Annotated in this window: 60 protein-coding genes (2 of these 60 only partly in view); 16 read left to right on the top strand and 44 right to left on the bottom strand. The window is 63.1% G+C overall.

What is annotated here, in order from left to right; genetic code table 11:
* Window positions 1–986, top strand: partial view of an o-succinylbenzoate--CoA ligase gene (menE, locus tag RA302_RS08445; RefSeq protein ID WP_020968952.1) — the 3' portion only. 154 nt of this gene lie to the left of the window's left edge; 986 of the gene's 1,140 nt are visible here — the last part of the coding sequence; its start codon lies beyond the left edge, outside the window; the stop codon is at window positions 984–986.
* Between the two features lie 54 nt (window positions 987–1,040).
* Here the strand turns inward: menE and RA302_RS08440 are convergent, their stop codons facing one another.
* On the bottom strand, window positions 1,041–1,934 hold the full coding sequence (locus tag RA302_RS08440) for a hypothetical protein (RefSeq protein ID WP_338480159.1): 894 nt from the start codon (window positions 1,932–1,934) through the stop codon (window positions 1,041–1,043).
* Window positions 1,935–2,088: 154 nt separating this feature from the next.
* Between RA302_RS08440 and RA302_RS08435 the strand changes: the two genes are divergently transcribed.
* A complete protein-coding gene (locus RA302_RS08435; RefSeq protein ID WP_003941960.1) occupies window positions 2,089–3,096 on the top strand; it encodes a daunorubicin resistance protein DrrA family ABC transporter ATP-binding protein in 1,008 nt (335 codons plus the stop codon).
* Entirely contained in the window at window positions 3,093–3,920 is an 828-nt protein-coding gene (locus tag RA302_RS08430; protein WP_003941848.1) for an ABC transporter permease, read from the top strand. Before RA302_RS08435 ends, RA302_RS08430 begins: the two co-directional genes overlap by 4 nt.
* Before the next feature lie 21 nt (window positions 3,921–3,941).
* Here RA302_RS08430 and RA302_RS08425 read toward each other — a convergent pair whose 3' ends face one another.
* Window positions 3,942–7,190 (bottom strand): BTAD domain-containing putative transcriptional regulator, encoded by a 3,249-nt coding sequence (locus RA302_RS08425; protein ID WP_338480157.1) that lies wholly within the window; start codon window positions 7,188–7,190, stop codon window positions 3,942–3,944.
* A 49-nt stretch (window positions 7,191–7,239) separates the two neighbouring features.
* On the opposite strand from RA302_RS08425, the gene RA302_RS08420 reads away from it, so the two are divergent.
* A complete protein-coding gene (locus RA302_RS08420; RefSeq protein WP_019744341.1) occupies window positions 7,240–8,109 on the top strand; it encodes a 1,4-dihydroxy-2-naphthoate polyprenyltransferase in 870 nt (289 codons plus the stop codon).
* A gap of 12 nt (window positions 8,110–8,121) precedes the next feature.
* Here the strand turns inward: RA302_RS08420 and RA302_RS08415 are convergent, their stop codons facing one another.
* Genes RA302_RS08415 through RA302_RS08400 form a run of 4 tightly spaced genes read right to left on the bottom strand, consistent with a single transcriptional unit; the run spans window position 8,122 to window position 10,167 of the window.
* Window positions 8,122–8,502, bottom strand: a complete 381-nt coding sequence (locus tag RA302_RS08415; RefSeq protein ID WP_003941998.1) for a phage holin family protein — start codon at window positions 8,500–8,502, stop codon at window positions 8,122–8,124.
* A 49-nt stretch (window positions 8,503–8,551) separates the two neighbouring features.
* Complete coding sequence (locus RA302_RS08410; RefSeq protein WP_031333051.1) at window positions 8,552–9,118, bottom strand: Clp protease N-terminal domain-containing protein; 567 nt, start codon at window positions 9,116–9,118, stop codon at window positions 8,552–8,554.
* A gap of 5 nt (window positions 9,119–9,123) precedes the next feature.
* A complete protein-coding gene (locus RA302_RS08405) occupies window positions 9,124–9,375 on the bottom strand; it encodes an HTH domain-containing protein (RefSeq protein WP_003941869.1) in 252 nt (83 codons plus the stop codon).
* 54 nt (window positions 9,376–9,429) lie between these two features.
* Window positions 9,430–10,167 (bottom strand): 1-acyl-sn-glycerol-3-phosphate acyltransferase, encoded by a 738-nt coding sequence (locus RA302_RS08400; protein ID WP_003941959.1) that lies wholly within the window; start codon window positions 10,165–10,167, stop codon window positions 9,430–9,432.
* 122 nt (window positions 10,168–10,289) lie between these two features.
* On the opposite strand from RA302_RS08400, the gene RA302_RS08395 reads away from it, so the two are divergent.
* A complete protein-coding gene (locus RA302_RS08395; RefSeq protein ID WP_020968948.1) occupies window positions 10,290–10,913 on the top strand; it encodes a GNAT family N-acetyltransferase in 624 nt (207 codons plus the stop codon).
* Here the strand turns inward: RA302_RS08395 and RA302_RS08390 are convergent.
* Together RA302_RS08390 and RA302_RS08385 are read right to left on the bottom strand one after the other, a co-directional pair.
* A complete protein-coding gene (locus RA302_RS08390) occupies window positions 10,811–11,914 on the bottom strand; it encodes a PLP-dependent cysteine synthase family protein (RefSeq protein WP_019744346.1) in 1,104 nt (367 codons plus the stop codon). The genes RA302_RS08395 and RA302_RS08390 overlap by 103 nt on opposite strands.
* Window positions 11,911–12,195: a DUF4229 domain-containing protein gene (locus RA302_RS08385; protein ID WP_338481163.1), complete on the bottom strand. Its 285-nt coding sequence runs from the start codon at window positions 12,193–12,195 to the stop codon at window positions 11,911–11,913. The genes RA302_RS08390 and RA302_RS08385 overlap by 4 nt, the downstream gene beginning before the upstream one ends.
* A 393-nt stretch (window positions 12,196–12,588) precedes the next feature.
* Here RA302_RS08385 and RA302_RS08380 point away from each other — a divergent pair, with 393 nt between their 5' ends.
* Together RA302_RS08380 and RA302_RS08375 are read left to right on the top strand one after the other, a co-directional pair.
* Entirely contained in the window at window positions 12,589–12,801 is a 213-nt protein-coding gene (locus RA302_RS08380) for a BldC family transcriptional regulator (protein ID WP_003942029.1), read from the top strand.
* Window positions 12,802–12,965: 164 nt separating this feature from the next.
* Window positions 12,966–13,172 carry a hypothetical protein gene (locus tag RA302_RS08375; protein WP_060939066.1) on the top strand — a complete coding sequence of 69 codons (207 nt, stop codon included), beginning with the start codon at window positions 12,966–12,968 and terminating at the stop codon, window positions 13,170–13,172.
* 25 nt (window positions 13,173–13,197) lie between these two features.
* Here RA302_RS08375 and RA302_RS08370 read toward each other — a convergent pair whose 3' ends face one another.
* The 7 genes from RA302_RS08370 to hemL form a co-directional block, all read right to left on the bottom strand.
* Window positions 13,198–14,868 carry an AAA family ATPase gene (locus RA302_RS08370; RefSeq protein WP_338480153.1) on the bottom strand — a complete coding sequence of 557 codons (1,671 nt, stop codon included), beginning with the start codon at window positions 14,866–14,868 and terminating at the stop codon, window positions 13,198–13,200.
* A 142-nt stretch (window positions 14,869–15,010) separates the two neighbouring features.
* The gene (ccsB, locus tag RA302_RS08365) at window positions 15,011–15,973 is read right to left on the bottom strand and encodes a c-type cytochrome biogenesis protein CcsB (RefSeq protein WP_019744351.1); all 963 of its coding nucleotides are present in this window, start codon (window positions 15,971–15,973) and stop codon (window positions 15,011–15,013) included.
* On the bottom strand, window positions 15,970–17,634 hold the full coding sequence (locus RA302_RS08360) for a cytochrome c biogenesis protein ResB (protein WP_021333939.1): 1,665 nt from the start codon (window positions 17,632–17,634) through the stop codon (window positions 15,970–15,972). Before RA302_RS08360 ends, ccsB begins: the two co-directional genes overlap by 4 nt.
* Entirely contained in the window at window positions 17,631–18,479 is an 849-nt protein-coding gene (locus RA302_RS08355) for a cytochrome c biogenesis CcdA family protein (protein ID WP_003941906.1), read from the bottom strand. The genes RA302_RS08360 and RA302_RS08355 overlap by 4 nt, the downstream gene beginning before the upstream one ends.
* A gap of 2 nt (window positions 18,480–18,481) precedes the next feature.
* Window positions 18,482–19,087: a TlpA disulfide reductase family protein gene (locus RA302_RS08350; protein WP_003942071.1), complete on the bottom strand. Its 606-nt coding sequence runs from the start codon at window positions 19,085–19,087 to the stop codon at window positions 18,482–18,484.
* Complete coding sequence (locus RA302_RS08345) at window positions 19,084–19,743, bottom strand: histidine phosphatase family protein (RefSeq protein ID WP_003941868.1); 660 nt, start codon at window positions 19,741–19,743, stop codon at window positions 19,084–19,086. Before RA302_RS08345 ends, RA302_RS08350 begins: the two co-directional genes overlap by 4 nt.
* Before the next feature lie 67 nt (window positions 19,744–19,810).
* On the bottom strand, window positions 19,811–21,136 hold the full coding sequence (gene hemL, locus RA302_RS08340) for a glutamate-1-semialdehyde 2,1-aminomutase (RefSeq protein ID WP_069146229.1): 1,326 nt from the start codon (window positions 21,134–21,136) through the stop codon (window positions 19,811–19,813).
* A 110-nt stretch (window positions 21,137–21,246) separates the two neighbouring features.
* Between hemL and RA302_RS08335 the strand changes: the two genes are divergently transcribed.
* On the top strand, window positions 21,247–21,594 hold the full coding sequence (locus tag RA302_RS08335) for a hypothetical protein (RefSeq protein ID WP_029254849.1): 348 nt from the start codon (window positions 21,247–21,249) through the stop codon (window positions 21,592–21,594).
* Window positions 21,595–21,653: 59 nt separating this feature from the next.
* Window positions 21,654–23,585, top strand: coding sequence for an acyl-CoA dehydrogenase (locus RA302_RS08330; protein WP_024487810.1), 1,932 nt, complete (start codon window positions 21,654–21,656; stop codon window positions 23,583–23,585).
* A 40-nt stretch (window positions 23,586–23,625) separates the two neighbouring features.
* On the opposite strand, the gene RA302_RS08325 is transcribed toward RA302_RS08330, so the two are convergent.
* Window positions 23,626–24,642 carry an ABC transporter permease gene (locus tag RA302_RS08325; protein ID WP_020906789.1) on the bottom strand — a complete coding sequence of 339 codons (1,017 nt, stop codon included), beginning with the start codon at window positions 24,640–24,642 and terminating at the stop codon, window positions 23,626–23,628.
* A gap of 131 nt (window positions 24,643–24,773) precedes the next feature.
* Between RA302_RS08325 and RA302_RS08320 the strand changes: the two genes are divergently transcribed.
* Window positions 24,774–25,334 carry a TetR family transcriptional regulator gene (locus RA302_RS08320; protein WP_020968944.1) on the top strand — a complete coding sequence of 187 codons (561 nt, stop codon included), beginning with the start codon at window positions 24,774–24,776 and terminating at the stop codon, window positions 25,332–25,334.
* Here RA302_RS08320 and RA302_RS08315 read toward each other — a convergent pair.
* From RA302_RS08315 to RA302_RS08275, 9 genes are all read right to left on the bottom strand, one after another.
* A complete protein-coding gene (locus RA302_RS08315; RefSeq protein ID WP_338480146.1) occupies window positions 25,325–26,200 on the bottom strand; it encodes a TIGR03619 family F420-dependent LLM class oxidoreductase in 876 nt (291 codons plus the stop codon). The two genes, RA302_RS08320 and RA302_RS08315, sit on opposite strands and share 10 nt — an antisense overlap.
* A complete protein-coding gene (locus RA302_RS08310) occupies window positions 26,197–27,855 on the bottom strand; it encodes an ABC transporter substrate-binding protein (protein WP_021333932.1) in 1,659 nt (552 codons plus the stop codon). The genes RA302_RS08315 and RA302_RS08310 overlap by 4 nt, the downstream gene beginning before the upstream one ends.
* A 24-nt stretch (window positions 27,856–27,879) precedes the next feature.
* Window positions 27,880–28,941 carry a DUF1214 domain-containing protein gene (locus RA302_RS08305; protein WP_021333931.1) on the bottom strand — a complete coding sequence of 354 codons (1,062 nt, stop codon included), beginning with the start codon at window positions 28,939–28,941 and terminating at the stop codon, window positions 27,880–27,882.
* Between the two features lie 88 nt (window positions 28,942–29,029).
* Window positions 29,030–30,175: a sulfotransferase gene (locus RA302_RS08300; protein ID WP_338480143.1), complete on the bottom strand. Its 1,146-nt coding sequence runs from the start codon at window positions 30,173–30,175 to the stop codon at window positions 29,030–29,032.
* Between the two features lie 22 nt (window positions 30,176–30,197).
* Entirely contained in the window at window positions 30,198–30,989 is a 792-nt protein-coding gene (locus RA302_RS08295) for an SDR family oxidoreductase (RefSeq protein WP_070384599.1), read from the bottom strand.
* Window positions 30,983–31,342 carry a nuclear transport factor 2 family protein gene (locus RA302_RS08290; protein WP_021333930.1) on the bottom strand — a complete coding sequence of 120 codons (360 nt, stop codon included), beginning with the start codon at window positions 31,340–31,342 and terminating at the stop codon, window positions 30,983–30,985. The genes RA302_RS08295 and RA302_RS08290 overlap by 7 nt, the downstream gene beginning before the upstream one ends.
* Window positions 31,343–31,366: 24 nt before the next feature.
* Entirely contained in the window at window positions 31,367–33,268 is a 1,902-nt protein-coding gene (gene cysN, locus RA302_RS08285; RefSeq protein WP_069146224.1) for a sulfate adenylyltransferase subunit CysN, read from the bottom strand.
* The gene (gene cysD / locus RA302_RS08280) at window positions 33,268–34,173 is read right to left on the bottom strand and encodes a sulfate adenylyltransferase subunit CysD (protein ID WP_030535501.1); all 906 of its coding nucleotides are present in this window, start codon (window positions 34,171–34,173) and stop codon (window positions 33,268–33,270) included. Before cysD ends, cysN begins: the two co-directional genes overlap by 1 nt.
* Window positions 34,170–34,916 (bottom strand): 3'(2'),5'-bisphosphate nucleotidase CysQ, encoded by a 747-nt coding sequence (locus tag RA302_RS08275; protein ID WP_030535502.1) that lies wholly within the window; start codon window positions 34,914–34,916, stop codon window positions 34,170–34,172. The genes cysD and RA302_RS08275 overlap by 4 nt, the downstream gene beginning before the upstream one ends.
* A gap of 254 nt (window positions 34,917–35,170) precedes the next feature.
* On the opposite strand from RA302_RS08275, the gene RA302_RS08270 reads away from it, so the two are divergent.
* Window positions 35,171–35,782 (top strand): TetR/AcrR family transcriptional regulator, encoded by a 612-nt coding sequence (locus RA302_RS08270; RefSeq protein ID WP_030535503.1) that lies wholly within the window; start codon window positions 35,171–35,173, stop codon window positions 35,780–35,782.
* 12 nt (window positions 35,783–35,794) lie between these two features.
* On the opposite strand, the gene RA302_RS08265 is transcribed toward RA302_RS08270, so the two are convergent.
* The 12 genes from RA302_RS08265 to RA302_RS08210 form a co-directional block, all read right to left on the bottom strand.
* Window positions 35,795–36,076, bottom strand: coding sequence for a metal-sensitive transcriptional regulator (locus RA302_RS08265; RefSeq protein WP_003942012.1), 282 nt, complete (start codon window positions 36,074–36,076; stop codon window positions 35,795–35,797).
* A 31-nt stretch (window positions 36,077–36,107) separates the two neighbouring features.
* Window positions 36,108–36,380, bottom strand: coding sequence for a hypothetical protein (locus RA302_RS08260; RefSeq protein WP_021333927.1), 273 nt, complete (start codon window positions 36,378–36,380; stop codon window positions 36,108–36,110).
* Window positions 36,373–36,888 carry a hypothetical protein gene (locus tag RA302_RS08255; protein WP_019744369.1) on the bottom strand — a complete coding sequence of 172 codons (516 nt, stop codon included), beginning with the start codon at window positions 36,886–36,888 and terminating at the stop codon, window positions 36,373–36,375. Before RA302_RS08255 ends, RA302_RS08260 begins: the two co-directional genes overlap by 8 nt.
* Window positions 36,881–37,318: a hypothetical protein gene (locus RA302_RS08250; protein WP_019744370.1), complete on the bottom strand. Its 438-nt coding sequence runs from the start codon at window positions 37,316–37,318 to the stop codon at window positions 36,881–36,883. Before RA302_RS08250 ends, RA302_RS08255 begins: the two co-directional genes overlap by 8 nt.
* 15 nt (window positions 37,319–37,333) lie before the next feature.
* Entirely contained in the window at window positions 37,334–37,489 is a 156-nt protein-coding gene (locus tag RA302_RS08245; protein ID WP_019744371.1) for a hypothetical protein, read from the bottom strand.
* 57 nt (window positions 37,490–37,546) lie between these two features.
* The gene (locus RA302_RS08240) at window positions 37,547–38,209 is read right to left on the bottom strand and encodes a hypothetical protein (RefSeq protein WP_019744372.1); all 663 of its coding nucleotides are present in this window, start codon (window positions 38,207–38,209) and stop codon (window positions 37,547–37,549) included.
* Window positions 38,210–38,258: 49 nt separating this feature from the next.
* Entirely contained in the window at window positions 38,259–39,233 is a 975-nt protein-coding gene (gene hemB, locus RA302_RS08235; RefSeq protein WP_019744373.1) for a porphobilinogen synthase, read from the bottom strand.
* Window positions 39,234–39,308: 75 nt separating this feature from the next.
* Window positions 39,309–40,871: a bifunctional uroporphyrinogen-III C-methyltransferase/uroporphyrinogen-III synthase gene (locus RA302_RS08230; RefSeq protein WP_003941969.1), complete on the bottom strand. Its 1,563-nt coding sequence runs from the start codon at window positions 40,869–40,871 to the stop codon at window positions 39,309–39,311.
* Between the two features lie 60 nt (window positions 40,872–40,931).
* The gene (hemC, locus tag RA302_RS08225; RefSeq protein WP_019744374.1) at window positions 40,932–41,906 is read right to left on the bottom strand and encodes a hydroxymethylbilane synthase; all 975 of its coding nucleotides are present in this window, start codon (window positions 41,904–41,906) and stop codon (window positions 40,932–40,934) included.
* Window positions 41,903–43,264 (bottom strand): glutamyl-tRNA reductase, encoded by a 1,362-nt coding sequence (locus RA302_RS08220; RefSeq protein ID WP_019744375.1) that lies wholly within the window; start codon window positions 43,262–43,264, stop codon window positions 41,903–41,905. Before RA302_RS08220 ends, hemC begins: the two co-directional genes overlap by 4 nt.
* Complete coding sequence (locus tag RA302_RS08215; RefSeq protein ID WP_338480130.1) at window positions 43,261–44,148, bottom strand: redox-sensing transcriptional repressor Rex; 888 nt, start codon at window positions 44,146–44,148, stop codon at window positions 43,261–43,263. Before RA302_RS08215 ends, RA302_RS08220 begins: the two co-directional genes overlap by 4 nt.
* Window positions 44,149–44,288: 140 nt before the next feature.
* Entirely contained in the window at window positions 44,289–44,549 is a 261-nt protein-coding gene (locus RA302_RS08210; protein ID WP_003941953.1) for a glutaredoxin family protein, read from the bottom strand.
* 200 nt (window positions 44,550–44,749) lie between these two features.
* Here RA302_RS08210 and RA302_RS08205 point away from each other — a divergent pair, with 200 nt between their 5' ends.
* Window positions 44,750–45,745, top strand: coding sequence for an HAD-IB family hydrolase (locus RA302_RS08205; protein WP_020968932.1), 996 nt, complete (start codon window positions 44,750–44,752; stop codon window positions 45,743–45,745).
* A gap of 39 nt (window positions 45,746–45,784) precedes the next feature.
* Here RA302_RS08205 and RA302_RS08200 read toward each other — a convergent pair whose 3' ends face one another.
* The 7 genes from RA302_RS08200 to RA302_RS08170 all read right to left on the bottom strand — a co-directional run bounded on the left by RA302_RS08200 (window position 45,785) and on the right by RA302_RS08170 (window position 51,259).
* The gene (locus RA302_RS08200) at window positions 45,785–46,822 is read right to left on the bottom strand and encodes a lysophospholipid acyltransferase family protein (protein ID WP_134999264.1); all 1,038 of its coding nucleotides are present in this window, start codon (window positions 46,820–46,822) and stop codon (window positions 45,785–45,787) included.
* Window positions 46,819–47,952: an NAD-dependent epimerase/dehydratase family protein gene (locus RA302_RS08195; RefSeq protein WP_019744380.1), complete on the bottom strand. Its 1,134-nt coding sequence runs from the start codon at window positions 47,950–47,952 to the stop codon at window positions 46,819–46,821. Before RA302_RS08195 ends, RA302_RS08200 begins: the two co-directional genes overlap by 4 nt.
* Window positions 47,953–48,189: 237 nt before the next feature.
* The gene (locus RA302_RS08190; RefSeq protein ID WP_003402602.1) at window positions 48,190–48,291 is read right to left on the bottom strand and encodes an AURKAIP1/COX24 domain-containing protein; all 102 of its coding nucleotides are present in this window, start codon (window positions 48,289–48,291) and stop codon (window positions 48,190–48,192) included.
* A 244-nt stretch (window positions 48,292–48,535) separates the two neighbouring features.
* On the bottom strand, window positions 48,536–48,748 hold the full coding sequence (locus RA302_RS08185; RefSeq protein WP_263284141.1) for a helix-turn-helix domain-containing protein: 213 nt from the start codon (window positions 48,746–48,748) through the stop codon (window positions 48,536–48,538).
* Window positions 48,749–48,898: 150 nt separating this feature from the next.
* Complete coding sequence (proC, locus tag RA302_RS08180) at window positions 48,899–49,714, bottom strand: pyrroline-5-carboxylate reductase (RefSeq protein ID WP_019744381.1); 816 nt, start codon at window positions 49,712–49,714, stop codon at window positions 48,899–48,901.
* A 34-nt stretch (window positions 49,715–49,748) separates the two neighbouring features.
* The gene (locus tag RA302_RS08175) at window positions 49,749–50,594 is read right to left on the bottom strand and encodes a thioesterase family protein (RefSeq protein WP_020906772.1); all 846 of its coding nucleotides are present in this window, start codon (window positions 50,592–50,594) and stop codon (window positions 49,749–49,751) included.
* The gene (locus RA302_RS08170) at window positions 50,591–51,259 is read right to left on the bottom strand and encodes a MerR family transcriptional regulator (RefSeq protein ID WP_029536759.1); all 669 of its coding nucleotides are present in this window, start codon (window positions 51,257–51,259) and stop codon (window positions 50,591–50,593) included. The genes RA302_RS08175 and RA302_RS08170 overlap by 4 nt, the downstream gene beginning before the upstream one ends.
* Before the next feature lie 150 nt (window positions 51,260–51,409).
* On the opposite strand from RA302_RS08170, the gene RA302_RS08165 reads away from it, so the two are divergent.
* From RA302_RS08165 to RA302_RS08150, 4 genes are all read left to right on the top strand, one after another.
* On the top strand, window positions 51,410–52,033 hold the full coding sequence (locus tag RA302_RS08165; protein WP_019744384.1) for a TetR/AcrR family transcriptional regulator: 624 nt from the start codon (window positions 51,410–51,412) through the stop codon (window positions 52,031–52,033).
* Window positions 52,034–52,192: 159 nt separating this feature from the next.
* Window positions 52,193–53,659, top strand: a complete 1,467-nt coding sequence (locus RA302_RS08160) for a wax ester/triacylglycerol synthase domain-containing protein (protein WP_029254838.1) — start codon at window positions 52,193–52,195, stop codon at window positions 53,657–53,659.
* A 3-nt stretch (window positions 53,660–53,662) separates the two neighbouring features.
* Window positions 53,663–55,999: a glycerol-3-phosphate 1-O-acyltransferase gene (locus RA302_RS08155; RefSeq protein ID WP_019744386.1), complete on the top strand. Its 2,337-nt coding sequence runs from the start codon at window positions 53,663–53,665 to the stop codon at window positions 55,997–55,999.
* Window positions 55,996–56,074: the 5' portion of an HAD-IB family hydrolase gene (locus RA302_RS08150; protein ID WP_003941905.1), read on the top strand. The gene runs 1,355 nt beyond the window's last position; the window shows 79 of its 1,434 coding nt (coding positions 1–79); the start codon lies at window positions 55,996–55,998; its stop codon lies off the right edge, out of view. The genes RA302_RS08155 and RA302_RS08150 overlap by 4 nt, the downstream gene beginning before the upstream one ends.

Here is a 56,074-nt window from a genome sequence, read left to right as displayed (position 1 = left end):
ACCCCGATCAGCCCATCGACGACGGCGTCTCGCTGGTAGTCGCCACGTCGGGAACCACGGGAACGCCGAAGGGCGCGATGCTCGGTGCTGATGCCCTGCGGGCCAGCGGCGACGCGACCCACGAACGCCTCGGCGGCACAGGATCCTGGTTGCTCGTTCTCCCTCCGCACCACATCGCCGGCATGCAGGTTCTGCTCCGCAGTGTTCTCGCCGGAACGCAACCGGTGATCGTCGACGTCAGTGCGGGTTTCGACCCGGCAGCGCTTCCGGGCGCCGTCGCCGCGATGAGCGGACCGCGCCGCTACACCTCCTTGGTGCCGACGCAGTTGGTCAAGGCGCTCGGTGATCGCGCCGCGGTCGAGGCGCTGGCTTCACTCGACGCGGTTCTGCTCGGCGGCGCTGCGACTCCCGCGCCGGTACTCGCGCAGGCAACCGAAGCGGGCATCACCGTCGTCCGTACCTACGGGATGAGTGAAACCTCCGGCGGTTGCGTCTACGACGGAATCCCGTTGTCCGGAGCGCAGATTCGTATCGACGACGGGCGAGTGCTGCTGGGCGGACCGATGCTCGCGTCCGGGTACCGCGGGCTTCCCGACCACCCCGCTTTCGCCGAACCCGGTTGGTTCCGGACCGACGACGCCGGAGCAGTGGTCGACGGAGTCCTGCGCATCAGCGGCCGGTTGGACGAGGCAATCTCCACCGGCGGGCTGACCGTCGTACCGCAGGTGGTCGAGGCCGCGCTGGCCGATCACCCGGCCGTTCGCGAGTGCGCGGTGATCGGCATCGAGGACCAGCGGCTGGGGCAGCGGGTGGTGGCCGTGGTCGTACCCGAGGGCGAAGCTCCGACGCTCGAGGAACTACGCGCACATGCTCAGCGGACACTCGACGTGACCGCAGCGCCGCGCGAGCTGTTCGTCGTGGACGCACTGCCGCTCCGGGGGCCGGGCAAGCTCGACCGCGCCGCTCTGGTGGCTCGGTTCAGCTAGCAGCCGCAGCACGATTGTTCAGCCGCAGGCCTGATCAGCGCCGCGGCTGCACAATCAGCGCGCGGCTCCGCGGAGGCAAGCCCGCTCGAACCTTTCGCGGACACGTTCGAAGTCGCGAAGATCCGCCCATACCCACCGGAACACCTCGAACCCCGCGTCCCGGATCGCGTCCTCCCGCAGTTTCTCGCGCTCTACCGCCCTCCCCGGATTGTCGCCGCGATACTTGACCATCCCGTCGAACTCGCCCACCACACCGTGCTCTTTCCAGAAGAAATCGACTCTCCCGATGAACCGGCCACCGTGACGGATCTCGTGCTGCAGGGTCGGCATCGGCCAACCGTCGTCGCGCATGCGTACCCGGCTGATGGACTCCCCCGGACTCTCGGCACCTGGTTCGATGAACGTCGCCGCCACTCGAGCGCGACTCATTCCCAGCCGTCCGCGCGCATGATCGAGCGAAGCGTCGACGTTCTCACGCCTCATCCCACGTCGCAGGGCGCAATCACCGATCACCACGGCGGTCTCGAACGGCGTCGTCCGTGCGAGGTCGACGAACGTTCGCGCAAGCGACGTGGTTGCGACGCCGTCGATCAGCACGACCTCCTCGGCCGGGACCACTGCCGGATGAAGATGCAAGGTTTGACTCTTCCGCCCACCCGAGCGCCGGTTACGCGTCATGTGCACGGTGCCCAATCGCAATCCGCCGCAATCCAATCCGTGCATGACCGCTGCCGAAGCGTGGCTCACGATTGCGCCTGGTCCACAGCTTTCGGTGGCTACCATGACAGCGCAGCGGTGGCGTGCTCTCGCATCGAGTTCGCGGAAGTGATCGGCGCGCATGTAGATCCCCGCTGCGATTCGGTGCAGCTCGCCGCGCCTGACCGCTCGCTGCAACTGCGCGTCGCTGGTGCCGTCGCGGTGAGCCTGTGCCCGCGTGAGAATCTCCATGCAGCGAGCGTGATGCCGCCGCGCCCGCACACCGACAAGCAAGATCCGTCTGGGGATTGTTTGCCGGTTGTGGAGCACCGACCTCGCGCGCTGTGCAAGTAACCGCAAGTTCCACGCAAGGTCCATGCAAGATCGATCTGCCAAGCTTCATCCCATGAACCACACAGCTTCGCCTCTTGCCATCGAGGCCGACGGACTCGTCAAGAAGTTCGGCGAGCACCGCGCGGTCGACGGCGTCAGCCTCACCGTCCCCACCGGCTCGGTGTTCGGCGTCCTCGGGCCGAACGGCGCCGGCAAGACCACCACTGTCCGCATGCTCGCCACCCTCCTTCGCCCCGACGGCGGTGAGGCGCGCATCTTCGGTCACGACGTCAGCCGTGAACCCACCGCGGTCCGCTCCCTGATCGGCGTCACCGGGCAGTACGCCTCCGTCGACGAGGACCTGACCGCGACCGAGAACCTCGTGATCTTCTCCCGGTTGCTCGGCCTGAGCCGCCGCGATGCGCGCACCAAGTCCCTCGAACTCCTCGAGGAGTTCGACCTGGTCGAGGCCGCAACCAAGCCGCTGAAGAACTTCTCCGGCGGTATGCGTCGGCGCCTGGATCTGGCGGCCAGTCTGATCGCTCGCCCGCCGCTCCTGTTCCTCGACGAGCCCACCACCGGCCTCGATCCGCGCACCCGCGCCCAGATGTGGGTGACCATCCGGCGACTCGTCGCCGAGGGCTCGACGGTGTTGCTCACCACGCAGTACCTCGACGAGGCCGATCAGTTGGCCGATCGCATCGCAGTGATCGACCGAGGTCGCGTGATCGCGAACGGCACCGCCGACGAACTCAAGGCTTCGGTCGGGATCTCCTCCCTCCAGCTCAAGTTGGTCGACCGTGACCGAACCGAGGAAGCTCGCTCGCTCATCGCGGCTGCGCTGAGCGTCGAGGTGGGTGTCACCCCCGAAGTCGGGCGGATCACCGCACCACTGAGCGACCCGTCGATCACCGCAGACCTGTTGATCCGCCTGCGTGAGCAAGGAATTGCCGTCGACGAGATCAACGTACAGAAACCCAGCCTGGACGAAGTGTTCCTGACCATTACCGGGCACCAGCCCGAAGACGGTGGACGCAACGACGCCCAGTCCGACAACGACTCCGATCGGAGCGTCGCATGACAACCACCCTCACAAAACCCCGGTCGCCGATAGCCCAGCCGGATGCCGCACCCCGCCGAATCAGCCTGCAGCAGAGCTTCGCGAACACGTTCACGATGGCGTACCGCGGAATTCTCAAGATCAAGCACAACCCCGAGCAACTGTTCGACGTCGTCATCCAGCCGATCATCTTCACGTTGATGTTCACGTACATCTTCGGCGGCGCGATCGCCGGTGACGTGACGGCATATCTGCCGACGATCATCCCCGGCATCCTCGTCCAGACCGTCATCACCGGTTCCATCGTCACGGGCACTCAGCTTCGTGAGGACATGGACAAGGGCGTGTTCGACCGCTTCAAATCCCTTCCCATCGCTCGTATCGCCCCGCTGTCCGGCGCATTGCTCGCCGACGTCGTGCGCTACGGCATCGCAACGACCATCACGTTCATCGTCGGTTTCGCGATGGGATACCGCCCCGCAGGCGGCGTGGTCGGCATTCTGTCTGCCGCGATCCTGGTCATGGTGTGCGCGTTCTCCATCAGCTGGATCTTCGCTCTCATGGGCGTGCTGATGAACAAAGCGTCCACGGTACAGGGTGTTTCGATGCTCGTGCTGTTCCCGCTGACGTTCCTGTCGAATGCGTTCGTCGATCCTGCCACCATGCCGAGTTGGCTTCAGAAGTTCGTGAACGTCAATCCGGTCTCACACTTGGTGACCGCGGTTCGCGAGCTGGCCAACGACGGTCACTTCGGTATCCACGTCGTGTGGTCGTTGGTCGGCGCCGCGGTGATCGTTGCCGTCATGGCGCCCCTGACCGTCCGGATGTACATGCGCAAGACATAAGTCCCGCAACATCGTCCAGCTCTAATCCAGCACCGGTCCGCGAAGCGCAGCCAACACTGCTTCGCGGACCGCTCTGCGTGAGTAGCCCGACACCTTCTCGGTTTCCACAGACCACCTGTCGGCTCCGACTACACCAACCGCGAAGTCGGAGAGGCGCGCATGGTGGAGCGAGACGAAGTCCTGTCTCCCTGGCATTTTCAACGACAGAGCCATCAGTTCGACCCCTCGATCGATGTTGCCCGTGACAAGATCGAACGACCCGATCGCCGACGCCAAGGAACCCGCGAGCGGCAGGTCCGCATAACCCTTGGGATCGAACTTGAGAGCACTCGAATCCTTCATCTGCAGAACACGACTTGCCACGAGTTCATGTCGGCCGTGAACGACGTGAGCACACACGGCCGCAGCACCGAGCAGAACGACGAAGGGATCACCGAAGATGTTCTCGATCGCAGAGCCCAACAACTCCAGTGCTTCTCGATACCTGGCCAACCCTTCGTCGATTCGGCCGTCGGCGAGATCCGCCTCGGCGATGCTCGCCATCAGCGCCGCGCGCCGTTGATCGGTTTCGATGGCACCGGTCCCACCCGAGTGCGCCAAGGCCGGACGTGCCCGATCGAGAAGTGTTCGCCCGCCGGCGGTGTCACCGGATGCGATCATTGCTCCGGCTTGAAAGCAGATGAGCTGCATCGCCTCGTCACGTGCACCGAGGCGTTCCATCGACGCCGCCGCAATCGCGTAGAACTCGATGGCTTCGCCATATCGCGCGGATTGGCTGTGGACCGACCCGACATGCTGGGCCGCCATCGCAAGGCCCCACTCGTCACCGGCATTGGTCGCGTAGTCGAACAACGCTTCCCCGTCCAGCAAAGCGCCCCGCAGATCCCCGATGTTCTCGCGCATATTCGAACGCGCGGACAGCGCAGCCATTCGGGTCTCGGGGTCGGAACTGCGAACGCCTTCCGCAACCAAACGCGCAAGTCTGTGGTTGGCGATCCCACTCGTGGTCAGCTTGATCAGAAATGCGAACAACGGACCGAGATCATCGCGATCACGCAACAGCTTTCGAAGACGAACCCGCGCGCGGGCATGGTTTCGATCGGTCTCCGCGAAAAACAGATGCATCGCCACCAGAATGAACGTCGCGCCCACCAATTCTGCATTTACATCGCGTAGATCGTTGTCCGCGGTCGCCCCGACGATCTTCGACGCCCAGTTCGAGACTTCCGAATTCGATCCTCGTACGGCCCACAGAATCGCGAGGACGGGAAAGACGTTGGCTACGGTCACCGCGTCGCCGCGCTCGACAGCCCAGCGAAGAACAGCGAGAAGGTTGTCGTGCTCGGCGTCGAGGTCGGCAATCAGGCGCAACTGATCCGTGCGTGCACGCACGACGGCGTCCTCGGCGATCGCGATTGCCCAGACATCCAGGCGCCGGATCACTTCCGGCCCCTCTCCGGACGCGGCGAGCTGCTCCTCGCCGTATTCACGGACCGTCTCGAGCATGTAGTACCGAAGCTCACCCTGCCCGTCGCTGACGGAAAGAAGTGACTGATTGACCAGCGCTTCGACAGCGCCGGCCACATCGTTCAACTCTCCCCACCCGGCAACGGCCTGCGCCGAGGAAAGCGTGAAACCTGCCGGGAATCGGCACAATCGACGCAGCGCAATCTGATCCCCGCTGCCCAACAGATTCCAGCTCCAATCGATCACCGCGTGCAGCGTGCGATGCCGATCCGGAGACGTCGGATCATCGGAGCGCAACAACGCGAACCGATCTCGCAGTCTCGAACCGATTTCGTCGACGCTCATCGTGCGGACCCGGGCAGCCGCGAGCTCGATCGCCAACGGGAGTCCGTCGAGCGTCGTACACAGCTTGACGACCGCATCGACGTCCAGATGAACGGACGGCCGCACCGCACGGGCTCTCGCCGAGAAGAGTTCGACTGCCGAGCCGGTTCCGTCGTCGATCGCCAACGGCGGCAACGGGTACACCGCCTCGGCACTGATCATGAGCGGCGAACGACTGGTGGTCAGTACCGTCAGCTGACGACCGGCCGCGATCATCTCGGCCACGATCTCCGAACACGCGCCGATCACGTGCTCACAATTGTCGAGGATGAGCAACATCGGACCGGCCGACAGCGCCTCTTTGAGTCGCTCTCGCGCCGAATGCGTCCGGCCGACGGTCAATTTGCCTGGCGCCAGATCGGATTCGCTGATTCCGAGGGTGCCGCCGATGGCCGCGATGACATCTTCGCTGCTGCGCAACGACGCCAACTCCACGAGTACCACCGCGACGCCAGGCTGGTTCACGGATCCGCGCAGGCCCAATTCGTGTGCGAGACGGGTTTTTCCGGAGCCACCGGGTCCGAGAATGGTGACCACACGTGAGCGAGCCAGCAAGGATTCGATCTGGTCGATGTCGCTGTCGCGACCGAGCAAGGTGTTGGGGGCGGCGCGTAGACCGATCGCCCGCGCAGCTCGCGGTGTTGCCGCAGGTGCCCCGAGAAGTTCCGTGTTCAGAGTCACCAGTGCGGGTGACGGATCAGCGCCCAGGCGATTGGCGAGGTGGTTGCGGAACTCCGCGAACACTTCGAGTGCCTCGTTGACTCGGCCGGCTCCGGCGAGCGCACGCATCAACGCTTCGGCCGCTGTGTCGTCGAACGGGCTCGACAGATGGCGTCCGCGCACCAGTGGAATGGCGGCCGCGTACTCCCCCAACGTGAGCAACGCGTCGATCTGCGCGGACTCCAGTTCGTCGTACACGCGGCCCGCGTCGAGCGCCAGACGATCTGCGACGTCGCCGACCACGTCGCTCCCGGGGGTACCGCGCCACAGGCGCAGCGCCGCGGTCGTGACGGCGAGTGCCTCGGACGCGTCAGCGCCGCCGGCGCGCAGACGACGGACGGCGTCCGCTGCCCGGGCCAGGTCGACACGCTCCCGAGCGAGAGTGAGCCGGTATCCGGCCGCCGTGACTTCGAGCGCCCCGTCCGGAAGTGCGGATCGCAGGCGCGAGACCTGAGTGTGGAGGGCGTTCATCGGTGAGCGCGGCGGCTCCAGCCCCCAGACGTCGTCGATCAGGCTCTGCGCGGTACGGGGCTCACCCGGATTGCGAGCCAGCGCAACCAGCAGAGTTCGAGCTCGCGGACCCGGCAACGGAACCAGACGATCGCCCACTTTGGTCGAAATGGGTCCGAGCAAGGCAATGTCTGCCGGGTCTTCGCCCGACTGCGCGTACCTGGCGCGCTCACTCACGTCTCGAGTCATGTGCTGATCCACCGCGTTCGATCGTATTGCACAGTGCAAAGATCGTTGTATGGCAACAGCTGCTCAATGGATCGAAGGCGCGAGGCCGCGCACACTCCCGAACGCGATTGCGCCCGTGCTGGTCGGCACCGGAGCCGCGGCGTCCCTGGACCTCGCAGTGTGGTGGAAGGCGCTCCTGGCACTGATCGTCTCCTTGGCCTTGATCGTCGGGGTGAATTTCGCGAACGACTACTCCGACGGAATCCGCGGAACGGACGACGACCGCGTCGGGCCACTGCGCTTGGTCGGATCGAAGTTGGTCAGTCCCGGAGCTGTGAAGGCCGCAGCGATCAGCTGCTTCACCGTTGCCGCGGTAGCCGGGTTCGTTCTGGCGGCGACCACAGCCTGGTGGCTGGTTGCGGTCGGCGTGTTCTGCATCATCGGTGCCTGGTTCTACACCGGCGGCAAGAAGCCGTACGGATACAGCGGGTTCGGCGAGATCGCCGTGTTCATCTTCTTCGGGCTGATCGCAGTGCTGGGAACTCAATTCGTACAGGCCGAACGGGTGGATCTGGCCGGGCTGGCCGGCGCGATCGCCATCGGTTCATTCTCGAGCGCGGTGCTCGTTGCCAACAATCTTCGAGACATCCCGACCGACACCGAGTCCGGAAAGATCACTCTCGCAGTCCGGCTCGGCGACGCGAAGACCCGCACACTGCACGTGATCCTGCTGGCCGTCCCGTTCGTCGCGACCTTGCTGCTGATCCTGCGTACTCCGTGGGCCCTGCTCGGATTGCTGGCGTTGCCACTGGCAATCCGAGCCAACGCCCCGCTGCGTTCAGGGGGCCAGGGAATGGCTCTGATCCCCGCGTTGCGCGACACCGGACTCGCCATGCTCGTCTGGGGTGCCGCGACCGCAGTTGCGCTCAGTCTCGCCTGAACGCCGACGTACTCAACGGTTGTCGGGGACGAACGCGCTGAGCAGAAAGTTCACGATCGAGATGATCAGCGCGCCCCAGACTGCCGTCCAGAAGCCGTCGACCGTCAAGCCGTAGGACGTACCGGACGAGATCCACGCCGTCAGCATCAGCATCAGGGCGTTGATCACCAGCGTGAACAGTCCGAGGGTCAGGATGAGCAGCGGTAGTGAGAGAAGCTGCACTACCGGCTTGATGAAGGCGTTGACCACCGTGAAGATCAAAGCGATCACCGCGATCACGAGAACCGTGCCCCAGGTGCCGTTGTCGTGGTTGGCGATCGTGATGCCGGTGACCCACGCCGACGCCAGCCAGATGGCTATGCCGTTGATGATGAGACGTGCCAGAAATGTCATGTCTGAATGCTGGCACATCCCGCCCCGTGCATGCGGAGCCGTGCCGAATCTAGGCGGCGCGATTCATCTTCGCTTCCAACCGCTCACGGATCACCGACATCGTGACCTGCGTTTCGAGGGCCTGACGGGTAGGCCCGTCGGCGACACGCAGGATGCCGAGCAGGATGTGTTCGGCACCGATTCGATTGTCCTTGTGCGCGAGCGCTTCACGAAGCGAGAGTTCCAACACCTTCTTGGAGTCCTTCTCGAATCGTGAACGAGGAAACCCGAATCGGCCTTTCCGCGAAGTATCGACACCGTCCGGCACGGGCGTCTCGTCCAGCACACCTTCGCCGAAGGACTGCTCGAGACTCTCCCGAACCGCATCGAGATCGATGCCGATCGACTTGAGTATCTCGGCGTCGTCGTCGAAATTGTTCGAGCTACCTTCGTTCGATCCGGCGCCGGCGTGGTGGATCACGTCGAGGGAGACACCGGACTCGGTGAGCACCTCGGTGGCGATGCCTCGATCAGATGTGAGCAGCGCGGTCAGAAGTTCCATCGGCGTGACCGGACCGGATCCGGCGACAGCATCGACTACGACGCCACGAGCCTGTGCGGAGAACCTTTCGAACATGGCAATTACCTGCCCTTCTCGCGCAGTGAACGCAGCATCGATTCCGACTGCGCGGACGCGTATTTCTTGTGGACGGCTTGACGGCTGACCTCGAGAGCTTCCGCGATCGCCTGCCAGGACCATCCGTGACGGCGCGCGTTGGCGACCTGAATGGCCTCGAGTTTTTCGAGTAGACGACGCAGCGCTCGAACAGCACGCAATCCCTCGGTGGGATCCGGACTACCGGCGGCAGCAGCGAGAGAGGTTGCTTCGGTCATGATGTCAATTTAGGTTGACAACCGGAATCTGTCAACCAAAATTGACAGGCACGCCTAGTATCCGGCGACGGCTCCGTTCACTGCCACCTGCAAGTCAGCCTGCACAGTTCGGGCGATATCCATCGGCTTGTCCGGAAGTTCGGTCACCGGCATTCCGACAAAGACACTCGCAGCCTTCACGTCGCCGGCCACCGGACCGTAATTGATGCCGATCGACACCAGGGCCGGTGAGCATCCCAACTTCTCGGCGCGCGCGACGATGTGGCCGATTCCGCTGTTGACGTGCTGCAGCCGCGTCGGATCTTCGGTGTTGCACGTCCCTTCCGGGAAAATCGCCAGACAGTCCCCGTTGCCCAGCCGCTCGGCCGCGACGTCCATCATCACTCGGCCGGCATCCGAAACTGCACGGAGGCCGTAGTTCTTGCTGCGAAAAACCGGGATGCTGCCCATCATGTCGACCTTCTTGCGCTGTGAAGGATCAACGAAGAGTTCGTCTTTGGCGAGGACCCGGGTCCGTCCGATCACTCGACGCAACGGAGTACGCCACGCGGTCGCGGCGAGCGTGAACTGGTCGCTCTCGGTCAGATGATTGACTGCCACGACCAACTGCGTCTTACGTTCCAGCAGAGTCTTCAGCGCGGCTTCCGCACCCGGCGCGTACCTCACTCGCGGGCGGTACTTCAGCGCCAATGCGGCATAAGCGAGCTTCGCCACAAATCGGTTCTGCTGATGACTGCGGTAGTACTCGTACACAGCCTCGTAATTGTCGAGTGAAACTTCAGGATTGCCCATGATCCGCCCTCGCTGGAGAAGTGCCCCTTGACCAAACGATACACAACCTACGGTTGCGTAGGTTTGGGTTACAGAAGGCGTAGCGCTGGGAGAAACTCCACTCTCGAGGTAAAACGGTTTCTGTGATCCGCTCGGCCATATCCACCGACCTACCCGCACTGCAACAGATCGAGATCGCCGCGGGCGAACCGTTCCGAGACATCGGGATGGACGCCATCGCAGACGATCCACCGCCGACGCTCGACGAGTTGAACGATTTTCTCGCAGCCGAGCACATCTGGGTTCAGACCGACGCAAACGACGTACCCGTTGCGTACGCGCTCGTCGAGATCGTGGACGGCGGTGCACATATCGAACAGGTCTCCGTTCACCCCGATCATGCCCGCAAAGGCCTCGGAGCTCAGCTGATCGACGCCGTCACCGAATGGGCGGCGGACCACCACCACGATCTCGTGACTCTGACGACGTTCGTCGACGTTCCGTGGAACGCGCCGTACTACGAGCGACTCGGGTTCGTGCGTCTGGCCGAGAACACGCTCTCTCCCGGCCTGATACGCATCAGAACGGACGAGCAGTCGTCCGGGCTGGACGCCTGGCCGCGGGTGACGATGAGCCGCCCGTCACACGGTCCGGCGCCGGCGATTCAGGAACTGGCCGTCCACGCACCCGAACGGACGAACTCGTCCAACACTGCCGTCGGACCGAGCAGGTCGATCCCTTCCGACGCCACCCATTCGTCGTTGTAGTACGTGCCCGAGTAACGCTCTCCGCCGTCGCACAGCAGCGTGACGACGCTGCCGCTGCGCCCGGCTGCCATCATCTCGGCAATCAACGCAAAAGCTCCCCACAGGTTCGTCCCCGTCGAGCCACCTACTTTGCGCCCCAGGGCTGTGCTGGCGTGCCGGGCGGCTGCGATCGAGCCTGCGTCCGGCACCTTGATCATTCGGTCGACCACCTGACCGACAAACGACGGTTCGACGCGCGGACGGCCGATGCCCTCGATCCGGGAACCCCGTGTACCGACGATCGACGGATCGCTCGCTCGCCACGCGTCGAAGAACACGGAGTGCTCCGGATCTACCACGCACAGCCCCGTGTCGAATTTCCGATAGCGAAGAAAGCGGCCGATCGTGGCGCCGGTTCCGCCCGTCCCGGCTCCGACGACCACCCAGTCGGGAATCGGATGTTCCTCGTGCTCGAGCTGAGTGAAGATCGATTCGGCGATGTTGTTGTTTCCACGCCAGTCCGTCGCGCGCTCGGCGTGGGTGAACTGGTCCATGTAGTGACCGTTCAACTCACTCGCGAGCCGATGCGATTCCGAGTAGATCGAGGACGGATCGCTCACGAAATGACAACGTCCGCCCTGCGCCTCGATCAGTGCGATCTTGGCGGGACTCGTGCTCGCGGGCATCACCGCGACAAAATCCAGGCCGAGCAACTTCGCGAAATACGCCTCGCTGACAGCCGTCGAACCGGACGACGCTTCGATGACGGTGGTCTCTTCGGTAACCCAGCCGTTGCAGATCGCGTAGAGGAAAAGCGACCGTGCGAGTCGATGCTTGAGACTCCCCGTGATGTGGGTCGACTCGTCCTTCAGATAGAGCTGGACGGTCCAGTTACTCGGCAGCGGATAGCGCAGTAAGTGAGTGTCCGCGCTGCGTTGCGCGTCGGCTTCGATCAGCCGCACCGCGTTGTCGACCCACTGGCGCGAGGTCCGACGGTCGACGTCGAGCGACTCCGTGGTCACCGCCCGTCTCCGCGCAGCTTGGAGCGAAGATCGTCACGATCGGACCGACGCTGGGCGTCGACCGCCGCGATGCCCGCATTGACACGCTTGCGCAGTTTCGCGAAGAGCAGCAGCGACAGCGGCAGCGCGATCAGAACTGCGAACAGTGCCGCGACGATCAGGGGAACGTCGGTGCCGACGAGCTTTCCGCCACCGATGATGACGGCACCGATCACGACGACAAGCAGCAGCCGAGCGACCGAGTACAGCACCACGTCGCGGGCTAGTTGACCCTTGGTCACCGGCCCGGCAGCCGACTTTGCTTGCCCAGAGTTTGCGGAGGGTTTACTGGCCTTGACCGGCTCAGAAGGAACATTTTCGGGGTTTTCAGACAACTGACTCACCCTCTCAGGTTACCCATTCCGAATACGGGTGGGACTGAGCCCGCTATATCCATTTTGTCCTTTACTTAAACATTACTTTATCTTGAAAGATCGACTACCCGGCTATATCTGTGCAAACATTGCGCTACCACTCAGAAAACGGTCGAATGTGAGCGAAGGACTTCGAAACAAACTCGACGCAGGTTTTTGGCAACTGGTCGACACAACGGTTCGGAACCAAAGTTCGGAATCACTGCTCGGTTCGGAATCACTGTTCGTCAAACGTTCGACATCAACATGGAGGACCTCACAATGAGCGCACCAACCTTCAATACCGCCGCAGACGCACTCATGACGCCCGGACAGGTAGCGGCATTGTTTCATGTCGATCCCAAGACCGTGACCCGCTGGGCACACGCAGGACGACTGGGCTCGCTTCGCACACCAGGAGGACATCGTCGATTCCGTGAGACCGAGGTCATGCAGCTTCTGCGCTCGCTGACCACCGAAGCGGACAACAACTGAGCAACTTCAGCTCACGTCGAAGTACTTGTAGTACCCGACAGATCTTGCAGTACCCGACAGATACAGCACTAGCGCACTGAGCCGAAACGCTTGTCCGCACCACTTCTGGTGAAGCGGGCCGGAGACTGAGTAGGCTCGACTTCAGTTCCCTGAGGAGGTGCGCCGTGTTGTATCTGTTGGCGTTGGTGGGTTTGGTGACATTGATCGTTCTGATGTGGAAGGCGTTCGGGCCCGATCCGTCGACGCGTGCTCCGGTGAGCGGCGTACGTGGGCCGGACGACGATCCCGAATTCCTGTGGAATGTGAACCAGCAAACACGACGCAAGCGCACGGAAGGGCCGGACGTACCGCCGACTGACACGTCGACGTAGCGTCCGGGCTCACCCGGCTATCCGATTACCGCCCCGGCAACGCGAACGGGGAGGCCGGAAAGTCCTGCGCAACCACCGCAGCCAACTCCAGCACCGCTTCCCGAGTACCTGGACGCAGCCGGTCCAGATCGATTTCGGCGCCCTCTTCCAAATGCGGATCGAACGGAATCAGTCTCACCGCTCGACAGCGCTGCTCGAAATGCTCGACGACCCGGGGCAGATCAACCTTGCCCGAGCGAGGCCGTACCGCGTTGATGACGGCTACGGACGTGGCGACCAGCCTGCTGTAACCGTGAGCGTCGAGCCAATCAAGTGTCGCGGAGGCGCTACGTGCACCGTCGACGGATCCGGAACTGACCACGATCAACGAATCTGCACCTTCGAGAATGGCCTGCATCGCCGAGTGCATCAATCCGGTGCCGCAGTCGGTCAGAACTATGCTGTAGAACTTCTCGAGCATGTCGACCGTGCGCGTGTAGTCCCCGCCGCTGAAGGCCTCTGAAACTGCTGGATCGCTGTCGGATGCAAGCACTTCGAGACGGTGGCGATTCTGCGATGTGTAGCCACGGACGTCGCTGTACTTCTCGATGCTGTTCTCGTCGCGCAGCAGGTTTCGCACTGTTGCCGGAGTCTCGAGCGGGATCTTCTGGCTCAGCGTTCCCCGGTCGGGGTTTGCATCGACAGCGACGACGCGATCGCCGCGGATCGAGCCGAACATCGACCCCAGTGTCGCAGTGGTCGTGGTTTTTCCGACGCCACCTTTGAGACTGAGCACCGCAACCTTGTAGCAGCCCTGCAGCGGCTGGTTGATCTGGCGCGTCAACTCGACGAGGTGCTGCTCCTTTGCACCGTTTCCGAGGTTCACCGATCGGCCGGACAACGTGTACAGCGCCTTGCGCCAGCCACCCACCGGGGCAGGCCGGACAGGCCGCTTGACGAGGAGCGCAGCCGAGAGATCTTGCGCAGTCATCGGGAGAGCCGACTCGAAGCGACTGTCCGGAGCCGAGTTGAATCCGGTCTGCGGCATCGGAGCGCGAGTAGGTGGCGCTGTCGGCGGGGCCATCGGCATGGCCAACCCATTCGGCACGGCCTGACCGTTCTGCACCGGCGCAGCGCCGGGGTGCCCGAACTGCCGAATCACGGGATTGGGCGGATGCACGCCGGGCGCAAAAGGCGCCTGCGGGTGCTGGAGCGGTCTCGCGGATCCATGCGCGGTCGGACTGGGCTGCGAATTCTGGACAGGCAGCGGATTCTGGACAGGCAGCGGATTCTGGACAGGCTGCGAATTCTGGGCAGGCTGCGGAGCGCCAGTTCGCGAATCCGGAACCGACCCAGCACGATTCGTAGGTTCGTAGGTCTGCATCGGCATCGCGGGCGAGGTCGAGAACTGGCCGTTGATCGGGCCGGGCTGTGCTGCCGGATACTGGATGACCGGCGTCTTGGGACCTGGTACCGGCGCCGCCGGAGTCGCTGGGGTCGTCGTCGGCGGCGGAGCGGCAGGTGCACTGGGCGCCTGGCCGGCGACTTGCTGGAGCGGGCCGGAGTCGACCGGGGCCACGAAGAGACTGCGAACATCACTGGGAACCGAGTCGGATGACGGCTCGGGCGCGGATGTGCGCAGCTCGCGCCGCGTCGGCTCGGCAGGACGCACCGGCTCCCACAATCCTGCTCCGGCGTCTTCGATCTTGTCGGCCATCTCGCAGTTCCCCCTCGTCGATCCCGCAGCTACCAGACAGCTAGTAATTCACCAAGCTGCATCGTAGCTGGCGCCGCCCCTGACTTACCCACCGGTAATACCTACAGACCGGTCGGCAGCCACCCACGGTACCTCGAGAGGATCAGTTGAGTCCCGCGTAGGAGTGCAAGCCGGACACGACCATGTTGATGATGAAGAGATTGAACAGCATCGCAACGAATCCGGCGATGTTGATCCAGGCAGCCTTCGTCTCCCGCCAACCAGACGTTGCCCTCGCGTGCAGGTAGGCCGCGTAGATCACCCAGGCGATGAAGGACATCGTCTCTTTGGGGTCCCAACCCCAGAAGCGTCCCCATGCAGCTTCCGCCCAGATCGCACCGAGGATCACACCTGCGCCGAACAGCGGAAATGCGATGATCGTGCTCTTGTATGCCAAGCGGTCGAGCGTCTGGGCGTCCGGCAGTCGCTCCGCGATCCGGCCGCCGATGCTCGTGCCTTCGTCACCGGGCGGGAACTTCAGTCGCAACAGGAACAGGAGGCTGGCGATACCGCCGATCATGAAGATGCCGGAGCCGACGCTGACGATCGTCACGTGAATCGGCAGCCAGTACGAGCGCAGCGCCGGAACCACGGGAGCCGCGTCGGCGTAGAGAACCGTGCCGGCGAGGAACATCAAGATCAGAACCGGTACCAGCAGGAAGACCCACATCGGACGGTACGCCGGCTTGATCAGCAGGACGTGCCCGACCAGCAACGACGCCGCACACGCCATCGCCACGAATTCGTACATGTTGCCGAGTGGGAATCGTTCCGTCGCAAATCCGCGGAGCACGATCGACGCGATGATCAGTACCGTTCCGACAACCAAGACAGCTCGGCCCATTCCGCCGAATCGCTCCGAGAGCGACTTGGTCGGAGTCTCCGCGACCCTGCCAGGCACGGACGCGTCGACTCCACCGGCAGAGACCAGTTCCTTGTCCTGAACCGCCTTGGCTCTGGCCGACGCGTACTGCACGATGAGCAGCACAAACGCCAGCACGAGCACGGTGAAGGCGGACTTGAAGGCCCAGTCGCTGTACTGCGCGAGTGTCTCGTTGGTTGTCATCGGGCGTTCTCCTGCGCGTGCGGTTGGTTCACCGCGGTGGTCGGATTGCTTTTCAGCAAGCGGTCGGCGAGGCGGTCGAACTCGTCGCCCCAGCCTGCGTGGTCGGTGCGGGCAAGCCCACCAAGTTCTACTACAGTACGTCGTTCGTCATCTGGATAGATACGTGCCCAGACGCGGCGACGCTTGATCACGAGCGAGACGAGTAGCCCCGCCATCATCGTCAACGCTGAAACCAGTACCCACACCTGAGCGGGATCGTGGGAGACCTGCAGGTTGACGAAGTCGACGGCACCATCGAATCGCACCTGAGTTCCGTCGGCAAGCGTCGCGCTCTCACCCGGGAACAGATTGACTCGATCCTGCTTGACCAGCCGGCCCTGATTGATCAGTTCGGTGTTGAGTTCGAACAGCGATTGCGGATTACCGGTATCGAGTCCGGTATCACCCTTGTAGATGTCGATGGCGACTGCCGGATCGTTCATCGCCGGGTAACTCGACGACAGCAGGTTGCCGTGGAACAGCGCGGTGGGCGCGAACAATCCTTCGATGGCAATCTGATTCTTCCGACGCTCGTCCGTATCGGGATACATGCCGCCCGGCGGGTCGAAACGCATTGCGCCACTACTCAGGAACGTCGTGGCGTCGTCCGGACGCCACTGGAGCGTCTCGGTGCGGGTCTCACCGTTCGGGAACGTGACGGTGAATGTCGGCGCGTATCCGTGTCCCTGCAGGTACACACGATCGCCGGCGATCCGCAGCGGGTGGTTCACCTGGATGGTCGTGTCCCGCCAGGTATCGGACTCGAGGTCGTCGCCTGCCTGGTACGAGATGTCCGAGGTGAACATCTCTGCCTGACCGGTCTCGAGGTAGTCGGCCTGGAAATTCTTCACACGGACACACAGCGGAGTCATGCCGGTGCCGTCGAGGCTCAGGCCCGCGACGAACGAGTCGAACACTGCCGGCGAAGTCGTGCAGAATCCGGGACCGTCGTTGGCGATGACGATGCGATTGCCCTCGTAGCCGAACAACTTGCCCGCGGCAATCGCGATCAACAATCCGACCAGGGACAGGTGGAACACGAGGTTGCCGAATTCGCGGAGGTATCCCTTCTCCGCCGAGATGGTGATCTCGCCTTCGCGTCGTGATTTCGTATCGCCGCGACGCGTTTCGACGCGCCACCCACGCAGTTCTTTCGACACCCGGGCAGCAAGTTCGTCGGGAGTCTCGCCGTCGACGACGCTCTTGGTGTGGTGCGGCAGGCGAGCAAGATTGCGCGGCGCATTCACCGGACGGGTGCGCAGCGCCTTCGCGTGCTCCACGCAACGCGGCAGGATGCAGCCGACCAGCGAGATGAAGAGCAAAGCGTAGATCGCGGTGAACCAGAAGCTGCTGAACACGTCGAACAGTTCGAGGCGGTCCATCCACGGACCGAGCGTCGGACGCGCGGCGATGTAGTCGGCGACCTTGCCCTCGTTGAGGGTTCGCTGTGGCAGCAGGGCACCGGGGATCGCAGCGAGTGCGAGGAGGAACAGCAGAACCAGTGCGGTCCGCATCGAGGTGAGCCCGCGCCAGGTGTTGCGCCCGAGTGCAACGACTCGACCGATCACCGACTGCTTCGGCAGCACGGGTGTCGGGTTGTCGTTATTGTCGTCAGCTGTCATATCGGCAGCGTCACCTCCGAGATAAATGCGTCGCGAACCCAGCCGACGAACTGGTCCCACGCGCCTGTGACGAGGGCGATTCCCACTGCCACCAACATGATTCCGCCGAAAATTTGAATGGTGCGTGCATTACGACGCAACCAGCCGACGCCGGTCAGCGCACGCGCCGATCCCAGCGCCAAGATGATGAACGGCAGGCCGAGTCCGATGCAGTACGCGACGATCAAGGTGACACCGCGCGCGGCGGTCATCCCGTCGGTTCCCGCGGCTACGGACATCACGCCTGCCAATGTCGGCCCGAGGCATGGCGTCCACCCCAGCGCGAACACTCCCCCGAGCAGCGGCGCCCCCACCAGCGACGACACACGACGCGGTTCGAAACGGACGTCTTTCTGCAGCGCCGGGATGAGTCCGATGAACACCAGGCCCATCGCGATCGTGACCACACCGCCCACGCGCATCAGGACCTCGCGGTTGACGAGCAGAGTCGAGATCACGCCGAACACCGACGCGGTCGCGAGAACGAAGACGACGGTGAAGCCGGCGACGAACAGTCCGGCCGCACCGGCGACCCTCAGGCGGCTGCTCCGGGTGATCGTCCGGGTCCTCGCCTCGTCGGCGGTGATCGCGGGGGCGTCGGCGCCGACGACGCCGGCCAGGTAGGACAGGTAGCCGGGGACGAGCGGCACGACGCACGGTGAAGCGAACGACACCAGACCGGCGAGCACACAGGCGCCGAGGGCCAGCAGAAGCGGACCGGACGACGCCGCGTTCTGAAACGCTTCGCCCACACCGGCACTCAGTGTGTCGCTGCCTGCCAGCAGCGTGGTGGTCGTGGTTGTCATCTTTACTGCGCGTCTTCCTGAGCTACTCGCTGGACGACGGGCAGCAAATCCTCGGCGAGAAGTTCTTGGAGGAACACCGCGGCAACGCGATGCTGGCGGTCCAGGACGATCGTCGTCGGAATGACCGACGTGGGGTAGCCGTCACCGAGGGCGATCAGCGAACGCATCGACGGGTCGTAGATCGACGGGTACGAGACCTTGTTGTCGACCACGAAGTCTTGCGCTTTGTTCTTGGTGTCGTCGCGGACGTTGATGCCGAGGAACTGCACGCCCGAATCCTTGGTCTGCTCGTAGACCTGTTCCAGGTCGTCGGCTTCGGCGCGGCACGGCCCGCACCACTGACCCCAGACGTTGAGGACGACGACCTTGCCCTCGAAGTCGTCGACGCCGACCTTCTGACCTTCGTTCATCAGATCGGGCCCGGAGAGCTTGCCGATGGTGCCTCGGTCGGACGGTGGATCGTAGAAGATCTTGGTCTGCCCGCCCGGTGAGACGAAGTCGAAAGTTCCGCCCTGTGCGACGGCGTCGTCGCCGGTCGCGCAGGACGAGAGAAGAAGCATCGCCGACGCAGCGGCTGCGAATGCTGCGGCGATGCGGCGCGAAATCATGCTCCTGTCACTCTCGGGTCGGAGGCACCGGCAGGTTCGGAGTAGACGATGTCGACCAGGGTGTCGCCTTCGTAGACCAGTGAGGTCAACGAGGCCAGTCCACACTGACGGTGACGGGGATCGTGCCAGAGACGCTCGCCCTGCAGGAATCGACGCAGTGTCCAGACCGGAAGCTGATGGCTGACGACGACGGCTTCGTGTCCGACTGCCGCGACGCGTGCGGCGTTGACGGCTGCGAGCATGCGATGAGCGATCTGCAGGTAGGGCTCGCCCCAGGACGGGGTGAACGGGTCACGCAATTTCCACCAGTGACGCGGACGTGAGAGCGCACCGTCCCCGACGGCAACCTTGAGACCCTCGAACTCGTTGCCTGCCTCGATGAGGTTTTCGTCGGTGACGATGTCGAGCTTGTGTGCCTCGGCGATCGGCGTCGCGGTCTCTTGTGCGCGCTGCAGCGGCGACGCGACCACGTGGGTGATGTCGTGATCGGCGAGCACCGACGCGACCGCACGAGCCTGGGCTTCGCCCGCCACCGACAACCGGAAGCCCGGGAGCCGTCCGTAGAGGATCCCGCGCGGGTTGTGAACTTCGCCGTGGCGAAGGACGTGGACGATGGTGCGGGTGGACGTGTGGTCGGGGTGATCGGCGTCGGTCACAGTCGAGGGTCCTCGCTGAAGAAGATGGATGTCGGAAGCGTGCGGTTGTTGCTCGAGCTTGAACGTGTCAGGGCTTGACGGCAGCAGCTGCGGCCTTGGCGGCGTGCGGCATGGCGTCGGCGATGATCGAGAATGCTCGATCGTCGAGTGCAGCGGAGACGAACCACGCTTCGAACGCGCTCGGCGGCGGGTACACGCCGCGGGAGAGCAACGCGTGGAAGAAGGCGGGGAATCGCCAGGTCTGCGCGGCTTTGGCTTCGTCGTAGTTGGTCACCGTGTTCTCGGTGAAGAACACGCTCACCAAGGTTCCGGCGTACTGCACACGGTGTTCGACGCCTTCGGCGGTGAGGGCTTGGGTCATGAGGTCGCCGAGGGCGGTCGCGTTCCGGCCGAGCTTGACGTACACCTCGGCGTCGGCGGCGCGCAGACTCGCGAGTCCGGCGGCGACGGCCACGGGGTTACCCGAGAGGGTGCCGGCCTGGTACACGGGACCGTCCGGCGCGAGGTGACCCATGATGTCGGCGCGGCCGCCGAATGCTGCGGCAGGCAGGCCGCCGCTCATGACCTTGCCGAAGGTGTAGAGGTCGCCGGCGACGTTGTCGATGCCGTACCAACCCGAGGCGCTGACGCGGAATCCCGTCATCACCTCGTCCATGATCAGGAGTGCGCCGTGCTCACGGGTGAGACGACGCAGACCCTCGTTGAAACCGGGAAGCGGTGCGACGGCGCCCATGTTTCCGGCGGCAGCTTCGGTGATGACGCACGCGATGGCGCCGGGGTTAGCGGCGAACGCCGCGGCGACTGCATCGAGATCGTTGTAGCGGACGACGATGGTGTCTTCGGCTTGAGCGCCGGTCACGCCGGGTGAGGTCGGCAGCCCGAACGTCGCGAGGCCCGATCCGGCGTCGGCGAGAAGGGCGTCGACGTGGCCGTGGTAGCAACCGGAGAACTTGATGATCTTGGTGCGTCCGGTGAATCCGCGGGCGAGGCGGACTGCGCTCATCGTGGCTTCGGTTCCGGAGTTGACCAGGCGAACCTTTTCCACGGGCGCGACGCGGGCGACGATTTCCTCGGCGAGGGCAACTTCGCCTTCGGTCGGCGCACCGAAGGAGAGACCGCCGAGCGCTGCTTCACGAACGGCTTCGACGACTGCCGGGTGAGCGTGCCCGAGAATCATCGGACCCCAGGACGACACCAGGTCGACGTAATTGTTCCCGTCGACGTCGGTGAGGGTGTAGCCGGATGCTTCGCGAATGAATCGCGGTGTTCCACCGACCGAACCGAACGCGCGGACGGGCGAGTTGACGCCACCCGGAATCACGTTGCCGGCACGTTCGAAGAGCCGAGCGGAGTTCGTTGCATGCACGTCGGGATCACCGGAAGACACAGTCACGGCTTCCAGTGTCCCAGTTCTGTCGAATCTGACAACGACAGGGTGTAGGACTTCGGTGCTCGAGGCGAGTTTTCCGGTCGAACCGGGCCCCGCGTGAGACGATTCCGAGCATGAAGCGACTGTTGACGACGCTGATGGTCTCGGCTGCGATTCTTCTCACATCGTGTGGTTCGGACGCTTCGAACGACGACAAGGCGACAGTTTCGTCGCCGCCGAGCGCCACAGACTCGGCTCGAACCACCGCGACAACGAGCACCGACCCGGCGTTTCTCGGCGGGTGTTCGGCAGTGTCCGTCTACGTTCAGCAGCGTGTTCAGAGCGGCGACACGTCGACACAGACGGCGGGCGCCGACTTCCTGAAGATCGTCGAGAACGACCCTTCGTACCAGGCTATGTCCGAGAGCGAGAAGGAACTCTTCCGCCAAGGAATCGAAGCGGGTGCCGCGGGCTCCTGCTGAATGTGAGGTTGGGATCGAACCGGGTTGCCCGCGGTGCGCTACGCGCTATCGTCGGTTCCATGGCCACCACAGCGGACCACCTCAGGACAACACTCGACGGACGCTGGCGGGAGGTGCGTGAGCGCGTTCGCGGCGAATTGAACGACGAACGTTTTGCTCCGCACTACACACCCAACACCGCCATTGCGCGCTCCAAGGCTCTCGAACAGATGCGGGTCCTCGCCGATCTCGGCTACGCCGCAAACGGTTTCGCGGTCTCTCACGGCGGAACGGGCGACGCGGGTGGCGCCGTCACCAGCATCGAGATGCTCGCGATGTCCGACCTCTCACTGATGGTCAAGGCCGGCGTGCAGTGGGGACTGTTCGGCGGCGCCATCGAAAACCTCGGCACCGAGCGTCACCACCAGGCGTACGTCAAGCCGCTGATCGATCTGGACCTGCTCGGTTGCTTTGCGATGACCGAGACCGGTCACGGCAGCGACGTCCAGGAACTCGAAACCACGGCGACCTACGACGTCGAGACGGGCGAGTTCGTCGTCAACTCCCCCACTCCGTCCTCTCGCAAGGACTACATCGGCGGCGCTGCCCAGCACGCCACTGTCGCGGCAGTGTTCGCACAGCTGATCACCGGAGGCGAAAGCCAGGGCGTCCACTGCTTTGTCGTGCCGATTCGTGACGACGCCGGCAACGACCTCCCCGGAGTGACGACGTCCGACTGCGGGCTCAAGGGTGGACTGCCCGGAGTCGACAACGGCCGCATCGTCTTCGACCAGGTCCGCATCCCGCGTGAGAACCTGCTCAACCGTTACGCCGACGTCGCCGAGGACGGCACGTACAGTTCGGCTATCGAGAACCCGAACCGTCGTTTCTTCACGATGGTCGGCACACTGGTTCGTGGACGTGTCACCGTCGGTGGTTCCGCGGCAGCGGCCGCCCGCGTCGGATTGGCCATCGCCGGTCGATATGCCCTGCAGCGCAGGCAGTTCAGCGCCCCGAAGAGTGACGACGAGGTCCTAATCATGGACTACCTCGTCCACCAGAAGCGTCTGTTGCCGTTGATCGCCCGCTCGTACGCTCTGCAGTTCGCACAGAACGAACTGGTCGCCGCGATGCACGACATCCAGAGCAGCGACGACCCGGACCCGCAGGAGCAGCGCGAACTCGAGGGTCGCGCCGCCGGACTCAAGGCCGCCAACACGTGGCACGCCACTCGGGCAATCCAGGAAGCACGCGAAGCCTGTGGTGGCGCAGGCTATCTCGCCGAGAACCGCCTCACCGCGCTCAAGGCTGACACTGACGTCTTCACCACGTTCGAGGGTGACAACCACGTTCTGACGCAGTTGGTCGCAAAAGAACTTCTCACCTCCTACGCCGACGAAGTCCGCGGCATGAGTCCGGTCGACTGGATGCGCTTCGCGGCTACGACGGTCTCCGACGTGGTCAAGAAGCGCACGGCAGCGCAGCAGATCCTGCAGACGATCGTCGACACTCGCCAGGACAACGAAGAGGACGGCAGCCTCTTCAACCGCGGCACCCAGATGAAGATGTTCGAAGACCGCGAGGAGTACCTACTCGCCACTGCGGCAAGGCGATTGCAGGCAGCGCAGAAACGCGAGGAGAACCCGTTCGACGCGTTCAACTTCGTGCAGGACCACGTGCTCAAAGCCGCTCAGGCGCACATCGAGCGCGTCATCCTGGAAGCATTCGTCGCCGGCATCGACTCGTGTGAGGACGAGACCGCGAAGGAACTCTTCGGCGAGGTGTGCGACCTCTACGCACTGTCCGTCATCGAGGAGGACAAGGCCTGGTTCATGGAGCACCGGCATCTGTCGGTGGAGCGTTCGAAGGCCGTGACGCGCGGGATCAACGAGCGGTGCCGCACCCTGCGCCCCCACGTCGAGACACTGATCGACGGGTTCGGCATTCCGGACATCCTGCTGGGGTCCGCGATGCTCGACGGACCGGGCACGGACGCGGTACGGCTGAAGTAAAGGGTTCGGGTGGGGTCGGCAGTCGCCGGCCCCACCACATTTATTGCGCTGCCGTCTTTTTCGACTGCCGAGAGGCAAGCAGTCCGGTCAGGCCGAGTGCCGCGACCAGCCAGATCCCCAGAACGAGCAGGTGCGGTCCGGCGCCGTTCCCATCGAAGTAGATGACGGAGCGGATGGGCTCCATGGCCGCTGATCCGAGCCAGAACGAATGGATGTGCTGCCAGAATCCGGGCAGGAACGACACCGGGATCGCACCGCCCGAACTCGGGAAGTTGATGAAGACGAGCACCGTCAGCACCGCGAAGATCGCGGCTTGGCCGAGCAGTCGATTGAGCAGGATGCTCACCGCACCGACGGTGAACGTGTAAACCATCGAGATTCCCAGCAGTTGTAGGATCTGACCGACCGACGCCCCGAAGGCGTGCATGAAGATGCTGGTGATTCCGAAGGCTATGAGCGGGGTGAGTATTGCCGCACCGGCCAGGATCGAATACTGCTCTCGCAGCCGCATTCTCGGCGCAACCTGACTGAGCACCGTGATGGTCAGGTAGCCACCGAGGGTGCAGACGATCAGGAAGTAGAAGAGCCCGACGGTCGAGGAGTCGCGCGCCGTGACGGGCGCCGAGTCGATCACCGTGACCTGCTGCCCCGTCTGCTCCGCGACGGAATGCGCCAAGCTGCTCACCACGGAAACCGTCGAGGCGCCCGCACCGGTGGCGATATGTGCGGTCACGGTGTCACCGATCTCGACGGCGCCGATAGCGTCACGGTTGTCGATGCGCGAGATCGCGTCAGCCGAGTTCTCTGTGGCGACGAGGTCGAATTTGTCGCCAGACGTGGCTTCGATTCCCTCGATCAACGACGCCGTCACAGATGCTGGACCAACCACCACGATCGGTGCCTGGTTCGGCATCGGCGAGTGGAACGCGCTGACGTAACACAGGCAGAACATGATGACGAAGAACAGCGGAAACGCGAGTCCACTGCCCACCATCTTCCAGTTGGTCGGCGGATCGACGACCTCTTCACTGGGAACGCGGACATCGGTATCTGTCATATTTCACACTCTCTTCACTAACCGCATCTAGCTGTCAACACCGTTGACAGACTCAACAGTCAACACTGTTGACACGTTAGAGTCAACGCCGTTGACAACGAGGTCGGCGAGCGAGCACAGAGGTCGATGTCGTGACATCCACGAAGCACACACCAGAGCAGGAACAGCCCTCGACGTCCGAGGCGATTCGCGCCGCAGCGTTCCAACTATTCGGTGAGCACGGGTTCGGCGGCACGTCAGTTCGCGCCATCGCCAAAGTTGCCGGAATCGATCCGGCCCTGGTCATCCGGCATTTCGGGTCGAAGGAAGCGCTGTTCCTGGAAACCACTCCGGTTGCGGACTACTTCGAAGGTCAGTTCGACGGCCCACTCGACACCCTCGGTGAGCGGATCGCAGTCTTCGTCCTGGGCAAGGCCGACGCCCGGATGCTGTCGGTGTACACAGCGCTCATGCGAGCGTCGGACAGTCCACGCATCCGGGAGCGACTGCGCGAGATGACAGGCACGTTTGCCACCAATCTCGCCGCTCGCCTCGACGGTGAAGACGCGTACACCCGCGCACTCCTGGTCTCCGCCCAGGTGTCCGGCCTGTTGAGCGTCCTCAGCGACGAGAGCATCCCCCAGTCCGCAGATCGCGACGAGTTGGCAAAACTCTACGGCCGGGCGATGCAGACGCTGATCGATCAGTACTGAGTGATGACCTCCTCGGCAAACCGCCGAATGGAGTCGAGTCGCCCCTGACGATCACCGGCGTCAACTCCGTAGCGATACCAGGGCAACACTCTGATTTCCGTGACTCCGAGAGTCTCGAGTTCGCGATATCCGTCCAGATCACGAACATCCGTCGGCGAGACGTTGACGCCGAAAGGAACATCGGCACGACCGTACTCGACCCGCAATTCCGTGAGGCGATCGATAGCGCAGGCTAATTCGGCTTTGGTCGTGTTCACCGACATCCAACCGTCAGCCAGCCTGGCTGCACGACGCAACCCCGGTTCGCTGTGCCCACCGATATAGATCGGAACCGGAATCTCCGGAGTCGGACTGATCATCAGAGCGTCGAAATCGTAGTGCTTGCCGTGGTATTCGACCCATTCCGGTCCGCGTCCCGCACACACCGCCTTGATGATCTCGATGGCTTCGTCGGTACGCGCACCGCGGGTGCGCATCTCGGTACCGGTGAAGGTGAATTCCTCGGGAATCCAGGACAAACCGACGCCGAGAGCGACGCGGTTTCGCGACATCACGGCCATGGTCGATACCTGCTTGGCCGTCAACAGCGGATCGCGCAGTGGAAGTTTGAACACATTGGTGTAGAACTGAATTCGCGATGTGACGGCTGCCATTGCCGTCATCGCAATGAACGGATCGGGCATCGGCGTCTCGGGTGCCCACATCCGCTTGCCGTCAGCGGTGTACGGATACGGCGCCGACACCTGCTCGGGATAGAACACGGAATCCGGCATCGCGATTCCGTCAAATCCCACCTCTTCGGCGACCTGCGCCAACTCGCACAGTTCCAGGGCGTCGATCATCGCACCGGCCAAGGACCACTTCATCGTTCCACCGTTTCGCCGTTAGGCGAGATCCAAGCGCCGCCCAAGAACATGATGTCGGTGATGTTGCGTACGACGCCGTGAACGTTGCCGTCCCATGCGGTCAACACCGACGCCGGACCCCAGATCACGTAAGGCACAGTCGCGTTGGCGTACTCCTGCACCTTGCTGATCGCCTCACGGACAGCATCGTCCGTCGATGCCGTCTGCACAGCTGTGATCATCGCGTCCATCTCCGGGTCCGCGAAGCCGGACGGGTTGTTCTTCGAATCACTGGCCATACTGTTGTACAAGTTGAGGTACGGCGCTTCTTCTCCGACCGGAGCGCCACCTCTGGTCATGTCGAAATCGTGGTCCTTGTATACCCGTCGAACCAGATCGGTCACATCGGTCGCGTAGTCGATGATGACGTCGAAACCGATCGCGTTCAGCGACGCCTGAACCGTCAGTGCCGTCGCCTGTTGGCTGGGCTCCGGGGTGGTGAGGTAGCGGAGTTTCCCGTCGTACCCGTCGGACTTCGCTTGATCCAGCAGCGCCTTTGCCTTCACCTGATCGAACGGAATACCTGCTGTGTTGTTGAACCAACGTGACGTCTGCGGGACCAGTTCGGAACTGGCGGTGCCCAATCCGTTGTTCGCACGAGTATTGACCGCCTCCGGATCCACCCCGTAGGCGATCGCCTGACGGACGCGTACATCGGCCCCGGGCTTGCCCTCGCGATTGTTGATCGTGCCGATCCCGTTCTGTCCGGTCGGACTGAGGTAACCCGAGTATCCGTCGTCGAGAGCTTGTTCGATCACGGCCTCGTCGCGGAGGATGTACGTCATGTCGATCTGGCCGCTCTTCAACGATTCGTACTGAGACTGCGCACCCGACGTGGGAACAAACCGCACTGTGTCCAGTGGCGGTTTACCGCCCTGATAATCCGTGCGTGCGGCGAGTACCAGTTCTTCGTGCGGGGCGAACTTGGCCAAGGTGAACGGACCCGCCCCGATCGGTGTGAACGCTCCCTCCCCGGTTCCTGAAACCGAACCTGCCTTTCCCCCTGAACTTCGCGCAACGATCATTCCGGGGCCGAGCGACAACAGCGCCGGGAATTGACGCCAGGGCCGCTCGAGCACGAATTCGACTGTGGTGGCGTCGGGCGTCTCTATCCGGTCCACGATGTTGAGCCAGGTCTGCGATACATCACCTTTGCCTGCCACGAATCGATCGATACTCCACTTCACCGCTTCCGCGTCGAGCGGGCTTCCGTCACTGAAGGTGAGGCCATCAGCCAAAGTGACGGTGTACGAAGTGAAGTCGCTGTTGTTCGACAGTGTCTTCGCGAGTTGTGGGACGAAGCTCCCGTTTGTGGAGTCGCTGCGTACCAGCGTGTCGTAAATCGCGGCCATTTCGGTTCCGCCGGTCGAACCGGCGGCTTGCGTTCTCGTGGGGTCCAACGAGGAAGGGAACGAATAGGACCCGAAGGTGAGAACACCGCCGTCGATCCGCTCCCCCACATCTGGGGCGCCCACAAAACCAGCTGCGCCACTACTGCTCGGTGAAACCGATCCCGAGGTGCCCCCACTACTGGAGGCACACCCGGCCAACATCAATGCACCGGCGAGCCCGAGCGCGACAAAGCGAGGGTCGAACCTAATCTTCCTGGTGTACATACGTTCCCAATCTCCGTCGGCGTGTCAGATCTTGACTACCTTGGACGTCGGGATCGGGTGCGAGTCCGCCTTGATCCAGCGCAGCGCCCATGTGCCCTCGGCATGCGAATCGGTGTCGATCCAGTTGCCGTAACCCGGATCCTTCGCCGCCACGACGATTGTCATGGTGCCGTCGTCGTTGAGCTTCGCGGTGTGATTGTTGATGTAGATGTTCGTGCGGTTGTAGTCGAGAGACTCGACCCAGAAGTTCTGCAGCACGAAGTTGAAGTACTCGCAGTTCGGAACCTCGGTCTCGATGACCCACGCCTCGTCCTCGGCGAGCTTCCAGTAACCGTGGAAGTAGAAAATCGTCGGATCGCCGCCGGCGTCCTGGAAGTAGTCCTGTCCCCAGTCGAAGATCTCGTTGGTGTGCGGCTGGAATTTGCGCGACCACTCCAGGAAGGTCTCCGCCATCCCCTTCACGATCCCGACGGACTTGGTGAGGCGTTCGCCGATCTCTTCCGGACTCAGCGGGACGAACTCGCCGTCCGGGTTCAGGCATTCGATGGTCAGATCACCGATGACCTCGTTGCGCCGATCCTGGTGAGTTTGCCGAACGGAGATGAGGTTGCTGTCGGGCGCCAAAGGCAGCCATGCGCCTTCAGCGGGCTTGTCGACGCTCGCGATGAACTCGAAACGGCCGTTCTCGTCGACCTCGAGGTCGTGGATATGCAGATCTCCGGTCTGCAGCATGGTGCCGTCGATGTGGTATCGATTGACGCGCGAGCCGAAGGTGATCAGCGGGACGGTGCCTCGGGTGCCGATGATCCGGTAGTTGTACTTACCGGAAATGTTGGCGCGCATGTAGACGTTGTCCGGGTTGTCGGCACCGATCTTCGTCATCATGTTCGGGTTCGGAGCCGACGAGAACTGCGGCCACCGTGGATCGGTGTACTCGACACAGTTGATCGTGCCGTACCGAAGCAACCGACTCAGGTAGCGGATGCCCTCGGCTTGAGTCAGCGGATCCTGAGGGACGATCTCGTCCTCCAGGACCTTTCCGACCTCGAGCAGATCTGCGCAGAACTTTTCCCAAACAGCATTCATGTGAATCTCCTTGTTTCAGTTGGGGCTTCGCCCTGTGCGCCTTTTTGGTAGTCGGCACTACCAAAAAGGCGCACAGGGCCGGAGGGCTTCAGGGTGTGGTCGCGAACTTCGCTTCGACGTCGGCGGCGCTCACGCCAAACTCCTCGAGCGAATAGTGATGCGACGGACGGCGGTGCTCGGCCAGGCTCGCCTGATGCGACGCCTCCACCGCTGCGCGAGCCTCGTCAGTGAATGGCAGGTCGAACTGCGCGTAGATCTTCTCGACGGTGCCGACCGCATCGGCGATGAAGTCTTTGTAGTCGACGTCGATGAACTGATCGGGGTTGTAACGGCTACGGGCATTGTTGAAGTTCGCGTTCCCTCGCGCCCACAGGTCCAGTTGCGTGCGCCCGATGGCGGGACGGTCGAATGCCTTCGACATGTCGTGTCCGCCCTGCTCGACGAGGCTGAAGGTGGACGCCATCGATGTCAACGGGTCACGGAACGTGCGAACGAACAACGCGTCGGGATAGACCGCCATGATCTCGTCGATCGCGAAGACATGGCTCGGGCTTTTGAGCACCCACCGTCTGTCCTGGTCGTGCAGCCCGATCAACTGCAGGTTCTTCTTGTGCCGCGCATAGGTTTCGGTCCAATCCTGCTCCGCCAGCCACTGCGTGTAACTCGGCACGTACGCAACAGTTTCGAACGCGGTGGAGAGCAGCGTCTGCTGCAGCAGACGCCAACATTCCTCGACCTCCTCCGCCCCCATGAAATGCACCTTCATCAGGTCCGCTTCGTTGCGCTGGCGAGCACGGTAGAAGGCGTCGGAGCGAACGTAATCTTCGTTCTCCGACCACTTGTCGCGCTCGGGGCGCGGCTGCGGCGTCTCGGCGAGCCACATCTCGGCGCCCTGATGCGCTGGGTCGGCACCGAGCAAGCGGTGCAGCGCGGTGCTGCCGGTGCGGGTCAACCCGACCACGAAGATCGGGCGTTCGATCGGAACGTCTACGTGCTCTGGATATTTCGCGAATCCGGCCTCACTGGTCAGGCGACCCGCGAGCGCTCCGACGATCATCTTGCGAGCGATCACCTTGCCGTGAGGAGTGAGGTCGGCCTCGTTCTGGAACGACTCGAGGAGAACTCGAAGCCCTTCGAGATAGCTGTCGCTGCCGAAGTTTTTGTACCCGGTCTCCTCACGCGCGACCTGGTGCAAGTCGTCGATGGAACCGATGCCGTCGTAATCCTGTGTCATCTGTAATTCCTTGTGGGGTTGTTCAGTGGTGGGTGTGACCGCAGTTGACGTCGAGACATTGCCCGGCGATGGCTCTGGCCGAATCGGACAAGAGGAAGACGACGGCATTGGCGATGTCGTCAGGTTCGGGTAGCCGGCGCAGATCGGCGCCCGCTGCAACCTCGTCGTAAATGACCTTGGGGTCGACCCCAGCTGCCGCCGCCTTTTTCTCGAACATGTTCTTGACCGAGTCCGCCCAGATATAGCCGGGAGCAACCGAATTGACTCGAACGCCCTTGGGACCGAGATCGATCGACAAACTGCGTGCCATTGCCAGGAGCCCGGATTTCATGATGCGGTAGGCCCCGAACCCGGGAAGCTGATTACGCAGCACCATGGACGTCACCATCACGACGGAGCCCTCCGCCTCGGTCAATGCCGGCACAAACGCGCGTGTCACGTTCAACGCCGCAAGCAGGTTGATGTCGATACCCGACTGGATGGACGCCATGTCGGCGTCCAGGAGCGAGACCTGCGCCGGTTGGACAAAGGCGTTGTTCACGAGGCAGTCCACGCCGCCGAACTCTGCGAGCGCAGTCTCAGCCAACGAGGAGATCGAATCGACGTCGGTGAGATCGGTCGGAATGGCCAGTGCAATTCCGCCGCGGTCTCGGATCTCGGTTGCCACAGATTCCAAACGCTCGGGTGTGCGGGCGGCCAGAACAACTTTTGCTCCGGCCGCCGCACTCTGCACCGCAATCGAACGACCCAGCGCCGGGCCCACTCCCGAGACGACGACAACCTTGCCTGCCAGCAGGCCCTGATGGGTCAGCACAGTGCCTGCGGATCGAGAACAACACTCAGAGAAACGATCTTGCCGTTCTCGTCGAACTCGAACAGGTCGGAGGCAGCGAAGTCGGCCATCCCGACGCGCTGTACCCGAAGCTGCATTGCTGCGTATTTTCCCGTCACCGAAATCGGGCCGAGCAGGCTGACTGTGAAATCGACCTGCGCGTTCGCGGTGTCGAATTCGCGAATCTCGTCTATTCCGCGGTAGGTCTGGACCCCCAGCGGTTCGTGTTGAACTGCGTCGGGCGCAAACAGCGCAACCAGGCCGTCGACGTCGTGACTTCCGAGACACTTGACGTAATCTTCTACGGCAGAAACTATTTCAGCCCTGTCAGGCATGGATGCTCCTCATGTTCAGGCGGATCAAGAAATGGTTCCGCGGGCGCGAAGATGGTCGACGATCGCGATCGCAGCGTCCTCAGTCGTCGTGACACTGGTGTCGATGTGAATGTCAGGGTTCTGCGGCGGTTCGTACGGCGAATCGATTCCGGTGAAGTTCACCAACTCGCCACGTCGAGCCTTCTTGTACAGCCCCTTGGGATCTCGCTCCTCTGCGACGGCAAGAGCGGTGTCGACGAAGATTTCGACGAACTGTTCGTCGCCGATCAATTCACGGGCGGCATGACGCTCCGCCTCGAACGGTGAAATGAAGGACGCGAGCACGATCAGACCGGCGTCCGCCATCAGTCGGGTGACCTCGGTGACGCGACGGATGTTCTCGACGCGGTCGGCTTCGGTGAATCCGAGGTCTCGATTCAGCCCGTGACGAACGTTGTCTCCGTCGAGGAGGTAGGTGTGCGCGCCGAGTGCGTGCAGTTGACGCTCGACATCGTTCGCGATGGTCGACTTTCCCGAACCGGAGAGACCGGTGAACCACAGAACTGCGGGTTGGTGTCCCTTGAGCCTGGTGTGCGCGGCCTCGTCGACGTCGACGGATTGCCAGTGAATGTTGTCCGATCGACGCAGCGAGTGCGTGATCATGCCCGCACCGACAGTGCCGTTGGTAAGGCGGTCGATGAGGATGAAGCTACCGGTGTCACGGTTGCCGACGTACGGGTCGAACGGGACCGGTCGATCGAAACTGAGGTTGCAGACACCGATTTCGTTGAGCGCGAGAGTAGTCGTTGCGGTCTTCTCGAGAGTGTTGACGTTGATCTTGTGTTTCGGTTTGGTGATGCGCGCAGTGACTGTCACGGTACCGATCTGGCACAGGAACGGCCGTTCGGGCAGCATGGGAGCCTCACCCATCCAGACGATGCAGGCCTCGAACTGATCGGCGACGGCCGGCGGATTGTCGCCGATGGACAGCACATCACCGCGACTGATGTCGATCTCGTCGGCGAGCGTGATGGTGACCGAGCGGCCCGCACCGGCAACGTCGAGGTCGCCACCCATGGTCACGATGCGCTCGACGGTGGATGTCTTTCCACTGGGGAGCACCCGGATAGCGTCCCCGGGAGATACTGTGCCGGAAACGATCTGGCCGGAGAATCCGCGGAAGTCGAGGTCCGGCCGATTGACCCACTGCACCGGCATCCGGAACGGAGCCGCGGCGGCAGCATCGTCGATGTCCACGCTTTCGAGATGCTCGATCAGGCTGGGGCCGGAGTACCACGGGGTATTCGCACTGCGCTCGGTGAGATTGTCACCCATGTATGCCGACATCGGAATGGTGACGAACCCGTCCAGACCGATCTCGTGAGCGAACTCTGCGTAATCCGCGGTAATGGCATCGAAGACCTCTTGCGAGTAGTCGACGAGGTCGAGCTTGTTCACGGCAAGCACCACGTGCTTGATCCCCAGCAACGACACCAGATACGAGTGCCGGCGGGTCTGAGTCAGTATCCCCTTGCGGGAATCGACAAGGATCACAGCAAGATCGGCGGTCGACGCGCCCGTCACCATGTTTCGGGTGTACTGCTCGTGCCCCGGAGTATCGGCGACGACGAACTTGCGTCGCTCGGTCGTGAAGTAGCGGTAGGCGACGTCGATCGTGATGCCCTGCTCACGTTCGGCGGCGAGACCGTCGACCAGGAGCGCGAAATCGAGCCCCTCCCCCTGGGTTCCGCTCTTGCGCGAATCGGCTTCGAGCGCCGTCAGCTGGTCGTCGAAGACGAGTTTCGATTCGTAGAGCAGACGGCCGATCAAGGTGCTCTTGCCGTCGTCGACGCTGCCGCAGGTGATGAATCGCAGCATGCTCTTGTTTGCATGACGTTCGAGGTACGCCTCGATGTCGTCAGCGATCAAATCCGAGGAAACAGTCATCAGAAGTACCCCTCTTGCTTCTTCTTTTCCATCGACGCGCTGGAGTCGTGGTCGATGACCCGTCCCTGGCGTTCGGAAGTGGTGGTGAGCAACATTTCCGAGATGATCTCGGTCAGGCTCGTTGCGGTCGATTCGACGGCTCCGGTCAGCGGGTAGCAGCCGAGGGTACGGAAACGAACGCTCTTGAGTTCCGGAGTCTCTCCCGGCAGCAACGGCATCCGGTCGTCGTCGACCATGATCAGCGCACCGTCCCGCTCGACGACGGGCCGCTTGTCGGCAAAATACAGCGGAACGATCGGAATCTCTTCCTGGCGTACGTATTCCCACACATCCAGCTCGGTCCAGTTCGAGAGAGGGAAGACGCGCAGGCTCTCGCCCGGCGCTTTGCGGACGTTGTACATCCGCCACAGTTCCGGTCGCTGCTGCTTGGGATCCCAACGGTGCGCAGCTGATCGGATCGAGAAGATGCGTTCCTTGGCGCGGGATTTTTCTTCGTCACGGCGGGCGCCGCCGAATGCAGCGTCGAACTTGTAGTGATCGAGGGCTTGTTTGAGGCCTTCGGTCTTCCACATATCGGTATGGACAGCGCTGCCGTGAGTGAACGGGTTGATCCCCTGCCTCACGCAGTCCGGGTTGGTGTGGACGATCAGATCGAGATCGCCTGCAGCAGCGGTACTGTCACGAAGTTTGTACATTTCACGAAACTTCCACGTGGTATCGACGTGCAGAAGCGGAAACGGCAGCTTCGACGGATAGAAGGCCTTGCGCGCCAGATGCAGCATCACGGCGGAGTCCTTGCCCACCGAGTACAACATCACCGGGTTCTCGCTCTGGGCAACAGCTTCACGCATGATGTGAATGCTCTCGGCTTCGAGTCGTTCGAGGTGCGTCAGTGTCGCGGTCATCGGCCCAGTTCCTCCAGTGCTTTCGGGGCGAGTTCGGGTCGGCAGATCAGCAGATCCGGCAACCACGGGTTTTCCTGGTTGTAGCGCAGTTCGCTGCCATCGATACGCGAAACATGCAGTCCCGCAGCACGTGCGACAGCAACGGGCGCCGCCGAATCCCACTCGTACTGTCCGCCCGCATGTGCGTAGATGTCTGCCTCACCCGAGACGACCGCCATTGCTTTGGCTCCGGCGGATCCCATTTCGATCAACTCCGCGCCCATCGCGTCGGCCATGCGCATGACCGGTTCTGGACGACGCGTCCGCGATACGACGACTCGAACCGGCGTCGCGGCATCCCGTTCGGTTCGATCATCGCTGCTCGAATAGGTGACGCCAAGGGCAGGCATTGCGACCGCACCTGTTGTGAGGACACCGTTTTCGGTCAGCGCAACATGAACGGCCCAGTCCGATCGTCCGGCCTCGCCGTACTCACGGGTGCCGTCGAGAGGGTCGACGATCCACACCCGATCCGCAGCCAGCCTCGCGAGGTCGTCAGCCCCTTCCTCCGACAGCACTGCATCCGCAGGAAAGCGTCGGGCAAGTTCGGCGACGATGAATTCGTGACTGAGCCGATCGGACGCGTTCTTGAAAGTCGCGACATCACCGTCGTTTTCGCCGAGGGATTTCCGATGGTCGAGCAGAAGTTCTCCCGCCGCAGCGGCGATGTCGATCGCCGCGCGTTCATCGTTAGTGCGTGTCATAGGTACTCCACAACTGTGTAGACCTCCCGATCGATACGGGAAGAAAGGTCAGGCCGACCGCAGAGTGTCCAGCGCTTTGCACTGGCCTCGATGTGGTCTGCGCCATACCGTAACACCAGAATGAACAATGTTCATTCTATTTCGAACAATGTTCATTCTATGATCTACATCACTTTGGATTTTGGGTGGCGTTCAACAACGAACAGCGTTCGATGTAAATTGAGGATGCCGAGCGGCCCGACTACGGTGGTCAAATGAGCAGTGCCAGCAGCAAGTCGATCTACGGTGACGCCGAAGTGCGTCGGCGCCGAACACTCGACGCGGCGATCTCGCTTCTGGACGAGGGAGGCTACTCCGCGCTCACCATCCGCGCGGTCGCTAAACGAGCCGGCACCAGCACCGGACTGATCTACCAGTACTTCGTCGACAAGCAGGACATCTTCGCCGCACTCCTCAGCGAAAGTCAGCTGGAAATGGCGGACTTCGTGAACTCGCTCCCCCGCGAGCAGGGACTGAGCGCCTTACTCGAGTCCATGATTTCCGAGTTTGCTCGGCACTGGGCACGGGTGGGTCGACTCACCACCACTTGGCGCGACATCGAAGGCATGGCCGGGTCCGACCGAGAAAGCATGCGGGAACTTCACGCATCCGTAGCGGTCTACAACTCGGCATTGATTCGAGCGCTCACCGAATCTGCTGCAGCCGAAGGGAGCCGGTTGATCGACGACCCCGCGTTGATCCATCTCGTGCTCTCCGGACTCAAAGGCCTGTCGGACACCATCGTCATCAACATCGCCAAAGAAGTCACACCCGAGTACTTCGTGAGCTTCTCCGCCCGGGCGCTCGCGCGGTCCATCACGGAGTGACGGACCGACACCTTACGAACGAACGAGGCGAGCGATGGCCGCCTGAGCTTCCTTGATCTTGACGTCCGCTTCCGGACCACCCTGCTTGGCAGCTTCGACGACGCAGCCCGCAAGGTGCGCGTCGAGAAGCTTCAGGGACACGGACTGCAACGCGCTCGTCGCGGCTGACACCTGGGTGAGCACGTCGATGCAGTACCGGTCGTCTGCAACCATGCGCGAGATTCCGGCTACCTGACCTTCGATACGACGAAGGCGCTTGAGCAGATCGTCCTGCTCGGGGCTGTAACTACTCATACCGCAACTATACCCCCTACCCGTATGAGGGCTACTGCGATGCGACGAAGCCCACCCGGACGCGGCGCACGACATCGATGGCCATCAGCCCCGCAACCAGAATCGACAACCCGGCGCCCGAGATCCAGAGACCGTCGTAGTGCGTGCTCTCGAACGGTGGAGCGCCCTCCAGTATCGGTCCGAAGTCGGACGTCGTCGTACCCGCTCGCCAGCACACGACCGCCAGAATCGTGGCGGCGACGATACCGAGTACACCGATCCATGTCTTCACGTCGACGAGCGGAGTTGGCTGCGCCTCAATCATCGGCAGACCCGTCCGGTTCCACACCGACCGTGACAACCTGGCTCAACGCCTCGCGAAGTGCCCGATCGTCTTTCGCCCACGCTCGCACCAATCCCCCGGTGGTCAGACGCAAGCCGATACCGTGCCGACGCCGGGGCACTCCGGACAGCTCACCCAGCGCGCGTGCCGTTTCCCACGGCTCCATTTCGTCTTCGTAGGCGGCGTCGTCCGATTCGGGAAACACCTCGGCGATCTCGGTGATCGGCACCTCTTCGGTTCCCTGACGCAACGTGGTCGCGGTCAGAAGCACGCTCGCATGCCGGCGCGCGGCAATCACCTGCACGTACACCAAGCCGGTGAGGATCACGGCGAACATCGCCAGACCGAACCAATGCACCACCGGGCCGGTGAACAGCTCGATGACCAAGGCGATCAGGCAGAAGATCGGACCGAACGCGATGGCCCACCACCGAGATCCGGGTTCGTAGTACAGAACGTCCGGGCCGATTTCAGGAGCACGGTCAGCCACGGGCGAACCAACTTCGGGTGGTGTCGCGGTAGATCGCGACGCAGGCACAGATCAGCATGACGGGGACGACGAGCGCGAGCACGGTACTGATCCCAGCGACGACCAGCGCGATCTGCAGCACAGCGAACACCCCGGACACGATCACCAGGATCCGTCGGCAGAGAGGTTTTCCGGCGCGAGTGGGACCGGCGAGGCCGCCGATCGCGAGGCCGGTCAACAGCAGAACCAGCCCGGACACCCGCACGAAGGTGACGTAGATGTCGATGTTTCCGGCCGATACGCCTTGATCGGTGAATTGCTCACGCAGCGAATACGAGGCGCTGGTGACATTGATCAGGCCGAAGAGTATGAGTAGGAACGCGCTGGCGATCCACAACCAGAATGCTGCCTCGACGGCCGTCGGGCGCCGGACCTTCGTAGAGATACTCACGGGTTCAAGTGTGCGCTATCCGCTGACGATGCCCGGAATCATGAGCACCAGGAGTGTCACCAGAACAGAGGCTCCGAGGATCGCGAACAAGATCACTTCGGTCCGTGAACCACGTTGGCGCAGTGGAGCGTCGTGGGTGCTTTCCGTGCGCAGGGCTTCCTGAGAACTCATTGTCTACGACCTCTCCCCTACTACTGCAGTGACCCGTTTCACAGTACCCCGAGCTACCTATCGGTTCCCCGCCGGGGGGAAACGAAGAAAGTACGGATTGGACTCTTTTCGGTGCATCATCACGATGGCCCCGACAGCAGCAACTGCCTGCAGGATTTCCGCTCCGCCGAACAGCAGAGTGGCCGCGCCGCCGTCGCCGCCGAGCCCGAAGATCACGGGGATCGCAGAGACCAACATGAAGACTCCACAGAACGTCAGCAACATTCGAGCCCAGTTCTTGCCACGACTCATCGAGCGCACGAACAAAAGGAACACCGCGGTGACGATCACCACCAGGACAGCGGAGAACACGATGACCAGTGGGAACATGCCCTCCACGTCGGAGCGTGTCAGACCGGCATCGACAGCCGCCTGGTTCCTGAGCATCTCGTCGACGAACATCGACTTCTGCCCGAGCAGCATCCAGATCATCGCGCCGCCCTGGACCAATCCCAGCGCCGTCACAGCCCACCACAACTGAATCGCAGTCACGACGTCCGTCGGCGGCTCGGGTTTCGGCTGGGGGCCCGGGTATCCGTTGTAACCGGGGCCGTATCCCGGGATCTGACCCGTCGGCATCGGTCCGAGTTCGCGGTACGGCTGATTCTCGAACGGCTGGTTCTCGTAGGGAGGTTCCCGGCGGGGCGGTTCCTGGCGCGACGGCGGCCACTGCTCGGTCATGACACCAGCGTATCGGTCGATACCGGTGCAGCCACCATGCGTGACTCCGTCACAGCCATCCGGCAACTTCCGACGCCCAGTACGTGAGGACCACGTCGGCACCGGCGCGGCGAATGCTGGTGAGCGATTCGAGAATCGCCGCGTCCCGATCGATCCACCCGTTCTGCGCGGCGGCCGTGATCATCGAGTACTCACCCGAGATCTGGTACGCCGCGACCGGAACCGGAGACCGGTCGGCGGTCTCACGCAGAATGTCGAGGTAGGACATTGCAGGCTTGACCATCACCATGTCAGCGCCCTCGGCGACGTCGAGGTCTACCTCGCGCATCGACTCGCGGCGGTTGGCGCCGTCCTGCTGATAAGTACGACGATCACCTTGCAGTGAGGATCCGACGGCTTCACGGAACGGTCCGTAGAACGCTGACGCATATTTCGCGGCATAGGCGAGCTGACCGACCTCGACATACCCGGATGCATCGAGCGCACCGCGGATCGCAGCCACCTGACCGTCCATCATGCCGCTGGGGCCGAGCAGGTGCGCACCCGATTCAGCTTGCGCGAGAGCCATTTCGACGTACCGGATCAAAGTTGCGTCGTTGTCGACGGCGCCGGCGGCGGTAAGCACGCCGCAGTGGCCGTGATCGGTGAACTCGTCGAGGCAGGTATCGGCCATGATGACCGTTGAATCGCCGAGTTCTTCTGCCAGAGCGCGCAATCCGACGTTGAGGATGCCGTCGGGATCGGAGGCACCGGAGCCCTGAGGGTCCTTGTCCTCCGCCTTGGGGACGCCGAAGAGCATCAGACCACCGACGCCGGCTTCCACTGCTTCCACCGCGGCGGACCGCAGCGAATCGAGCGTGTGCTGGAAAACGCCTGGCATGGAACTGATCTCACGCGGCGCATCGATGCCGTCTGCAACGAACATCGGCAACACGAGGTGCCGGGGTTCGAGCGAGGTCTCTGCCACGAGTCGCCGGAGCGCTGGGGTGCGCCGGAGCCGGCGAGGGCGATGAGTGGGAAACACGAGAAGTAGCCCTCCTTCGTCGGAACCTGTGAGTGGTTGAGGAGTCCGCAGACTCCTCAACCACTCACGGGTGCGCTAGCGCCTGCGGGACTTCTTACGCGGCGGCGGCAAAGCACCTTCGGCACGCAAGCGAGCTGCGTGCTCGGCGAGAGCCTCCACCAGCGGTCCCACCTGCGAGGTCTCGGGCTGCACGTCGACGCGCAGACCGAACTCGATAGCGGTTTCGGCCGTCTTCGGGCCGATGCACGCGACCAACGTGCGGGCGTGCGGCTTGCCGGCGATGCCGACGAGGTTGCGCACGGTCGAGGACGAGGTGAAGCAGACGGCGTCGAATCCACCGGTCTTGATCATCTCGCGGGTCTCGGCCGGCGGCGGCGCTGCCCGGACGGTGCGGTAGGCGGTGACGTCGTCGATCTCCCAACCGCGTTCGCGCAGGCCCTCGGCGAGGGTTTCGGTTGCAATGTCCGCGCGCGGCAACAGAACCCGGTTGACCGGATCGAAAACGTCGTCGTACGGGGCGAATTCGGCCAACAGGCCTTCGCTGGACTGCTCACCGGTCGGGATCAGCTCGGGGTTGATGCCGAACGAGCGCACCTTGGCTGCGGTTGCTTCACCGATGCAGGCGATCTTCACACCGGAGAAGGCGCGAGCGTCGAGGCCGAACTCCTCGAACTTCTCCCACACTGCGCGAACAGCATTGGTGGAAGTGAAGACGACCCACTGGTAACGACCGTCGACGAGGCCCTTGACCGAACGCTCCATCTGAGCCGGGCTGCGAGGCGGCTCGACGGCGATGGTCGGAACCTCGATCGGGATCGCTCCGTGAGTGACCAGACGGTCGCTCATCTCGCCGGCCTGATCCTTGGTGCGCGGCACGAGGACAGTCCAGCCGTACAGTGCACGCGATTCCCACCACGACATCTTGTTGCGCTGCGCGACAACCTTGCCGACGGTGACGATGAGCGAGCCCACCAGTTCGGATCCGGCTTCGTTGAGCGTCGCGAGAGTTGCCTCGACGGTTCGCTGCTGACGAGTGGTGCCGCGGACGGTGATGGCAGCAGGCGTCTGCGGAGCCAAGCCGTTCTCGACCAGCGCGCTGGCGGTCTCGGCGAGATGTCCCGACGTCGCGTGCAGGACAAGTGGTCCCGGTGCAGCGGCCAGAGCAGCCCAGTCGACTTCACCGCGAACGTCGGCCTCGGTGTGACCCGAGCCGAGAGCCATACCGGCGTAGCTCGGCACTGCCGAACCGGACGGAAGACCGGGGAGAACCTCGAACTGAACCTGGGTGCGGGCCACCGCGGTGACCTCTGCGATCACGGAATCCGTGGTCAGCGGGTCGCCGGAGACCAGACGCACGACGTCGTGACCGTTCTTGGCCTCGTGCACCAATGTCTTTGCAACCTCGGCAGGCTCACCGAGTGCCGGACGCACGTCCGCGATCAGCTCGCCGGTCTCCTCGTCGCGGCCCATGTCGATCCCGACGAGTGCGACGACGCCCTTGTCGACATCCGGATCGGTGAATGCCATTGCGGCGCCGGTGAGGACGTCACGTGCGCGAACGGTGAGCAGGGCGGGGTCGCCCGGTCCCGATCCCACGAACAGGATCCGTCCGGGAGTGTTCTTTCGGACTCGGGTCATCGGTGATTCTCCAGTGCGCTGTATCGAAATGGGAACTTGGTGCAAGTGCAAAGTGGGGCGTCAAACATCGGCTGCCTCGCCTGTAGTCACGTTCATCAACTCTCGGGCGCCGAGTTCGAGTAACTCGCGCGCTACCGCTCGGCCGAGTTCCTCGGCCTTGTCCGGCGCACCCACTGCGCCGGTACGGATGACGTCCGAACCGTCGATGGCGGCTGCGCAGCCGCGTACCGACAGTTCGTCGAAGATTCTGCCGTCGTCGTCGAGGGATTCGACGATCTCCGCGATCGCTCCGACCGGAGCGGTGCAGCCCGCTTCCAGCTCGGCGAGAAGTGCACGCTCGGCAGTGACTGCCGCCCTGGTACCGGCGTCATCGTGCTCGGCCAGGATCGCCGCCAATTCCGCATTGGCAGAAAGGCATTCGACGGCCAGAGCACCCTGCGCCGGAGCGGGGAGCATCTGCACGGGCTCGATGTTCTCGGTGATGAGATCGAGCAGACCGATACGGGACAAGCCGGCGCGAGCGAGGATCACGGCGTCGAGTTCACCGGATTCGACCTTGCCGAGACGGCGTTGCAGGTTGCCCCGCAACGGCACGATGTCGAGGCCGAGCCCGAGTGCCTTGAGCTGCGAAACGCGGCGCGGCGCGGAGGTTCCCACCTTGGAACCGGCCGGAAGCTCCCCGAGGACCAGACCGTCGCGGGCGACGAGCGCGTCACGCGGATCTTCGCGTGGCGGAATCGCCGCGATGACGAAACGCGGATCCTGCGCGGTCGGTAAGTCCTTGTAGGAATGCACAGCAACGTCGACGCGGTTGTCCAGCAAAGCTTCTCGAAGCTCTGCGGTGAACACTCCGACGCCGATCTTCTGGACGGGATCGGTGGACTGGTCGCCCTTGGTCTTGATGATGACCAACTCGGCGGGATGTCCCGCTGCAATGAGGGCATCGCGCACGGTACCGGCCTGCGTGGTCGCGAGAAGACTTCCGCGAGTGCCGATCCGCAGCGGGCTCCCCGATCGAGGGGTGGTGACGCTCATGCCTGCAGGTCCCTTCCAGTGCGGTCGCCGTCCACCAGGTCGGTGGGTGTGGCCACGGCCGCGGGAGATCCGGGGCTGAGTTCGAAGAGTTCGCGCAGCGCTGCTGCGTAGGAGTCGCCGCCGGGGGCCGACGCGAGTTGCTTGACGCGCACGGTCGGGGCGTGGAGAAGCTTGTCCACGACGCGTCGCACGGTGCGTGCAACCTCGTCGCGCTGCGGATCGTCCAGGCCGGGCAGACGCGAATCGAGCCGCATCAGTTCGGCTTCGACGACGTCGGCGGCGCGCTGACGCAAAGCCGTCACGGTCGGAGTGACCTCGGCGAGGCGCTGTCCGGCAAGGTAGGTCGCAAGTTCGCCGGCGACGATGGTGCGTGCGGCATCTGCGTCGGAAGCGGCTGCGCCTGCCGCCGGATCACGCTGCAGCGTCTCCATGTCGAGAACGGTGACACCCGGCAGGCCGGCGACGGCGGGATCGATGTCGCGCGGCAGCCCGAGGTCGCAGATGACCAGGTGCTTGGTGTTGTCGCGATCGGGCTCGGCGAGTGCGCGGTGCACATCCGCCAGGGTGACCACTGCCCCGACCGCGCCGGTACAGGTAACCATGACATCTGCCTGCGCCATCGCGGCCGAAAGCTGATCGAAGGCAACACCGTCGGCGTCGACGCCGTTGGAGCGTGCCGTCTCTGCCAGGTGCTCGGCGCGTTCCTGTGTCCGGTTGACGACGACGATGCGTTCGATTCCGGCGCGAGTGAGATGCGCAACCGACAGACCGCCCATCGAGCCTGCTCCGACAACCACGGCAGTGCGGCCGACGAGGCCGCCCTCACCGATGATGCCCGCTGCACGATCGAGAGCCACGGATACGACTGATGCTCCGGCTGAGTCGATTCCGGTTTCGGAATGCACTCGCTTGCCGACGCGCAGTGCCTGCTGAGCCAGTTCGTGGACGACGCGTCCGGCGGCCTGCTGCGCATCCGAAGATGCGTAGGCCGAACGGATCTGGCCGAGAATCTGCTGTTCGCCGATCACCATCGAATCGAGGCCACTGGCCACGGCGAAGAGATGTTCGACCGCTGCTTCGCTGTAGCGGACGTATGCGTGAGCGTGCAGCGCCGTCAGGTCGAGACCCGAATGGTCGGCGAGGATTTCACCGACCTCGGTGAGTGCACCGTGGAACGCGTCCACCACCGCGTAGACCTCCACCCGGTTACAGGTGGAGACGATCATCGCTTCGGAGATGTGCGAAGACGCCAGAAGCTTGTCGATCAGCTTCGGACGATCGGTGTCGGTGACAGCTACTCGCTCGAGCACCGGGACGGGCGCGGTTCGATGCGAGACCCCGACAAGCAGAACACTCACGGCGCGATCACTGATCCGTTTCTTGTCGAACCTGCTCCGACCGGAGCGGGTGAACTGGTGGATGGGACTGACGAAGCGGATGCGGCGTGAGCCACTCGTACTCGCGGCGCACTGGATGCCTGATCGGCGTTGCGCGCACTGTTGAAGGAGAGAACCTGCATCTCGACGGCTAGATCTACGCGTCGCAGTTCCACGTGGTCGGGAACGTCTAGGGCGATCGGCGAGAAACTCATGATGCAGCGCAACCCGGCGCTGACGAACTGGTCGCACACGCCCTGAGCTGCCTCGTCCGGTGTGGAGATGACGCCGATGGTCGCATTCAGTTCACGGCAGGCGATGGTCAGTTCCTCGGTGCTGCGCACGACGAGATCCCCGACTCTGCTTCCGATTCGATCTGCGTCACTGTCGAAGAGTCCGACCATCTCGAAACCGCGGCGGCTGAATCCGCCGTAGCCGACCAGCGCCTTGCCGAGGTTTCCGACTCCGACGAGAACGACCTTGTGCCCACGATCGAGTCCGAGTGCACGCTCGATGCGGATGCGGAGCCTGTTGACGTCGTACCCGACGCCGCGGACGCCGTTGGGTCCGAGGAATGACAGATCCTTGCGCAATTTCGCCGATCCGACACCGGACGCCTGGGCAAGTTCCTCGCTCGAGACGATGGAGGTACCCCGGTCGGACATCACTCCGAGGACCCGCAGGTATGCGGCCAAGCGCGTCACCGTAGCCTGGGGGATGACGCGATCCTGAGCGATCGGGTCAGTAACCGAGGCGCTGGAAGCGTCGGTGACAGAAGAGCCCGCAGCGCCGGTGACGCGCTGAGCCACAGGCTCATGCGTCTGGTGCGGTTCGGTCACGTCGCTGGCTCCTCGTCCGGTCGACACGACTGTCGACCTCCACGATGCTCCGGGGGAATGTTCACACCACGGTAACCGCTTGTGAACCCATGCACAAAGTTGCTCGAGACGGGTTCGATGTGCCGTTCACCTGCAAAGCGGCTCCGCGGACAACTTTGAGGGTTGCCTTACTTGCGTAAATCGTCACGAAGGCGCTCTTCGTCAACTTCCCAGTAACCGTGCTCGCGTCCGTCGAGAAGAATGACCGGCAATCTGTCTCCGTACTCCGCTCTCAGCTCTGGATCCGTCGCGGCAGCTTCGTCTACGTCGATGCACGTCAATTCCAGCTCGAACTCGGAACAGACCCGTCGTAGTACCTCCGCCGCGCCGACGCAGGACGCGCATCCTGCGCGTGTCAACAAGGTCACTTCATGCGTAGCTGCAGTCATCGACGCATACCTTTCTTCTACTGGGACGCCATCTACTTGATCGGTCGAGTGTGCCTCCGGAGCCCCACTCGGTACCAAATCGGCGGAGAGGAACGTCACACACCACAGGGAAGGTCACCATCCAACCCATCGGGCCTCATCGCGGAGGATAGGCTGACTCGAAGAGTTCTCTGCTCGAGAATGCAACACGGGAGGTGCGGGTGCCTGCGCGATCACTACCGAACGGCTCCGGATTCGGATCAGGGCTTGCCGGGGTCATTCTCCCCGGACGTCGCCATGTAAAGAATCCGCTGGGCCCGAGTGAGTCGGAAGTTCGAGCCAATCTCGCCGGCGAGGCGAGCGCTGATGCAGCTCTGGCATTGCACGAAGCTGCCAACCCCACAGAACCGGAAACCGGCGAAGAGCCCCCGGCCGTTCCGCGCGACCTCACGGCCGCCGCATTCTTCGACGTCGACAACACCATGGTGCAGGGTGCGTCGATCATCCACTTCGCCCGTGGTCTCGCTGCACGAAAGTATCTCAAGACCTCGGATCTGGTGGATTTCGCGTGGAAGCAGATCAAGTTCCGAGTCACCGGCCGAGAAAGTAGCGACGACGTCGCCGAAGGCCGCGAGAAAGCACTGTCCTTCGTGGCCGGTCGATCCACCGCCGAACTCGCCCGCCTCGGCGAGGAGATCTACGACGAGGTCATTGCCGACAAGATCTGGCCAGGCACGAGGGCGTTGGCCCAGATGCACCTCGACGCCGGACAACAGGTGTGGTTGGTGACGGCAACTCCGGTCGAACTGGCCCAGGTCATCGCTGAGAAACTGGGATTGACCGGCGCCTTGGGCACCGTCGCCGAAAGTGAGGACGGAGTCTTCACCGGCCGACTCGTCGGCGACATCCTGCACGGCATGGGCAAGGCGCACGCCGTACGGACGTTGGCGGTGCGTGAAGGCCTCAATCTCAAGCGCTGTTCCGCCTACTCGGACAGCCACAACGACGTACCGATGCTCTCGTTGGTGGGGACACCGGTGGCGATCAACCCCGACGCAGACCTTCGTGAACTCGCGAAGAACCGCGGTTGGGAAGTTCGTGATTTCCGCACCGGACGAAAGGCCGCCAAAATCGGCGTTCCCACAGCGCTGGTACTCGGAGCAGTCGGCGGTGCGCTCGCGGCAATTCTCGCCAGGCGCAAAGAACAGAACGCCTGAGCGGGTTCGGTCCGGATCGAGAAGCGATCCGGACCGAACTCAGCCGAGAAAGACGTTGCGCCGCTTGGCCAACAACCGATAAAGCGTCTGCTGAATCGTTTCTCGGACGTGGTCCGTGACCTCGAACAGGACCATCGGATCGTCGGCTGCACCGCTCTCGAAGGTGTCGGTGACGATCGGCTTTCCGAACTCGATGTACCACTTCGACGGCAATGGAACCAGGCCGAGTGGCCCGAGGTGCGGAAACAAAGGTGTGACCGGGAAATACGGCAAACCGAGAACGCGTGCGAGTGTGGTGAGATCACCGATCTTCGGATAGATCTCCTCCGAGCCCACGATCGAGCACGGAATGATCGGAACACCGGTTCGCATTGCGGCCGACACGAAGCCACCGCGCCCGAACCGCTGCAACTTGTACCGCTCACTGAACGGTTTCCCGATGCCCTTGAATCCTTCCGGGAACACGGCCGCGACTTCACCGTCGTTGAGCAGACGCTCGGCGTCGGGGTTGCACGCCAACGTATGGCCGGCTTTGCGCGCCAGCCCGCCCACCACCGGCATTTCGAAAGCCATGTCCGCAGCCAACATTCGCAGTGGACGATGCGCCGGATGATGATCGTGCACGGCAACCGACGTCATCAGCCCGTCGAGTGGGATGACACCGGCGTGATTGGCAACCACCAACGCTCCCCCGGTGAGGGGAATGTTCTCGATCCCACTGACCTCGACGCGGAACCATTTCTCGAACAACGGCCGCAGCATTGGCATGACGACGTTGTCCGCAAAATGCGGGTCGAATCCGAACTCGTCGACCTCGTAGTCGCCGGACACCCGACGTCGGAAAAATTCTGCTGCCGAGGCGATCTGGTCGACGATCGCCGACCTGGCCGCATCGACGAACGTGCTCTCACCACCATGGTCGGCCGCCGACGGCACTCCGGACGGATGCCGACGCTGACTTTGTTCACGGACGTCACGCTCCGCGCCGGTGACGGACTCACGCGAACGAGAAGCTTCCGACTTTCCGGTGTGAGTTGCGCTGGGCCGCAGGGGAATTACCTTCGCCACGTCAGTCACCCCTTCACCGCACTTCGTCCCGACAACGGCATGTGCATCACGTCTGCACTTACGCTCGCCTCGGCAGTGTCACCGCCGAGGATGGTGGTCAACGCATTCTCTGCCCGATCGATCCACTCGGACTTGATGATCCGGCGCGTCTGCATCGCACGCATGAAATCGTCGAGTGCCTGCATGGTGGTCCATCGCGGCTCGAAACCCAACTCGCTGCGCATGCGAGTGGTGTCGAGTCCGCAGCCGAACCGGAAATACTCGAGTTGCTCGTCGGTGTAGAGCCTCATGGAGGACCCCACCAACGCGCTCCCGACACTACGGAACAGAGCGAGCGGCATCGGAACTTCCACCCTGCCTGCCCGGCGGATCGCCTGCGACATCATCACCACTCCGTCGCCGGCGATGTTGTACGTACCCGAGGCGTGGCCGATGGTCGCCTTCTCCAACGCTGCGAGCGCATCCTCGACGTGGAGCAATTGCAGACGCGCGTTGCGCCCGACGATGGTCGGCACGAGCGGGGCGGTGACGTAGTGCCCGACAGTTGCAGTCAGCTGAGGTCCGATCAACGGCGCCAACCGCAGAATCCCGACCGAGATGTCGGGACGCCGACGCCCCATCCCGCGAAGATATCCCTCGATCTCGAGGCTGTCGCGGGCATATCCGCCCGGCGGCCGGCGGCGCGCACTCATTTCTTCGGTGAACTGAGCTGGATCCTTGGCACTGCACCCGTAGACGACCGAAGCCGAGCGCAGGACCACCTTGCGAACCGTCGGAGCTTTCTGGCAGACCGCGAACAGTTGCATGGCGCCGATGACGTTCATGTCCTTCATCGCGGCGCGACTGCCGGCTTTGGGGGCTTTCTGAAGCGTCGACGCGTGCACGACGGTGTCGACCTCGGCGTTTCGGATCACTTTGCCGATCAGTGGATTGCGGATGTCCGCTCGCACGAATTCCGCGCGGCCCATTCTGCGCATCATGTCCTTGCTCGGACTGACGGCGTCGACGGCGATGACACGCTCGATCGACGGATTCTGCGCAAGCCTGGTAACCAGGTAGCCGCCGAGGAATCTGCTCGCCCCGGTCACCAGTACGACGCGAGGCGCCGTTCCCCCTGAAGTGTTGTCACCTTCAACCACCAAGTACCCCCATATCCAGTAGAAACGCGCTCTGCCGAAGCGTTCCTCCCGCGATTTTCCCCCACTTTACGGGCAGAGGGGGTCCCGCGCTGACTACCCAAAATTCGGCCATTCGAGACAAACCGCCCAGACAATGAGACGGCCGACACATCTCTCCCCTGAGATACGTCGCCCCTCCCCTGAAATACATCGATGCCCGCCACCCCGGAAGGGGCGGCGGGCATCAACAGGTACTGCTTATTTACCGAGTTTCCTGCGCTGTACTCGGGTACGACGAAGCAGCTTGCGGTGCTTCTTCTTCGACATGCGCTTGCGACGCTTCTTGATCACTGAACCCATAGCGGGTGTCCCTCACGTTCTTCTCTAGCGTTCCTGCGCACGCCGGTCACGTACGCCTGCGCCAAGCAATTGGCGCCTGGCCCTCGTTTTAACTAGCTCAGCGCCTTACGACACCAGCTTGCTGGTACGACAGTGACTCATCGTACCGGTGTGGTCTCACTCGGCATAAACCGAGCCTCCGGCACAGCAACCGCTGTGCCCGCGACTCGGCTCACGCCGAGGTCATCCTCTTCGAACCGGCTGGTCAGCCGGCATCGAAGTACGAGGTTTCGAGGTAATCGTGTACCGCCTTCGCGTGTACACGGAACGAACGGCCCACTCGTACAGCGGGCAATTCGCCACTGTGTACCAACCGGTACACAGTCATTTTCGACACCCTCATCAAAGTTGCTACCTCAGCAACAGTGAGGAATTGCGTGCCGGCCACTGCCGGCTTTCCGTCGTGGGACGAACCCATGGACGGCTTGTTTGCAGACACCATTAATCCACATACCTCCAGCACGACTCGCGCCGCCGGCTTCCCCTCCGGCGGAACAGACACGTACGTACTAAGTCGAGCTTAGCTGTACTGGTGGGGTTAAAGCGACGGGTGTGGCTAAACGGACGACTATTCCGCAGCTGAACCCATCGCGGCCGAGCGCGACTTGGCGGCATCCAAGGCATCGAAGAACGCCGTCCGCAGGCCGCCCGCTTCGAGCTGACGCAGTGCCGCAGCCGTCGTTCCACCCGGTGACGTCACCGCGGCGCGAAGATCCGTCGCGCTGTCGCCGGTGCGATCGAGCATCGCTGCGGAGCCGACCATTGTCTGCACCACCAATTCGGTAGCGACCGGGCGCGTCAGGCCGAGACCGACTCCCGCATCGATCATCGCTTCGGCAACCAAGAAGAAGTAGGCCGGGCCGGAACCGGAGACAGCTGTGACCGCGTCGATCTGTGATTCGGGAACCGTGACCACCTTGCCGACGCTGCCGAGGATGCCGCGTACGAGCTCGAGATGCTCGGCCTTGACGTGCCGTCCGGGCGAGAGAACGCTCACGCCCTCCCCAACCAGCATGGGGGTGTTCGGCATGACGCGGATGACCGGGAACCCTGCGGGCAGACGCGTTTCGAAGAACCCGGTCGGGATACCCGCCGCAAGGGAAACGATCAATTGCTCGAGGTCGCCGTCCAGATCGACCTTCGTCAACGCGGTGAGCGCCGATTCGACGTCGCCGGGCTTGACCGCGATGACGATGACGTCTGCGCCCTCGGCGGCGTCGGCGATCGTGCTGACGCGGATGGAGTATTCGGCGATCAATTCGTCTGCGCGAGGTTGATACTGCTCGGCGACAACCAGATCCTTGATGGCGTGGCCGGCCTGCAACAGCCCGGAGATCAGCGCCTCGCCGATCTTGCCGCCACCGATAATCGCAATTCTTGTCATGGCGAACAGCCTGCCACGACCGCAGCGATCGACCCTAGCGGGGCATCATCGCCAATTGACGGCTCTGTACGACGACTGCGCCCGTCGAATCGAGAACAGCATGATCCTCTTCGAACCACGTGCTGCCCAGAACATCCGAGCTTGCCCGCACGCGAAGCCATCCCGGCGTCGGCAGTCGGCGCAGGTACGTCGTCAACTGCACGGTCGGCGCCCACCCGAACAGGCCGCGGTTCATCGTCACGGGCGCGCTGATGTCGCCCGCCATGATCGCGAACAGCACAGCGGTGTCGATGTCGTTCTCGTCCTCGGGTCGAGGACGAACCCACATCCTGACCTCGGCCTCGCCTTGGCTGCCGGTCAGGAAGTGCGCCGAGGTGGTGTCGATTCGCATGTCGCAGCCCTGCCCGACGTGCACGACCTGCGCCATCGGGTGATCGCCGATGACGGCCACCGCACTCTCCGGCGGTTCCGGTGACATGTCGTCGATCGACGAGGCAGTGACGAAGGTGGGGTCGCCGTCATCGGGGAATCCGAGCGTGACCGCCGCGCGAACAGCGCTGCGTCCCGCCTGGCTCAACTCGACGTCGAACAACGCGACCTGGCGTCCCTGCTTTCGGACGATCACCTCCAATTCGACTTCACCGGGGTCGGGGGCGGACAGATAGTTGGCGCTCACCGCGAGTGGCTGCATCTTCAGAAGCGAGTCGTTCTCACCTGCGCCGTCTCGCAGACATTGACGCGCGGCAGCGGCGCACACAGCCATCATGGAGCCGCCGTGCACTTTCGGCCCGATGGTCCAGATCGGATCGATCGTTGCGGTGTATCGCCCGTCGCCGAGCGAGGTGAGGCGATTGAGATCTTGAAAGGGACTGGTGCTCATCGATTTTCCTGTTCGGTGCTTTCTCGGTGTTGCGGGAAATGTCGTGCGGCCAAGTCTTGGTGCGCCAGGCGTCGCAAAGCTGTCAGGACAGGTTCGTACATGGCGGTTCCGAGGACTGCATAGCGAATGCCGTCCTCGGTCGAAGCGGCATGGCGAACGCCCTCCTTCGTCGTGCTGGTGGGCATCAGCTCGATTTCCACTTCGGCAATTCCTCGGATGTGGTCGCCGTAGGCGCGCAATCGCTCGTCCGAGAGGCTCAGTCCGGCATCCTCGAGACCGATCAGTGCACGCTCGAGGTGAGCAACCGCCACGTACCTCGGCTCGTAGACCTGACCGAGAAACTCCAGAACCTTGCGAGCTCTGGGGAACTGTTGATCCGGCACCGGATCGACGTAGGGCGGTAGTTGCGCGATCGCGCGACCGAAAGTCTCGAATTCGGATCGCTCGTCACTGTCCACCAATTCGAGCACCGCACGAATCCGTGGAATCGCGAGTCCCGCCCCGGCCAGCGCCCTGATCAACGCGAGTCGCCGGACGTGCTGTTCGCCGTACCTCGCTCCCGTCGCGCTGGTCGGCTCACCAGGCATCAGCAGACCTTCACGGAGGTAGTACTTGATCGTGGCCAACGCAACGCCGGACTGTGCGGCCAATTCGGAAACCTTCACCGCTCCTCCGTCCAACTCGCTCGGGCCACCACTGGATAGTGATGCTATCCAATGGTGGCCGAGCATCAGTAGGCAGGACATGCCTTGCGCTAGGGTTGAACCTTCTCTGCGCACACCACCAGAAATTTCCGAACGGAGCGAACAGGCGGAATGACGGATTTGCAGTCGGGGGCTCAACCCGACGAACAGTGGCGCATCGTCGAACCACTGACGCTGACTCCCCTGCTCACCGCCGCACTCGAGGTGTTCCACGAACTCGGTTACCACGGAGCGTCGGTTCGTGACATCGCAAAACGTGCCGGTGTCACCGTGCCGACGCTGTACTACCACCACGGCAACAAACAAGGCATCCTCGTCGCGCTGATGGAACCGGGCATCGAGAACGTCACCGCACGCGCGAGCGCTGCGGTCGACGCTGCCGGACCGTCGCCGACGGCACAGTTCGGCAATCTCGTCGAGGCGTGTGTTCTGCACATGACCAGTCGCTCCGACATCGCGTTCCTCGATTCCGAACTGCGGTACCTCGAGGACGCCGAACGAAAGAGCTACGCCGCCAAACGAAAGAAGCTCGAGAATCTACTCGTCGACGTTTTGACGGCAGGCGTCGACAGCGGTGAGTTCACGGTCCCGGACATCACCGGAACGGGCCGCGCACTGCTGGGCATGTGTCAGTCCGTCGTCCTCTGGTATCGACTCGACGGACCGCAGACTCCGCGCGAAGTCAGCGTTCTCTACCGCGAGATAGCTCTGAAAGCCGTCGGCGTCACTTCGTGAACGCTGGTCGAATTTCGAGGCATGTCCGATTAGCCCTTAACTGACGAACGTCACACCTGTCGGCTGACACCGAAACCGGGACGCGCCCACTGTCACGGGTCCACACTTAGAAGCAGAGATGCGCGGGGTGGATCCGCAGACCGAGGGAGTTCTTGACGTATGGCCAACAGCAATCCATTTGTTCCTCCGAGCGCGGTCGACGTCGACCTTTCCGCGGTTGCCTGGGGGGCGAACCGCACGATGTCCGACTTCGAGACGGGAATGTGGCGGATGGAAGAGGCGCAGCCGCAACTGCGCTCACCGATCGTTGCGGTAGAGGTTCTCGATCGAGCTCCGGATTGGGATCGACTTCTCGACGCAGTCGAGTGGGCATCGCACGTGGTTCCGCGTATTCGTATGCGCGCGGTGGAACCGGCAATGCAACTGGGCAATCCGGTGTGGTCGGTTGATCCCGAGTTCGACATCGGCTACCACCTACGACGCGTCCGCTTGCCCGCACCGGCGGACTTCGATCACGCGCTGCGCATGTGCCGTCACCTTGCGACCGAACCTTTCGACAAGGCTCGGCCGCCGTGGAGCGCGCTGCTCATCGAAGGTCTCGACGACGGTCGTGCCGTGTTCGTGGTCAAGACTCACCACTCCATCACCGACGGCATGGGCGGCATCCAGATGATGACGCTGCTGCACAGCAGGCGCCCGGATCCCACTCCGAACAAGCCCGACCGCACACCGCCGGCTCCGGAGCACCTGTCGTCGGTAGGTGCATTCGGCGAGGAGGTCGTCAGCGAGATCCGGCGTGCGCCATCCCGTATCGCCAAGCTGGTTCGCGGCGCCACCAATGTTGCGACCACGGCGATCTCGAGTCCGTTCAGCACGGCTTCCGAGGTCCTCGGGTACGCCAATTCACTCCGCAAGATCGTCACTCCCCCAGCTCGTTCCGGTTCCCCTCTGCTCCACGATCGTGGTCTCGGACGGTGGTTCGGCACTCTCGAAGTGGGTGTTCCCGAGCTCAAGGCCGGCGCAAAAGCTGCCGGCGGCTCACTCAACGACGCTTACGTCGCCGCTTTGCTCGGCGGCTTCCATCGCTACCACGAAGCCTTCGGACAATCCGTCGAGAGCATCCCGATGGGTATGCCGATCAGCATGCGCACGGGCGCGGATGCCAACGGCGGCAACCGGTTTGCAGCCGTTCGCTTCAACGGCCCGGTCGCCGAAACGGATCCGGCCAAACGCATCAGGCAGGTGCGAGAGATCGTTCTGAGTCTGCGTGAAGAACCCGCGTTGGACGCTATCGACGTCGCCGCCCCGATCCTCGCTCGCCTGCCGAACTATCTACTCGCGAACTGGTATCTGTCCCAGTCGACAGGACTGGACCTGCAGGCTAGCAACGTCGCCGGCGTACCGGTACCGGTCTATCTCGCCGGAGCGAAGATCGAGCGGATGTTCCCATTCGGCCCGGCGCCCGGTTGCGCGGCGATGGCGACACTGGTCTCCCACGTCGGGGTGTGCTGCATCGGAATCAATCTCGACACCGCCGCGATCACGAAGCCCGCGCTGCTGATGCAGTGCTTGCAGGAGAGCCTGGACGAGATCGTGGCTCTCGGAGTCCCAACGGAAGGTGCGTGAGTCATGAGCGAGAACACGACCAACCCGCGCGTGTACCTCACCGAAACCATGACGGAGGCCGAAGCCGGCGTGCTGCGAAAGTGGCTTGCCGACAAGGCAACCTCATCCGAAACCCGGCCGGTCACCGTGAACATCACCGACAAGACCCTTGCAGAACTGGCGGCTCGGACCGACGACCCGATGCTCGCACCGCTTCGAGTGGTGTGGATTCCGGACACTCATACCAAACACAACGTCGCGGTGCGACTGCGTGATGCGCTGGCACCGCGCGATCCCCTCCACCCCGGACGCGGTGCGCAACGCAGAACCCTGCGCACCGACCCTTCACGGTGCCAGGTCATCGAAGGTGAACCAGCACCACTGAGCGATCTCGAGCGTCGCCTCGAAAAGAGCGGTGGCGGTTCACTACCCGAGTTCATCCGACGGCAGGCCGCCCTCGCACTCGAGCGCGCCGAATTGGGCCTTCTGGGTGGCCAGTACAAGGTGTCGCGGTTCGTCGTCGACGAGATCACCGACACCCGCCGGTTCACCACCGAGGTGATGGCTTTGGCCGACCGGTTGAACATCGCCGTCGCCGAAGTCGACCGCCGCGCCCGTGAAGCTCTCGAAGAAATGGTTGCCACCCAGAGTCGCCAAGCAATCGCGGTGTGGGATCGCCTGGGCCGCTACTTCGCTCGCGCCTACAAGCTGGACGTGGACACGAGCCGCTTCGAGGAACTCCGTGAGCTGAACAAGGAACACTCACTGGTCTTCCTCCCCAGTCACCGTTCGTACCTCGATCCCCTCGTCCTGCGTCCGGCGTTGATCGCGAACGGCTTGCCGCTCAATCACGTCATGGGCGGCCTCAACATCAGCTTCTGGCCCATGGGCTCGATCCTCAAGCGCAGCGGCACCGTTTTCATTCGTCGAAGCATCGGCAACGACGAGGTCTACAAATGGTCGATGCACGAGTACATGCGCTACCTGCTCACCAAACGCTTCAATCTGGAGTGGTACATCGAAGGTGGACGCGGGCGTACCGGCAAACTACGCCCACCGCGCTTCGGTCTCCTGACCTACCTGACCAAGGCCTTTCAGGTCAGCGGCGCATCCGACGTGTACCTCGTCCCCGTCGCGCTGAGCTACGACCAGCTCTACGAGGTCGGGGCAATGGCTGCCGAGGCACTCGGCGCCGAGAAGACACCGGAAGGCCTGCGCTGGATGGTGGGTTACGTACGCGCACAGGGAAAACGCAACGGCGTCGCGCACGTGACCATCGGACGGCCGCTCTCACTCGCGGACGCACTCAGCCAGGAAACCGATCAGCGCCTCGCCATTCAAAAGGCCGGCATCGAGGTGTGTCACCGCATCAACGAGGTCACACCGGTGACCGTGTCTTCACTGGCGATGTTGGCGTTCCTCGGAATCGAAGACCGGGCGTTGACAGTTCGTGAACTCACCGCGATTCTCACGCCGCTGTTCGGATACATCACCGCGCGTAATCTTCCGATCGCCGGCGACGTCGAACTGTCCGATCCGCGTGTCATCGAGAAGGCCCTGCAGACACACGTCGATTCCGGCGTGCTCGAGCGCTTCGATCGCGGCGGCGAGCAGGTCTTCTACCTCGGCAAGGACCAGCATCTTGTTGCTGCCTTCTACCGCAACAACACAATTCACTTTCTCGTCGTGCGTGCCATCACCGAACTCGTGCTCCAGGCAGCCGTCGAAGAGCGGTTCGAGGATCCCGTCGGAGACGGTTGGGCCGAGGCCAAGCGCATCCGCGACCTGATGAAGTTCGAGTTCTTCTTCAGCGACCGGGACACGTTCGAGCAGGAGATGCGAACCGAGCTGACCCTGATCGATCCCGAGTGGGAAACCGTCATGGCCGCCGACAAACGAACCGAGCACATGATCGAGACGGTGCGGCCGTACCTCGCGCACCGAGTGCTGCAACCGTTCCTCGAGGCCTACCAGGTTGTCGCCGATCAGCTTGTGCTCGCGCCGATTTCGACGTCGTTCGACGAAAAGTCCTTCATCAGCAACTGCATCGACGTCGCACATCAGCGTCGCCTGCGGCAGCAGATCGCCAGCAACGAATCGGTCTCCGGTGAGTTGTTCGCCACTGCACTGAATTTGGCGCGCAACCGCAACTTGATCGAAGTCGACGACGACGGAGTCCGGGCCAGGCGCCTGGCGTTTGCCGCGGAGATCAAGGTCCAGGTCGAACGTCTGCGCCATATCCGAGCACTCGCGCATGCACGGCTCGATCAGGTGGCAATGCCCGTGCCCGACGCCGCAGCAGTAGTGACCATTCCAGAAGCAAACCGAGCGCCCGCCGAGAACGAGGAAGTAGGACTGTGACCGGACTCGAGCGTCTGCACTCCGCCATCGAAGCCGCGCCTCCCGGGCCCGGAACGATCGCCGCCTTCGACCTCG

Source organism: Rhodococcus sp. DN22 (assembly GCF_036669995.1).
GTDB lineage: Bacteria > Actinomycetota > Actinomycetes > Mycobacteriales > Mycobacteriaceae > Rhodococcus_F > Rhodococcus_F erythropolis.
Note: the sequence above shows the minus strand (reverse complement) of the source record. Positions and strands in the feature narration are given on the sequence as shown.

Excerpts from the sequence above, each read along its gene's own strand:
- RA302_RS08440 (WP_338480159.1), bottom strand. The coding sequence starts at position 1,934 with ATGGAGATTCTCACGCGGGCACAGGCTCACCGCGACGGCACCAGCGAC.
- RA302_RS08435 (WP_003941960.1), top strand. The coding sequence starts at position 2,089 with ATGAACCACACAGCTTCGCCTCTTGCCATCGAGGCCGACGGACTCGTC.
- RA302_RS08430 (WP_003941848.1), top strand. The coding sequence starts at position 3,093 with ATGACAACCACCCTCACAAAACCCCGGTCGCCGATAGCCCAGCCGGAT.
- RA302_RS08425 (WP_338480157.1), bottom strand. The coding sequence starts at position 7,190 with ATGACTCGAGACGTGAGTGAGCGCGCCAGGTACGCGCAGTCGGGCGAA.
- RA302_RS08420 (WP_019744341.1), top strand. The coding sequence starts at position 7,240 with ATGGCAACAGCTGCTCAATGGATCGAAGGCGCGAGGCCGCGCACACTC.
- RA302_RS08415 (WP_003941998.1), bottom strand. The coding sequence starts at position 8,502 with ATGACATTTCTGGCACGTCTCATCATCAACGGCATAGCCATCTGGCTG.
- RA302_RS08410 (WP_031333051.1), bottom strand. The coding sequence starts at position 9,118 with ATGTTCGAAAGGTTCTCCGCACAGGCTCGTGGCGTCGTAGTCGATGCT.
- RA302_RS08405 (WP_003941869.1), bottom strand. The coding sequence starts at position 9,375 with ATGACCGAAGCAACCTCTCTCGCTGCTGCCGCCGGTAGTCCGGATCCC.
- RA302_RS08400 (WP_003941959.1), bottom strand. The coding sequence starts at position 10,167 with ATGGGCAATCCTGAAGTTTCACTCGACAATTACGAGGCTGTGTACGAG.
- RA302_RS08380 (WP_003942029.1), top strand. The coding sequence starts at position 12,589 with ATGAGCGCACCAACCTTCAATACCGCCGCAGACGCACTCATGACGCCC.
- RA302_RS08370 (WP_338480153.1), bottom strand. The coding sequence starts at position 14,868 with ATGGCCGACAAGATCGAAGACGCCGGAGCAGGATTGTGGGAGCCGGTG.
- ccsB (WP_019744351.1), bottom strand. The coding sequence starts at position 15,973 with ATGACAACCAACGAGACACTCGCGCAGTACAGCGACTGGGCCTTCAAG.
- RA302_RS08360 (WP_021333939.1), bottom strand. The coding sequence starts at position 17,634 with ATGACAGCTGACGACAATAACGACAACCCGACACCCGTGCTGCCGAAG.
- RA302_RS08355 (WP_003941906.1), bottom strand. The coding sequence starts at position 18,479 with ATGACAACCACGACCACCACGCTGCTGGCAGGCAGCGACACACTGAGT.
- RA302_RS08350 (WP_003942071.1), bottom strand. The coding sequence starts at position 19,087 with ATGATTTCGCGCCGCATCGCCGCAGCATTCGCAGCCGCTGCGTCGGCG.
- RA302_RS08335 (WP_029254849.1), top strand. The coding sequence starts at position 21,247 with ATGAAGCGACTGTTGACGACGCTGATGGTCTCGGCTGCGATTCTTCTC.
- RA302_RS08330 (WP_024487810.1), top strand. The coding sequence starts at position 21,654 with ATGGCCACCACAGCGGACCACCTCAGGACAACACTCGACGGACGCTGG.
- RA302_RS08325 (WP_020906789.1), bottom strand. The coding sequence starts at position 24,642 with ATGACAGATACCGATGTCCGCGTTCCCAGTGAAGAGGTCGTCGATCCG.
- RA302_RS08315 (WP_338480146.1), bottom strand. The coding sequence starts at position 26,200 with ATGAAGTGGTCCTTGGCCGGTGCGATGATCGACGCCCTGGAACTGTGC.
- RA302_RS08310 (WP_021333932.1), bottom strand. The coding sequence starts at position 27,855 with ATGTACACCAGGAAGATTAGGTTCGACCCTCGCTTTGTCGCGCTCGGG.
- RA302_RS08305 (WP_021333931.1), bottom strand. The coding sequence starts at position 28,941 with ATGAATGCTGTTTGGGAAAAGTTCTGCGCAGATCTGCTCGAGGTCGGA.
- RA302_RS08300 (WP_338480143.1), bottom strand. The coding sequence starts at position 30,175 with ATGACACAGGATTACGACGGCATCGGTTCCATCGACGACTTGCACCAG.
- RA302_RS08290 (WP_021333930.1), bottom strand. The coding sequence starts at position 31,342 with ATGCCTGACAGGGCTGAAATAGTTTCTGCCGTAGAAGATTACGTCAAG.
- cysN (WP_069146224.1), bottom strand. The coding sequence starts at position 33,268 with ATGACTGTTTCCTCGGATTTGATCGCTGACGACATCGAGGCGTACCTC.
- cysD (WP_030535501.1), bottom strand. The coding sequence starts at position 34,173 with ATGACCGCGACACTGACGCACCTCGAACGACTCGAAGCCGAGAGCATT.
- RA302_RS08275 (WP_030535502.1), bottom strand. The coding sequence starts at position 34,916 with ATGACACGCACTAACGATGAACGCGCGGCGATCGACATCGCCGCTGCG.
- RA302_RS08270 (WP_030535503.1), top strand. The coding sequence starts at position 35,171 with ATGAGCAGTGCCAGCAGCAAGTCGATCTACGGTGACGCCGAAGTGCGT.
- RA302_RS08265 (WP_003942012.1), bottom strand. The coding sequence starts at position 36,076 with ATGAGTAGTTACAGCCCCGAGCAGGACGATCTGCTCAAGCGCCTTCGT.
- RA302_RS08260 (WP_021333927.1), bottom strand. The coding sequence starts at position 36,380 with ATGATTGAGGCGCAGCCAACTCCGCTCGTCGACGTGAAGACATGGATC.
- RA302_RS08245 (WP_019744371.1), bottom strand. The coding sequence starts at position 37,489 with ATGAGTTCTCAGGAAGCCCTGCGCACGGAAAGCACCCACGACGCTCCA.
- RA302_RS08240 (WP_019744372.1), bottom strand. The coding sequence starts at position 38,209 with ATGACCGAGCAGTGGCCGCCGTCGCGCCAGGAACCGCCCCGCCGGGAA.
- RA302_RS08230 (WP_003941969.1), bottom strand. The coding sequence starts at position 40,871 with ATGACCCGAGTCCGAAAGAACACTCCCGGACGGATCCTGTTCGTGGGA.
- hemC (WP_019744374.1), bottom strand. The coding sequence starts at position 41,906 with ATGAGCGTCACCACCCCTCGATCGGGGAGCCCGCTGCGGATCGGCACT.
- RA302_RS08210 (WP_003941953.1), bottom strand. The coding sequence starts at position 44,549 with ATGACTGCAGCTACGCATGAAGTGACCTTGTTGACACGCGCAGGATGC.
- RA302_RS08190 (WP_003402602.1), bottom strand. The coding sequence starts at position 48,291 with ATGGGTTCAGTGATCAAGAAGCGTCGCAAGCGCATGTCGAAGAAGAAG.
- RA302_RS08185 (WP_263284141.1), bottom strand. The coding sequence starts at position 48,748 with ATGGGTTCGTCCCACGACGGAAAGCCGGCAGTGGCCGGCACGCAATTC.
- proC (WP_019744381.1), bottom strand. The coding sequence starts at position 49,714 with ATGACAAGAATTGCGATTATCGGTGGCGGCAAGATCGGCGAGGCGCTG.
- RA302_RS08175 (WP_020906772.1), bottom strand. The coding sequence starts at position 50,594 with ATGAGCACCAGTCCCTTTCAAGATCTCAATCGCCTCACCTCGCTCGGC.
- RA302_RS08165 (WP_019744384.1), top strand. The coding sequence starts at position 51,410 with ATGACGGATTTGCAGTCGGGGGCTCAACCCGACGAACAGTGGCGCATC.
- RA302_RS08160 (WP_029254838.1), top strand. The coding sequence starts at position 52,193 with ATGGCCAACAGCAATCCATTTGTTCCTCCGAGCGCGGTCGACGTCGAC.
- RA302_RS08155 (WP_019744386.1), top strand. The coding sequence starts at position 53,663 with ATGAGCGAGAACACGACCAACCCGCGCGTGTACCTCACCGAAACCATG.